This window comes from Morganella sp. GD04133 (assembly GCF_029835375.1).
Lineage (GTDB): Bacteria > Pseudomonadota > Gammaproteobacteria > Enterobacterales > Enterobacteriaceae > Morganella > Morganella morganii_B.
Genome location: NZ_JAODZS010000020.1, coordinates 1 through 57671, shown reverse-complemented (window position 1 = coordinate 57671; position 57671 = coordinate 1). Strand labels below are relative to the sequence as shown.

The window sequence follows — 57671 nt, the reverse complement described above, 5'->3', positions numbered from 1 at the left end:
ATCCGCAAAACACTGGCGCGTGCGGTCACCACAGACTATGTGCCGAACCACCGCACCCGGACCGCGCCCGCCAAACTGCGCCATTTTGATGTGCCGACGCGGGTGAAGTTTATTCACAATAAACGCGGCCTGCGCAGCTACATGGAATTGTATGCGCTGGATAAACCCGGACTGCTGGCACAGGTCGGTCAGATTTTTGCCGGACTGGATCTTCAGCTGCACGGCGCGCGTATCACCACAACCGGCGAAAAAGTCGAGGATATTTTTATTCTGACGGATAAGGATAATAAAGCGCTGGATAAAAATATTCAGGAAGAACTGACTGAGCGGTTGACAAAAGCCCTCAATTCAAAGGATAAAACAGAGTAAATTCATCAAAGCACCAGATAAAAGGAAACGAACACCGATGCAGCAATTACAGGCCATTATTGAATCCGCCTTTGAAGATCGCGCCGCTGTGACACCGGCAACTGCCACCCCGGCACTGCGTGACGCAGTTAATCAGGTGATTGAGTTACTGGACAGCGGAAAACTGCGGGTCGCTGAAAAAATCGGCGGCACCTGGGTGACACATCAGTGGCTGAAAAAAGCAGTGCTGCTCTCTTTCCGCATCAGTGACAATCAGGTGATGGACGGGGCGGAATCCCGCTACTTTGATAAAGTCCCGATGAAATTCGCGGATTACGACCAGGCGCGTTTTGAGCGCGAAGGGTTCCGTGTGGTACCGCCTGCGGCAGCCCGCCGTGGTGCGTTTATCGCCCGCAATACCGTGCTGATGCCGTCTTACGTCAATATCGGTGCCTATGTGGATGAAGGCACAATGGTGGATACCTGGGCGACTGTCGGCTCCTGTGCGCAGATCGGTAAAAACGTGCATCTCTCCGGCGGTGTCGGTATCGGCGGGGTATTAGAGCCGTTACAGGCCAATCCGACCATTATCGAGGATAACTGCTTTATCGGCGCGCGTTCCGAAGTGGTGGAAGGGGTGATTGTGGAAACCGGCTCGGTGATTTCCATGGGCGTGTATATCGGCCAGAGCACCAAAATTTATGATCGCGAAACCGGCGAAATCCATTACGGCCGTGTCCCGGCGGGCTCTGTGGTGGTCTCCGGTAATCTGCCGTCAAAAGATGGTCGTTACAGCCTCTATTGTGCGGTGATTGTCAAAAAAGTGGATGAAAAAACGCGCGGCAAGGTCGGAATTAATGAATTGTTACGCACCATAGACTAATCTCAGAAATAGCGGATAATAACTCCGCTATTTTTTTATCCGTGCATCTTATCTTCCGCCTTTTACGGCGGAAACAGGACAGAATAACAATCAATAGGTGGCGCACATGTACGACAATTTAAAAAGTCTGGGAATTACGCATCCTGAAGATATTGATCGCTATACGCTTCGCCAGGAAGCGAACAATGACATTCTGAAAATCTATTTCCGCAAGGATAAAGGTGAGTTTTTTGCCAAGAGCGTGAAGTTTAAGTACCCGCGTCAGCGCAAGACTATCCAGGATGCACAGGGTTTCAAAGAGATTAATGAGATCAACAGCAACCTGCGTTATGTCATTGAAGAGCTGGATACCATCTGCCAGCAGACCGAAAGCGCAATGCCGGAAATCGACCTGAAACGTAAGATCCTCGACGATCTCCGCCATCTGGAGCATGTGGTGTCCAATAAGATCGCCGAAATTGAAAGCGATCTGGAAAAACTGACCCGCAAGTAACCGGATGAAACAGTGCCGCAGTGCTGCAAAGCCGCTGCGGCATTAATTTTCCGTGATCAGCTGACCAGTGCCGCCCAGGTTTTCAGCCACGGCTGCGCAAACTCTTCCGGTGCAGCAACGTCTGCGCCGTCAATCACCAGCATCTCGCCGATACGCTGCGCATGCTGTTCCTGCAGTAACTCATTGAACTGACGACCGCCGCCGGCGAAATTATCATAACTGCTGTCACCCAGCGCAATAATACCGTAACGCAGTGACGGCTGGTAACCGATGTCATCCCGCAGACCGGCAAACAGTTCGCGGATATTATCCGGCAAATCGCCCTGCCCGGTGGTAGAGGTGATCACCAGCGCCACATCCGTGAGATAATCTTTCCACTGCGACAGTTCCGGTTCATCAAATAACACCACTTCATGACCGGCCTGCTCCAGAATGGTCTTTGCCTCTTCCCCCACAGCCAGCGAGTTGCCGTAAACTGTGCCGATAAAAATACCGATACGTGCCATTATCCGTCCTTTTTCATCAGTAAAATCAAATTATTAATAAATCAGGGTAATGTCCAGCCAAGCTGTTCCGCCACCCGCTGCCAGGTTTCATCAAAACCGGCATGCAATACCAGCGGCTCTCCGCTGACCGGATGTGTCAGCGCCAGTTCCGACGCGTGCAGCATCAGCCTGCGGCTGCCGAAATGTTCTGTAAAGCCCCGGTTCTGACGCAGATCGCCGTGTGCGGTATCACCGATAATCGGATGCCGCAGATGCTGCATATGGCGGCGCAGCTGGTGTTTACGTCCGGTTTCCGGTTTCAGTTCTGTCAGGGTAAAACGGGAGGTGGGATAGCGCCCGATAGCCACCGGACATTCCACTTTCGCCAGCGGGCGGTAGTGTGTCACCGCCGGTTGCGCCGGTTTTTCCGCCGCAAATTTATCAGCAATTTTATCCAGCTCCTCCACCAGCGGGTAATCCAGCGTCGCCGTTTCTTCTATCCAGCCGCGCACCACCGCATGATAGGTTTTCTGCATTTCATGCCGTTCAAGCTGTTGTGACAGCAGCCGCGCCACCTCTGATGACAGCCCCATCAGCAGCACGCCGGAAGTCGGTCTGTCGAGACGGTGAACCGGAAAAACATGCTGACCTATCTGGTCGCGCAGTGTCTGCATCACAAACACCGTTTCATGACGGTCAAGCCAGCTGCGGTGTACCAGCCATCCGGCGGGTTTATTCACCGCGACGATATGTTCATCCTGATAACAGATTTCCAGTAATGGTTTTTCCGGTAATGGCGAGTCCTGCAATGATCGTGTCACGCGAAAAGCCCGTCCAGTGCCCGTAAATGGTTAAGCAGCACCAGATAGCGTGCGGCCTGGTCATCTCCCCGGTAATGTTCTTCAAAATACGGGGCTATCTGAAAGGCGGACGGCAGTGCCGCGCCCTGCTCAATCATGGCATACAGACGCGGGATAAGGATCCACTGTAACCATTCGTGGGCATTCATGGTATCCACCGCAAACGGCAGTTCACTCTCAAATGCATCTGCTGCCGGAGGCTGCCCCTGCCACAGATCGACGGCACGCATCTCGTTCTCGATGTCCGTCAGGATCGCAGTAATCTGCTGATGTTTTGTCATAACTGAAACCTGTTTACGCTGTAAAATTCATTTTCCGCAGCCAATGCCGCTGATATCTGTAGCGTAACATTGAGGTCAGATAAGTAAAAATCAATTCCTGTCCGGAAGACATAAAAAGGCATAACGGGGATTTGCGGGAGGATTAAAAACGAGGGGGAAAATCCCCCCTCGTTTCTAATAAAATAACATCCTGTCTCTGCTGAAAATACATCCGTGTATTTCCGTCCACTTCCTTATGGGCACGGACAGCATGCCGCAGCACGGCGTGGCAGACAATAATACCGGCGCTAAATCACCGTGGTATAAAAATATCAATTAACTGAATTTAAAGATTATTTTCAGTAATCCGCAATTTCCCGGCAAGTGGTATTACAGTTATCTCCGGTAAAATCCCACACCGCTGTCAGTGATATTTATACCGGGCATACCGCCGTCAGCTGTGACAGGAACGATGCGGTGTCCGCTGCCAGCACACGGCGTTTTGTGGTGCCGAACGTTTCAAGGATCACTTCACCGTTCAGATTACAGACAGAAATCATGTCGAATTCCGATTCCAGCGTGGCGATAAACTGTGTCGGCGGCAGTTTCAGGCGGCGCTGCGTAACCAGATGACCAATCAGGTTTTCCTGTAAGCGGATAAAATCATCCTCACTCCAGACCTGTACCAGACTGAGCTGAATGTCCTCGAAAACAGCCTGCATATCCCCGGCAAACTGCTGTGTGTAAAATTCACTGATATCCGGGTGCAGCTGAATATCCAGTGCTTTTTCAACCGGCTGCAAATGCGTGTCTGCGGTGAATTTCGCCGGTTCCCAGTACACACACTCATCACCGGTGCGGATAATACACGGGGAAGGAATACCATAAAGATCGTGACTGATCGGCGGTAAACCTGTTTTTTCCTGCCATAAACCGACATAATGCCGGGTAAACTGATGTAACGCCTGAGAAACTGTGCGGGTCATATCGCAAAACCTGTTAAACATAAAAGTATCATGCCGCTATAGTAACGTATGACAGACTGTATTGGCGACAGGCGGTACTATTTTTCACCTGAGGTAAAAGGGTTATTTATGTCTCTGTATGAAGGAAAGGCGGAACTGGCGTCACTGACGCTCGGTAAAAAAACCGGTTATGAGCAGCATTACAATCCCGCTCTGTTACAGGGTGTGCCGCGCAGCCTCAACCGGGATGCACTGCATCTGCATGTGGATGATCTGCCTTTTCGCGGCGCAGATCTGTGGACCCTCTATGAGCTTTCCTGGTTACAGCCGAACGGCGTGCCCTGCGTTGCGCTCGGCTATGTTTCTCTTGATGCCGCCGGGCTGAACCTGATCGAATCCAAGAGCTTCAAACTCTATCTCAACAGCTTTAACCAGACAGTATTTGCCTCTGCGGATGATGTCCGCCACACACTCGAACAGGATTTAAGCGCCTGCGCACAGGGAGCGGTGACGGTGGAACTGCTGCGCCCGGATCAGTTCACGGAACAAAAAATCATTGATTTTACCGGCGAATGTATTGATTATCAGGATATTACGATTACGGATTATCAGTTCAGCAGTGATTATCTTATTGATGCCGTCAATGAAAATGACGATGTCGTTGAAGAAACGTTAGTCAGCCACCTGCTAAAATCAAATTGCCTGATTACACAGCAGCCTGACTGGGGCTCCGTTGCCATACAGTATCGCGGGCCCAAAATTGATCGTGAAAAACTGCTGCGGTATCTGGTGTCATTCCGCAACCATAACGAGTTTCATGAGCAGTGTGTTGAGCGGATTTTTACCGATCTGAACACACACTGCCGCCCGGTTGCCCTGACTGTCTACGCCCGTTATACACGGCGCGGCGGGCTGGATATCAATCCGTGGCGCACCAATACGGACTTTACACCGTCTGCGGACCGTCTTGCCCGTCAGTAAGGCAGACAGCGCGCAACCTGTACGACTACAATTTATCCACGGGATAACAAGGAGTTTTACTTGATCACACATATCAGCCCGTTAGGCTCTATGGATCTGCTTTCCCAGCTTGAAGTTGATGTTCTGAAACGGACAGCAAGCAGTCACCTGTACCGTCTGTACCGCAACTGTTCGCTGGCGGTACTGAATTCCGGCAGCCAGATGGATAACAGTCATGAATTACTGTCCCGTTTCCCGGATTTTGATATTAACGTGCTGCGCCGTGAGCGCGGGGTAAAACTCGAACTGGTGAACCCGCCGCAGAATGCGTTTGTTGACGGCAAAATTATCCGTTCACTTCAGGCGAACCTGTTTGCCGTGCTGCGCGATATTCTGTTCGTCCAGACCCAGATCACCGATGCCGAGCGCTGCCGCGGCCTGAATCTGGACAACAGCGCGCATATCACCAACCTGATTTTCTTTATTCTGCGTAACGCCCGCGCCCTGCATATTGATGAAGATCCGAATATGATCGTCTGCTGGGGCGGTCACTCCATCAATGAAACCGAATACCTGTACGGGCGTAAAGTCGGCAACGAGCTGGGGCTGCGTGAACTGAATATCTGTACCGGCTGCGGGCCGGGTGCCATGGAAGCGCCGATGAAAGGCGCGGCTGTCGGCCATGCCCAGCAGGGTTACAAAAACAGCCGTTTTATCGGTCTGACCGAGCCGTCCATTATTGCCGCCGAGCCGCCTAACCCGCTGGTAAACGAACTTATCATCATGCCGGATATCGAAAAACGGCTGGAGAGTTTTGTCCGTCTGGCACACGGGATCATCATCTTCCCGGGCGGCGTCGGCACAGCTGAAGAGCTGCTCTACCTGCTGGGGATCCTGATGCATCCTGACAACAAAGATCAGGTGCTGCCGCTGGTGCTGACCGGGCCGAAAGAGAGTGCCGATTATTTCCGTGTGCTCAATGATTTCGTGATCAACACCCTGGGCGAAGAAGCCACCCGCCATTATCAGATCATTATTGATGATCCGGTGGAAGTTGCCCGCGTGATGAAGCGCGCCATGCCGGAAGTGAAAGACAACCGCCGCAGCACCGGGGATGCTTACAGCTTCAACTGGTCGATTAAAATTGCCGGTGATCTGCAGCATCCGTTTGAGCCGACCCATGAAAATATGACCGCGCTGAACCTGTACCGCAATCAGGAGCCGGAAAAACTGGCGGCCGATCTGCGCCGTGCGTTCTCCGGTATTGTCGCCGGTAACGTGAAAGAAAACGGTATGCAGGCCATCGCACAGCACGGGCCGTTCAAAATCCACGGCGAAGAGGCCATTATGCAGCGGATGGATGTGATGCTGCGCGGATTTGTGGAACAGCACCGGATGAAATTACCGGGCGGCACGGCTTACGAGCCATGCTACGAAATCATCCGCTGATACTTTTTCTCTGAACTGTTTCCCCGCCGCCGGCGGGGAAATTATATATAGCGACTATGATCCATTTACTGATTATCGATGCAATGAATCTGATCCGCCGGATCTACGCCGTGCAGAGTCAGTCCGGCCTGCTGGTCTGTGAACAGGCGCTGATGCAGATCCTGAATCACGCACAACCGACACACGCGGTCACGGTCTTTGATGAAGACGACCGCCGTCACAGCTGGCGTCATCAGCTGCTGCCGGGTTACAAAGCCGGACGCAGTGAGATGCCGGAGGTTGTCCGGCAGGAACTGCCGCTGCTGCGGGAAATGTTTGCCCGTCACGGTATCAAAGCATGGCATTCCGAAGGGGATGAGGCGGATGATCTCGCCGCCACACTGGCACACAAAGTCGGTCAGGCGGGACACAGAGTGACGATTGTCTCCACCGACAAAGGCTACTGCCAGCTGCTCTCCCCGCAGATTCAGATCCGCGACTATTTTCAGAAACGCTGGCTCGATATGCCGTTTATTGCCGCCGAATTTGGCGTTACCGCGCAACAATTACCGGATTTCTGGGGCTTAAGCGGTATCAGCAGCAGTAAAATTCCCGGTATCACCGGTATCGGCCCGAAAGCAGCATCCGCGCTGCTCGGCACCTTTGCCGATCTGGATTCACTCTACAGCAATATTGACCAGGTGCCGGAAAAATGGCGTCAGAAACTGATCGACGGAAAAGCCATGGCTTACTGCTGCCGTGACGTCGCCACCCTGAAGCGGGATCTGCATTTACAGGGAAATCTCAGCCAGCTGCGTTTACCGGCAGGAAAAAAACCTTAAACCAGATAAACGGAATGCCTGCATTTACTCAGCGTCGCTATATTGCCGGTACTTTTGTGGTAATCGGCATGATCATACTGCCGGCAGCAGCCTGTCTTGCCTGTTTCGTTTCTGCCTCGTCCGGAATAATCCCGTCCGAATTTAACTTAAGTTGAAATCGTTAGGTAAACCGCCGGGCATCCTCTACACTCTCCGCGTTATTAACATTAACCAGCCGACGGATGGCCTATGTTTACGAAAGCACGCATTGTTTTAGGGATTTTTGCTGTTGTTGGTTTGCTGATGCTGATGGGCGGCAGCTACTTTTACCTTTCCGGTTATTCACAGGAAAAAAACGGGATTGTGGTCAGCGGACAGATCATCGATCTGTCTGTTCATCGCTCGGATAACGGCACGTCATATTGCCCGGTGGTGAAATACACTGACGGGCAGGACGAGTATGTTATGGAGTCCTCTTATTGCAGCAGCGGATACCGCAATGCACTGAGTGACGATATTGATGTGATTTACCCGCCGGGCAGCCCGGATAACGCAGTTATCCACTCCTTCGGCGGCCTGTACGGCGGAGCTGTGGTTCTTCTCGGGATGGGGGCAGTATTTGCTCTGGGCGGTACGCTGCCGCTGGCTGTCATGTATCTGCGGGGGAAATCCGGTCAGCGTCTGCTGCGGGAAGGGATGCCGGTCAACGCCCGGTTCACTGACGTGATCATGAACACCATGATCAGTATTAACGGACGCAGCCCGTTTCAGATTGTGGCACAAGGGTATAACAGCGCTGACAATACAGTGAAACTGTATTACAGCCACAATCTTGCATTTGACCCGGCACCGTTTATTCATCAGGAATTTATTACTGTTTATGTGGACCAGAAAAATCCGGATAAATATTACATGGATACTTCTTTCCTGCCGAAAGTGAAGTGATACAAAAAAGAATCCCGGCAATCATTGCCGGGATAACTCATCAGAAGACCCGATCCGGGTTATACGCTCCCCACACCCGCTGAACATGCACCGTAATTTCCTCACGGTCATGATACAGATGCTTCGCATGGATCAGCGCATTTACGCCCTGCTCTTTCATTTCAGCAGCCATTTTTTCGAGGATATGCGATACCTCTTCATAGCGTTTTTTCATCGGCAGTTTGAGGTTGAAAATCGTCTCGCGGCACCAGCCGTTAACCATCCAGGTGGTCATCAATGCAGCCACTTTCGCCGGTTTTTCCACCATATCACAGACCAGCCAGGTAATATTTTTGGATGTCGGCACGAACTTAAAGCCGTCCTCACGGAGATGGCGCACCTGACCGGTTTCCATCAGGCTTTCGGCCATCGGGCCGTTATCCACCGCCTGAACACGCATACTGTGTTTCACCAGCTGATACGTCCAGCCGCCCGGACATGCGCCCAGATCCACCGCCTGTAATCCGCCTTCCAGACGCTCTTCCCACTCGTCATACGGAATAAACATGTGGAACGCTTCTTCCAGCTTGAGGGTGGAACGGCTCGGTGCATCTGACGGGAACTTCAGACGCGGGATGCCCATGTAGAACATCGAGTTATTATTTGAATACGAATAACCGACATAGCAGCAGCCCGGTGCGATAAAGAAAACATGAATGACCGGACGGCCCCGGTTCTCTTTTGCCAGCAGCAGTTTTTCCTGACGCAGCGCTGAGCGCAGCGGTACCGTGAATTTGCGGCAGAACTTCATCAGCTCTTTGGCTTCATTGGTGTCAGGCACTTCGACGCGCAGCTCACCCGCACGCTCCACCACACCGGTCAGCATCCCCATGATCGGTGTGATCCGGTCATTTTCGGGTAAGTTTTTCAGCAGTTCGCCGACAACGATCATCTGACGGGCAAAAATCAGCTCTTTAAACGGGATCTCTTTTGCAATGCGATCGGCATCATCCGGCTGATAGCATTCAAAAATGACATAACCGCTGTTCTCTTTCACCCGCGGGAAACCAAAAATATCAAGACGCCCGGCTTTATCCGTGATCTCAGCAGCACACTCTTTCTCAAAACCCGGACGGCAATATAATGCTATTTTATTCATGGCCGGAAGCCACTTTCCTTAGACGCAACGCGCCAATCAATACACAAAACCAGCCTAACAGGAAACTTACCCCGCCAACCGGCGTAAAATAGGCAAAATATTTCATCTGTAACAGCGCCATACAATACAGGCTGCCGGAAAACAGCAAGATGCCGATCCCGAAAAACAGTCCGCTCCAGTAAAACCACAACACCACTTTGCGCATCAGAACCGCAGCAAGCCCCATCAGGGCGAGTGTGTGTGAGATCTGGTACTGGAGACCCAGATTAATCCAGTCCATCTGGTGCTTTGCCAGCACCGGAGTTAAAAGGTGCGATCCTATTGCGCCGAATGCAACATAAAAAAAGCCGCTGAAACCGGCAAAAATTAACATCAACCGACTATTCATTTGCCATACCTTATGTGATGTTCAGGTTAATCCTGCTCACTTGTCATCCAACCTAGTTTTTCCTGTTCACTCGCCGCCTGCGCCATAATCCACTGACGGAATGCTGCGATTTTACCGGAATCAGCCTGACTGTCCTGACACACCAGATAAAACGCATTTTTACTGACCAGAATATCTTTAAACGGGCACACCAGGCGACCGGCATCCAGTTCATTTTTTGCCATAACATTATTGACCAGTGCCACGCCCTGCCCGTGTACTGCGGCCTGAATCACCATTGCACTGTGGCTGAAAATCGGCCCGTGCTGCACATTGACCTGCTGCTGTAAATCCGCCTGGCGGATATACGCCTGCCAGTCACGGCGGGATGAATCATGCAGGAGTGTATGATACGACAAATCGGTCAGTGTTTTGAGCGGTCGTTCACCGGTCATCAGTGACGGCGCACACACCGGGATCAGATATTCCGCATACAGCCGGTCTGTACGCAGACCCGGCCAGTTACCTCTGCCGTAAAAAATCGCCACATCCACATCATCAGCCAGTTTATCTTCTTCGCGGTCAACCGCCTGGATCCGCACATCAATCCCCGGGTAGGCCTGATGAAAACCGGACAGACGCGGCACCAGCCACTGAATCGCGAAACTCGGTGACAGACTGACCGTCAGTGCCCCTTTGGCACTGCGCGCCTGAAGTTTGCGTGTGGCATCGTTTATCGCTGAGAAGATTTCCTTTATATCGAGATAATAACTCTGCCCCTCTTCCGTCAGCAACAACGAACGGTTCCGGCGGCGGAATAATTTCAGTCCGAGGAAATCTTCCAGGCTTTTCATCTGATGGCTCACGGCAGCCTGGGTCACAAAAAGCTCTTCCGCCGCCTTAGTAAAACTTAAATGACGGGCGGCAGCATCGAAGACACGCAGTGCGTTGAGCGGAGGCAATCGTTTGGACATTTTCTGGTTTTTCTGTCAGATCCGGATACCGGTAACGTAAGTTTATTCGGGATTAGTTTTTGTAATCCGAAGCATTATAAATTGTCCCTTGATGATACACCAGCAAATACCTATAGTATGCCCACTTCCTGAGCCGGAACGAAAAGTTGAACGGTAGCGATACTGCAAAACTTTTGGCTATGTGGTTGTGATGTTGTGTTTGCAAGTTGTCCGGGAGTTCCGGACATAGTAGCTTAAGCTACTGTTTTTTTCACTTCCTGTACATTTACCCTGTCTGTCCATAGTGATTTTTTGAATGCACCGCCGATTGCGGTGCTTTTTTTTGCCTTCCGTCCGGCAGATACGCGTCCCCCGTCTGGAAAGCCGCCACAATGTTGATTATAGTAAACCGTCGCCGACGGTACTGCCGCCGCGATCCGGCCGGTCACCGCCAGGCTCGCGCCTCTGATGTACCGGATACCGCACTTTTTGCATAAGCTCTGTTTATCTCAGGCTGCCGTTGATAACACTGATGAAAACCTTTTCTCCCGATACATTCCGCCGTGCCTTCCCCGGGGCTGCCGGTGACACTGTTTTTCTCGACAGCGCCGCCACCGCCCTTAAACCGGAGGTGATGACACAGGCTACCGCCCGCTATTATCAGAATGACAGCGGCGCGACCGTTCACCGCAGCCATCACCGGCAGGCCAGAGCCGTCACTGAACAGTTTGAGCAGACTCGTGACGCCGTGCGGCAGCTGATTCAGGCTGAAGATGCCCGCAGCTGTATCTGGACAAAAGGCACCACCGAATCCCTGAACCTGGTCGCTCAGGGCTTTTTCCGCCCGCGTCTGCAGCCGGGGGATGAAATCATTGTCAGTGAGATGGAACATCATTCCAACCTGATCCCGTGGATCATACTGGCACAGCAGACCGGAGCAACCCTGGTGAAATGGCCGCTGACGGCGGACAGAACGCTTTGCTGCGATCAGCTGGCAACCCTGCTGTCACCGCGCACCCGGCTGGTGGCGGTCACGCAGATGTCCAATGTTACCGGATACCGGCCGGATATCGCCCGTGCGGCACAGCTGGCACATCAGCACGGCGCACTGATTGTCGCTGACGGTGCTCAGGGCGTGGTTCACCATCCGCTGAATGTCACCCTCAGTGATGTTGATTTCTATGCATTTTCCGCCCACAAGCTCTATGGCCCGAACGGGCTGGGTGTGCTGTATGGTCGTCAGGAACTGCTCCGTGATATGCAGCCGTGGCAGGGCGGCGGCAAAATGCTGACCGACACCGACTTTTTCAGCTTCACCCCGGCTCCGGTTCCCGCCCGTTTTGAAGCAGGAACACCGAATGTGGCCGGTGTTACCGCGTTCGGGGAAACCCTGCGCTGGCTGGATACCATCGATCTCACCGCCGCCCACGATTACACCATTGCACTGTGTGACACTGCGGAGCAGCAACTTGCGGCACGGCCCGGTTTCCGCAGTTACCGCAGCCCCGGCAGCCCGCTGCTGGCCTTTAATATCGATGGTATTCATCACAGTGATATTGCCACGCTGCTGGCGGAAAAAAATATTGCCCTGCGCCACGGACAGCACTGCGCCCAGCCGCTGTGTCAGGCGCTGGGCACGGAAGGCTGTCTGCGGGTCTCTTTTATGCCGTATAATCAGCCGGATGATGTCCGTCAGCTGGTGCAGGCGGTACAGTTTGCCCTTGAAATCCTGGCTGACGACTGAGAGAAAAAGATGACACACACATTCCCGGCACACCCGTTCGGTCACACTATCCGCCGTGAGCAGCTCACGGAAACCTTTTCCGCCTGCCGCTCATGGGAGGAAAAATACCGTCAGCTGGTGATGCTGGCACGTCAGTTACCGACACTGCCGCCGGAAAGCAAAGGTGAAGAGACCGAAATCAAAGGCTGTGAAAACCGCGTCTGGCTGGATGGCACTCTCAGCAACGATGGTACGCTGCATTTTTGGGGGGACAGTGACGGGCGGATTGTTAAAGGTCTGCTGGCGGTACTGCTGACCGAAGCGGAAGGCCTGACACCGGCGGCACTGTTATCCGCGGATTTATCCGCAGCGTATCAACAATACGGGCTGAGCGCGCAGCTCAGCCAGTCCAGACAAAACGGGATTCAGGCACTGATTGATGCCGTCCGCGCCATTGCACAGCGGTTCAGCGCCTGAAAGACTTACTCAGCCGCAGCACGCTCCGCTTTTGCCATCAGTTTTTTCAGTGCATGAGAGACCGCCACAAACCCGAAGGATGCCGTGACCACGGTGGCGGCACCAAACCCGGCAGCACAGTCCATCCGCATACTCCCTTCCGTACTGTTCTTCATACCACAGGCCGCGCTGCCGTCCGCCTGCGGGTAACGCAGCGGCTCTGTCGAGAACACACAATCAATCCCGAGCCGTCCTTTGCCGTTTTTACGCACACCGTAGTCTGATTTCAGGCGTTCACGCAGTTTCGCCGCCAGCGGATCCTGTAAGGTTTTCGCCAGATCCGCGACCTGAATCTGTGTCGGGTCGATCTGCCCGCCCGCGCCGCCGGTGGTGACCAGCGGAATTTTGTTGCGCCGGCAGTAAGCCAGCAGTGCCGCTTTCGGGCGGACGCTGTCGATAGCATCAATCACATAATCAAATCCCGGGCTCATCATATCAGCGACATTGTCCGGCGTGACAAAATCATCCGTACAATGCACCTGACATTCCGGGTTGATAGCCAGGATCCGCTCCCGCATCACCTCAATTTTCGGCTGCCCGACCGTACCCTGCATGGCGTGGATCTGCCGGTTGGTATTGGTTACGCACACATCATCCATATCAATCAGTGTAATAGCACCTATACCGGTACGCGCCAGCGCTTCCGCCGCCCACGATCCGACACCGCCGATGCCAACAACACAGAAATGAGATCGGGCAAACAAACGGAGCGCCTGCTGACCATAGAGACGACCAATACCGGCAAAACGCTGCAGATAAGCATCAGATAAAAGGGTTTGCATAATACAGAAACCTGCGGTGAAAAATGACAGAAACGACTAAGAAATAATGCGGGTGCATACTTCATTGCGAAGTATACACCGCAAGAATGAAAGACTACAGCACCGGGTTCAGGATCGGCGGGATCCCTTTTTTCAGTACCCAGACACGGCCGTAGTGATTGTAGAAACCGGCCATCAGCCCGGCATCGTGACCGATACCGTGGTAGATATCGAAGTGATGCCCCTTGATAGCGCCGCCGACATCCAGTGCGATCATCAGACGCATATCATAACGGCCGGTAAAATTACCCTGGTTATCCAGCACCGGAACTTCCGCCAGCAGCGTAGTCCCCGGCGGGATCAGGGTTTTATCCGAGGCCACAGAGGCTTTGGCAATCAGCGGTACCGCGCTCGCCCCTTTTACCGGTGCAAACTGCTTTGGCGTGAAAAAGACAAAAGAGGCGTTTTGCTCCAGTAATTCCTGCACTTCCTGCGGAGAGTGACTATCGGCCCACTTGCGGATCGCCAGCATCGACATATCTTTCTTTTCCACCTCGCCGCGCTCGATCAGAACACGACCGATACTGGTATAACCGTGTCCGTTTTTTCCGGCATACGCGAAAAAGTTCAGCTCAGAACCATCGCCAAAATCAATATAAGCGCTGCCCTGAACATCCATCAGGAAGTTATCCATCAGTGAATTGCTGTAGGCGAGGACATAGTTATCACTCAGCGCCCCGTTATAAATCTGAGCACGGCTCGGCAGGCGACCGCCTTTTTTCGGCGGCATGCGGTAGATAGGATACTGAAACTCCCCCTGACGGGTATGACGGGCCTGAACAACCGGGGTGTAATAGCCGGTAAACTGTACGTTTCCGTAGTTATCTTTACCTTCCATCTGATAACTGTGCAGGTTGAACTGCCGCAGCTGCGCGGTATCCGCACCGGAACGCAGCCAGTTTTCAACCGCCCGGAAGTTATCACTGTACTGGTTGTACAGACGCGGAGAGGTCGTCCGGATGGCTTCCACCTGTTTCAGAAAGTCAGGGCCGTTGACCGGTATACCGGGGCTGTTGACGTTAGCCACTTCCTGTAAATTCTGCGTCAGATGCCCGTCTTTATACTGCTGACCTTTATCTGTCGGGCGGGATTCACAACCAACTAATAACGAAAACAATACACCGCACAACAAATACCTGCCGGTTTTGCTCATACCCATCTGCCAACCAATAATTTGAATTAATACAATATGTATGAGAACGATATCAAATCGCTTTTATTATGCAACCGCTTTAATTTTTTATCGCTGAGCAATCATCCGGCCAAATGAATAAAAAACAATCAATCGGCCGGATAATTAACCGAATCAGGGGGCGGGATAGCTTTTTATCAAGAAAAAACTTGCATCAGCTCTCATCCTGAGTATAGTGGGCGCCTCACAGACGCGGGATGGAGCAGCCTGGTAGCTCGTCGGGCTCATAACCCGAAGGTCGTCGGTTCAAATCCGGCTCCCGCAACCAATTTTTGAAATGTGTGGTCTGTGAATACAATGTAATATGCTCAGTTAATGATATTCGGACGCGGGATGGAGCAGCCTGGTAGCTCGTCGGGCTCATAACCCGAAGGTCGTCGGTTCAAATCCGGCTCCCGCAACCAACCTTCATATCATTAACAAAATCGGACGCGGGGTGGAGCAGCCTGGTAGCTCGTCGGGCTCATAACCCGAAGGTCGTCGGTTCAAATCCGGCCCCCGCAACCACTCTTCTGACAGATTTCCCTGTCACTTTTCCTGAAAAAACACAAAATACGTCACTGAAACACGATTATTTCAGCACATAACGCGGTTTGTACTGTATGTGTCCGTTTCACACCACATCCTTGTGATGCATTGTCTTTGTTCTGTTCTCAGTTGCGCCGCGCAACGGCTCCGCCATTGGCAAAATACGCCTTAATCCCCTGAAAAATCGAATTAGCCATCTCCTGCTGGAATTTGGCGGTTTTCAGCAGACGCTCTTCCTCAAGGTTACTGATAAAGGCGGTTTCCACCAGAATCGACGGGATATCCGGTGCTTTCAGTACCGCAAACCCGGCCTGATCAACCGTCCGTTTATGCAGTTTGTTGACATTTCCCATCCGTTTCAGCACTTCTGAACCGAATTTGAGGCTGTCTTTGATACTCGCACTCTGCACCATATCAAACATGGTCTGATCGAGGTATTTGTCACCGCTTTTGCTGACCCCACCGATTTTATCCGCATCGTTCTGGGTCTGGGCCAGATATTTCGCGGTATTACTGGTTGCTCCCCGCGTCGAAAGCGCAAAGACCGACGAACCTCTGGCAGAGCGGTTGGTAAAGGCATCCGCATGAATTGAGACAAACAGATCCGCCCGCATTTTTCGGGCTTTCGCCACGCGCACTGACAGCGGGATAAACACATCCTCGTTGCGTGTCATATAGGCACGCATACCCGGCTCACGATCGATCAGCGATTTCAGACGACGGGCAATCTGCAGCACCACATCTTTTTCGCGGGTTTTGTATTTCCCGATAGCACCGGGGTCCTCTCCGCCGTGGCCCGGGTCAATCATAATAACGACCGGCCTGTCCTGACCGGCTTTACCCGGTTTCGGCGTTTCACGCGGCAGGCTCTCTTCCAGGTCACCGCGGTTGTAATCTTCCAGCAGTGCCAGCAACGGATCGTCTTCTGTCGCAGCACCATTTTTCGGATAAAAATCAAGCACCAGACGGTTTTTAAACTCCGCGACCGGGGTCAGTTCCAGCACCTGCGGGCTCATCGCCTGTTTCACTTCAAACACCAGGCGGACAGTCTGCGGGTCATTCTGACCGACACGGATCAGCTTCAGATGCGGATCGCGATCCTGCACCTGCTTATCCATGCCTTTCAGCACACTGTTGAGATGTACATTTTTCAGATCAACAACAATACGTTCCGGGTTTTGCAGTGAAAACTGCTTATATTTCAGCGGATGATCCGACTCAATAGTCACACGGGTATAACTGGATGCCGGCCAGATACGCACCGCCACAATTTGTGACGATGCCGCAAAGCCGAACGGGCTGATACTCAGCAGACAAAACGCCGCTGCGCCTTTCAGTAACAGACGGCGTGACGCATCATGTTCAGAATGACTCATGAAAAAATATCCATAGCGTAAATCAAATCAACAATAACCGGTGCGGATTATAAAAACCGGAAAATAAAGAAACAGAACAATTTATTCCGTAAATAATTTAAACGGCACTTTATCTAATCATTTGCGCCCTGTCATTATGCATTTTTGGCTTATATGGCGATAACACGGCATAAAACCCGGCAAAATCTTCACCGGCGACCAAAATTTACACTTGCTATTCCTGCGCAAAAAGAATAAAAATACATAAATTACGAATAAAAATTCACTTGCGAGGGGTGTTATGAAAGAGCGCAGTATCGAACTGGTGGACGGATTCCGTCAGTCGGTTCCTTATATTAATGCTCACCATGGCAAAACATTTGTGGTGATGCTGGGCGGCGAAGCTATCGAGCATGAAAATTTTCCCGGTATTGTTAATGATATCGGCTTACTGCACAGCCTCGGCATCCGCCTGATTGTGGTGTACGGCGCCCGTCCGCAAATTGAAAAAAATCTGCTGGCCCATCAGTGTGAGCCGGTTTATCACAAAAATACCCGTGTGACAGATGCGCGGACTCTCGAGCTGGTCAAGCAGGCAGCGGGACAGTTACAGCTCGATATCACCGCCCGTCTGTCGATGTGTCTGAGTAACACACCGCTGCAGGGTGCGCATATCAATGTGGTGAGCGGAAATTTTGTGATAGCCCAGCCGCTGGGTGTGGATGACGGCATTGATTACTGCCACAGCGGGCGTATCCGCCGGATCGATGAGGATGCCATCAATCGGCAGCTCAATAACGGCGGTATCGTGCTGATTGGCCCGGTGGCGGTGTCGGTCACCGGGGAAAGCTTTAATCTGACTTCCGAGGAAATTGCCACGCAGATTGCCGTCAAACTGAAAGCGGAAAAGCTGATCGGTTTCTGCTCTGTGCAAGGCGTGGTGGCGGATGACGGCGGGATTATCTCCGAAATGCACCCGAATGATGCCGAACACTATGTGCAGGCGCTGGAAGGCAGCGGCGATTACTACTCCGGAACCGTCCGTTTCCTGCGCGGCGCGGTGAAAGCCTGCCGCCGGGGCGTGAAACGCAGTCACCTTCTCAGTTACCAGGAGGACGGTGCGCTTATCCAGGAACTCTTCTCCCGCGACGGTATCGGGACACAGATTGTGATGGAAAGCTCGGAACAGACACGCCGCGCCAATATCAACGATATCGGCGGGATCCTTGAGCTTATCCGTCCGCTGGAGCAGCAGGGCATTCTGGTGCGCCGCTCCCGCGAACAGCTGGAAATGGAAATCGACAAATTCACCATTATTGAACGTGATAACACCACCATTGCCTGTGCCGCGCTCTATCCGTATCCGGAAGAGAAAATCGGCGAAATGGCCTGCGTGGCGGTACATCCCGATTACCGCAGCTCGGCACGGGGCGAGGAACTGCTGCACCGGGTCACACAGCAGGCAAAGCAGCTCGGACTGGAAAAGCTGTTTGTGCTCACTACCCGCAGCATTCACTGGTTTCAGGAGCGCGGCTTTGTCCCGGCAGAAATTGAAAACCTGCCGGTCAAAAAACAGGCGCTGTATAACTATCAGCGGCGTTCAAAAATCCTGATCCTAGGCTTTCAGTAATCTGCCGGACTAACGTAAGCGCCCGCTCAGCCCGCTGTACCGCTGAGTGGGGGTTTTCACCGCCCGCTTAACACACTCTTCGCGGCTGTATATGGTCAGAAACTGCTTCGCCCGCGTCAGTGCTGTATACAGCAATTCACGGCTGACCAGCGGCGAAGGCTGTACCGGCAGCACCAGCGCGGTATGAGCAAACTCAGAGCCCTGTGATTTATGCACCGTCATCACATACGCCGTTTCGTGTGCCGGAAGACGGCTCGGACGGATCCCCCTGATAGTACCGTCCGGCAGCCGGAAATACACCCGCAGTTCATGGTTTTCATCCGTCAGCATAATCCCGATATCACCGTTAAACAGCCCCAGCGGGCTGTCGTTACGGCTTATCATCACCGGTTTACCGTGATAGGCACGGTGCCGGTGTATCAGCGGACGACGGATGTGCCCCTGCTGATGCAGCAGCCGTTCAATACGCTCATTCAGCCCTTCCACGCCGAACGGCCCCTCACGCAGCGCACACAACAACCGGAACTGACTGAAGGCGTCAATTACCGCCGCAGGGTCGGCATGCTGTTTCACCAGTGATAAAAACGGCAGATAGGCTTTCATGGTGTCTGTCAGTACCTGAGCATAACCGTCTTCATCCTCCAGCGGCACATAACGGACATCCGGTCGTTGTCCGCCGAGAACCGCCATGGTTTCCCGGACATCACCACGGTTAACTGCTGCAGCCAGCTGCCCAATGCCGGAACCGGCATCAAAACGGAAACTTTTGCGCAGCAGACAGAGGTGATCCTGCACATTCACCGGATGTGCCGGTGATTTATCCGGCAGCACACAACCGGTCATTGCTTCCAGCGCCTGCCGCCGCTGCGGTGTATAACCGGATTCAGCAAAGCGGCAGATATCCCCCAGCACCGCCCCGGCTTCCACCGAAGCCAGCTGGTCTTTATCCCCCAGCAGGATCAGCATCGCGTTCTCCGGCAGTGCATCAATCAGAGCTGCCATCATCGGTAAATCGACCATGGAGGCTTCATCCACAATCAGCACATCCGACATCAGCGGATTTTTCTGATGATGACGTAACCGGCGGCTGTCCGGCTGAGCGCCCAGCAGACGGTGCAGGGTTTTGGCCTGATCCGGCATCATGGCCCGCTGTGTGTCTGTCAAATCAAGCTGTGCAATGGCCTCACCCAGCGATTCAGTCAGGCGGGCAGCGGCTTTACCGGTCGGTGCCGCCAGTTCAATCAGCAGCGGTTCAGCGGCAGATTGCACTAATGTGGCCAGAATACGGGCAACGGTTGTGGTTTTGCCGGTGCCCGGCCCGCCGGAAATAACGGCTGTCCGGCTGCTGACTGCCACCGCCGCTGCAATTTTCTGCCAGTCCTCCGGTTCTTTCGTACCGAACAGTGCATCCAGAACCGGGCGCAATTTCCCTGCATCAGCAGAAACCCGCTGAGGCCGGGAGAAAAATTCCGCTACCCGGCATTCATACTGCCACATCCGGTGCAGATACAAGTTCTCTTCTGACAGCACAACCGGTGCGGGAAGTGAGCCATCACTAACTGCATCAGAAGCAGACAGCGCTGCTTTTATCTCCGGCAGTCCCGGCTCATTCAGCGCCCGCCAGACAGACTGCATAATCTCCGCATGCCGCCCACCCTGTTCCGCTGCGGGAATAATCCGCGACAGCGGCAGGCAGACATGTCCGCTACCGGTTTGTGCACTGAGCAGGGCAAAGACGAGTTGCAGCAGAGGATGGCTATCCGGTGCCAGCATCGCAGCAAACTGACAGTCCAGGGGACGCAGAATATGCTCTTCACACAACATTTGTAAGTGAGTGTTCATTAACTTTCCTCCCCTTTAAACAGGGCATCCAGTTGCTCTGTAAATGCCTGTTCCGGGCGATAAAACCAGATCCCCTGACCGGGATGGTCCGGTGTCATGCCGCGTAAAAAGAGGTAATACACCCCGCCAACGTGTGTCTGATAATCATAATCCGGCAGCCGGTGACGCAGATAGCGGTGCAGCGCCAGCGTATACAACTGATACTGCAAATCATAGCGGTGCTCCACCATAGCCTGTTCCAAAGCCTCCGGCTGATAGTCAGCCGGGCTGTCACCCAGGTAGTTTGATTTATAGTCCGCTATGTAATATTTACCCTCGTGATAAAACACAAGGTCGATAAAGCCTTTCAGCATGCCCGTCACCGCCGCGAAATCCAGCGGTGGTGCCTGTGCTGACAACGGATCATACTGCCGCGTCAGTGCATCCAGTTTTTGCGCAGTCAGGTTACCGTCTATCGGCAGGAAAAACTGCATTTCATCCTGTTTGTAACGCACCGGGATCGCACTGAGCACCAGCCCTTCCGCAGACAACGGTGTATTCACTAAATCCGTAAACCAGGTTTGCAGAAACGGCGCCCACTCCGCTGAAAATCCGTATGACAACAACTGTTCAGTGAGCCACTCAAGTGAGGGCTCACTATCAAATTCAAGCTCTTCAAACAGGCTGTGCAGGAATGTCCCCGCCAGCGCACCACGCGGGAAGGTATATGCCGTCTGCTGCGTTACCGTTTCATCCTGCTCTTCACCGAGCGTGTCAGTATCCAGTGACGGGCTGAGAGAGCGGATCATTGCCATCATCTCTTCCTGCCTGTCCTGCGTATAGACACTGCCGCCGGATGACGCACCGTAGCTCAGGCCGCTGTAACTGGTCACACGCCAGCGGCTGCTGACAGTCCGGGTAAACGGTTTCACCGCCAGAGACGGCGGCTGTGAAACGCCGGGCTGCCACAGTTGCAATTGCGGTTCTGTTATCCGGGTGACCGCTGCGGCGCTGTCACCCTGACAAAATGCATCAAGCCGCTCCTCCAGGGTTTTGCTGTCACACACCTGCCCGTTCTGAAGCAGATAACCCAGCCCGTTAAGATGCAGATCGGTATTACCCGTTTTTTTACGGTTACCTCTGATAATCGGCGCAATACCCAGGCTGCAGTGGTAAACCGCCCGTGTCACCGCCACATAAAGCAGGCGCAAATCCTCTGCCAGACGTTCTTTATCCGCCAGGGCAAGCTGTGTTTCATCCGGTGACAATGTCAGGCACGGCTCAAAGGTGGTTTCATCATGATAGAGACGCTGACCGCCCGCCTGAAAATTACAGATAAACGGCAGCCATACCAGCGGGTATTCCAGCCCTTTGGATTTATGAATAGTGCAAATCTGAACCAGATGCTGATCACTTTCCAGCCGCATCTGCTGGCTTTCCGACTGCGCATCCGGACGCAATACCTGTTGTGCCAGCCAGCGCACCAGCGCATGTTCATTTTCCAGCGTCAGTGAGGTTTCCTGAAGCAACTCACTGATATGCATGATATCGGTTAAGCGCCGTTCACCGTCCTGTCCCGCCAGCAGATTTTCCGCGATCTTCCGCTGACTGAGTACCCGGCGCAGCATCGGCAGAACACCCTGCTGCTGCCAGATCTGACCATAACCGGCGAACTCGTCCACCAGCCTGTCACGGGCAGCTTCATCCTGATTCAGTGCCTCAATTTGTGCCGCATTCAGACCAAACAACCCGGACGCCAGCGCACTGCGCAACAACCGTTCTTTTTCCGGATTCAGCACCGCCCGGAGCAGCCACAACAGCTCACGGGCTTCCGGTGTGTCAAACACGCTGTCGCGGTTTGAGAGAAAAACTGACGGGATCGCCCGCTGGTTAAGGGCATCTTTTATCAGATGTGCTTCCCGGCGGCTGCGCACCAGTACGGTGATATCCGCCGCACTGACCGGACGTTGTTTCCCGGGCGGGCCAATCAGGGCAGTACCGTTCTGTCCGGCATCCAGCCAGTCGCGGATCTGCCCGGCACACACTCCCGCCATTGTCCGTTCATAATCCCCGCTGCTGACCCCCTCTGCGGCCTGCCACCAGAACTGCACTGCCGGTTGAGTTTCTCCGGCAACAACAAAAGCGGCATCATCATTTGCGGGCGCGGAACTGACCGGCTGAAACGGGATCTGTTTAAAGCAGAAAGGCTCATCTGCCTGCAAAAACAGCTTGTTAACACTGTCGATCATGGTCTTCGCGGAGCGGAAGTTAGTCCCCAGCGTATAATGCGCACTGACATCCCGCCGTGCTTTGATATAGGTGAAAATATCAGCGCCGCGGAAGGCATAAATCGCCTGTTTCGGGTCACCGATAAACAACAGCCCGTACGGATCTGCCGGTGTGCCGTTATCACCGGTGTTTTCCTGATAAGCCGTCTCCTGATAAATAGTACGGAAGATCCGGTATTGTTGCGGATCGGTATCCTGGAATTCATCGATCATCGCCACCGGAAAACGTCTGCGCAGTGTCTGTGCCAGCAGCGCCCCGTTTTCCTGATGCAGTGCGTTGTCCAGCCGGGTCAGTAAATCATCAAATCCCATCTCGCCCCGGGTCTGTTTCTCCTGCGTGATGGTCTGGCGGATCTCATATACCGCGCGGGTAAACAGAACATCCTCCAGCGTCAGTGCCTGCGCTGTCAGTTCCTCAATCGCAGAGAACACCGGATGTGACGGCGGTGTGCCGCCTTTTTTGGTTTTTTCATCCAGCACTGCCTGACTGAAACGTTCTATATTTTTCGGCAGAGCATAGTGTGTGGTTTCTGTTTCCTTCGCCCAGTCATCAATGCCGGCAATCCATCCGGGCACCAGATTGGCGCGGTAACTGCTTTTATTCAGATCAGAGTTCTGAATAAGACTGACAAAATCAGCATCACTTTCCCGCCAGCACTGTTTAACCTCATTGATCGCGGCGATAATTTTTTCATGGCGGGAAAGTAATGTCTCATCCGATTCCGGTGCATCGGTAATCCCGGGCAATTCCCCCTGCAGCCAGGGATAAATATCCCGCAGCAGTGCCTGAGGATCAGACCAGAGCTGTTTAATGGCTCTGGCCAGCTCAACCGGCAGCGGGTAGCAATGACGCCGCCAGAAGTCCTCACAGGCCTGTTTACGGACAGGATGCTCATCCTGAATCAGTGTTTGTTCAAAAAGCACGCCGGATTCAAAGGCGTTGTGTGTCAGCATGCGCTGACAAAAACCGTGGATAGTAAAAATGGCGGCTTCATCCATCTGCCGTTCAGCCAGCAGCAGACGCTGGGCAGCACTTTGTTTATCCTCAATCAGCGCCAGAAGCGGGCCGAACCCGTCATCCCCGCCCGGTTCCCCGCCCTCCTCATGACGCAGGCAGGCAATCCGCAGCTTATGGATGTTCTCACGGATGCGCCCCCGCAATTCATTAGTGGCGGCTTCGGTAAAGGTTACCACCAGGATCTCTTCCGCCGATAACGGCCGGACAAATGCCCCTTCACCAATACCCAGCAGCAAACGCAGATAGAGCCGGGCCAGGGTGTAGGTTTTCCCTGTCCCGGCAGAGGCTTCAATTAACCGCTGCCCCTGCAGCGGTATGGTCATCGGATTTAAAGATTCAGCCGCCATTGTCTTACCGTATTTCTTCTTTCACAGGTAACAGTGCCTGGAACGCCGTTACAGACGGATACGTCGTCCATCCGGCCGGTTTCGCGTAATCATCCGCTTTGCCGCCGGTGCCGGTTACCTGGGAGTAAAGCGCGAGTCCGTTTTTCGACATCACGGCGTTTTCATAGAAGGTCATCACATCCTGTTTGGTCATTTTTTTCACCGCCGCGATAGTCTGCTCACGGGTGTTGAAATCAAAATAATTATTTCTGAAATCAAATGAATAACGGGATGCTTCTTCCTCAAAGGTTTCCGGCGGCTGTGTCATTTCGGTCAGCAGTGCATTGCGGTATTTATCAAATTCCGCCTTATCCAGGCCTTTCAGACGTTTTTCCGCATTGATATAAAAATCATTAAAGCGTTGTGACAGATAAGCCGGATTCTTTTCATTGCTTTGCAGCAGGAAGCCGATCCCCCACTGGCGGCCGAAGTTCGGATTAAATGCAAACAGGGCATATCCCAGCTGTTCCTGTGTCCGCAGCTGATCATAGAACCACGGATGCAGAATTTTCGACAGCACTGACGAGAATGCCGCGCCTTCCGTCCGTGAATACCCGGTCGGGATAAAGATATTGGCCAGCGCGTTGTCGGTGCTGTTGGCTTTTTCGTCAAAGTTTGGTTTCAGGGCTTTATCAATCACATAATAATCCCCTACCCACCATTCCGTGCCCTGTGAACCGAGCTGTGCCTGAGCTTTCGACGCAATCTGCTCTGCCTGCGGTGCTGTCAGATTACCGAACACAAACATCTGGAGAGCCCCTTCACGGATAAGACGGTCACGGTACTGCGTGATGTCACTTTCAGTAATGGTATCCAGTGCTGCGAGACGGTCTTTATCTTCAAAATAAGGCACTGATTTCAGACGGCTGAACGGACGCATTGCCATTTCATAGGCTTTGCCGTTATCCGATACCGCAACCTGCTCACGATACCAGGATTTCGCCTGTGCCAGCTCAGATGCTGCCGGGGTGAAGGACTGATATTCCGTCACGGCCGTGGTCAGCAGTTCCGGCAGATGCTGGGAATAGCCACTGACGCTGATATTCAGGCCATCATCATCACTGATATTAATCCCCATGCCTGCCACACTGGCCTGATAACTGAGCTGGTTCAGTTTCAGTTCACTGACATAACTGAGCAGCGCACTGGTAACAACATCTTTGGCTGTTCTGCCGGTATTGCGGTTACGCAGCTCCAGCGCAATAATCGCTTTCGGCTCATCCGCAAAATAGCGGCTCGGCATGTAGAACAGGCGCAGCTTTTCAGTGTCTGTCAGTTGTACCGGTTTTTGCTGTTCCTGCTGTTTGATCAGATCAAAATTATCCGGAATAAACGGGTTCAGTGCAGGCAGAGAGAAATGGAAATCACCTTCAGATTTACGCCATTTATCCAGCTGAGCTGCTGTCACTGCATCCACCTGATAAGGCGCATCAACGAAATAGGCTTTTTTATTGCTTGGTTCCTGCGGGCTGGTATACCAGATACGGGCTTTTTCCGGTGTTAAATCCGCAAGACGGGCTTTGATGGCGGCAGGATCCCAGTCATCAGCCAGATAACCGACATTCAGGACATTTTTTACCGGATAGTCCATCATCGTATTTGCCAGTGATTCAACATAATTCATATCACGGACAACCGAGTTGTAACGGAACGCCAGCATATTCACACGGGCAATTTCATCGAAATAGTCTTTGTTAATCCCTTTTTCTTTAATCAGATTCAGGTACGCAAAAACAGCGGAGGTAATTTCATCGCGCTTCGCCATCCCCTCATCCGTCAGTGAGACAGAGATAATAAACACGCCCTGATTACGTGCCAGGGTTGAGGATGCCGATGCACTGACATTCTCCGCCAGCCCGTTTGAGATCAGCCAGTTCGCCAGAGTACCTTCACTGCGGCTGCCCAGCAGATACGCAATATAAGTATCTGTCTGCTTGCGGAAATCTTTACTGTTGTTGTCGATGACAAACTCAAAATCCAGCGATTTCTGCGGCTGGGCAGGAACATAGTGAATAATTTTCTGCTGCTCGGCTGCGGTGATCAGCGGAACGGTAATCTGCGGAACAGCCGCATGGCGATCCGGAATCGTACCGAACGTCTCATTAGCCAGTTTTGCCAGTTCTTCTGCGGACTCCGGCCCGTAGATCACGGCTTTCATCAGATTGGATGAATAATAGGTATTATAAAACTTCAGCAGCTCTTCATGCAGGATGCTGCCGGGCTTATCTCTCAGGGTTTCCAGGTTACCACCGGAGAAACGGGAGATCGGGTGTGCCGGGTTCCAGGTTTCCGCCCGTACCTGATACATACGGTGCCCGTCACGGGAACGTGCCATGGTCAGCTCGGCGTTAACCGCATTACGTTCTTTATCCGCATTTACCGGGTCCAGCAGCGGTTCTGCCAGGGCATCCGCCAGCCGCTCGGTTGCCCCTTTCAGTGCATTGTTTTCAACTTCAAAATAGAAGTCTGTGTAGTTGGAGCCGGTACTGGCATTATGGCTGCCGCCGTGCTTCGCCAGATAATCACTGAAGTTACCGGGTTCAGGGAAACGTTTTGATCCCATCAGCACCATATGTTCCAGATAGTGCGCAAGACCCGCCTGGCTCTGCGGCTCATCCATACTGCCGATAGCCAGACTGACCGCCGCCGCTGATTTGCGGGCGGTTTTATCGGAAATCAGCAGAACCGTCATATTATTTTTCAGGGTGATTGCCTGATACTGACGCGGATCGTTGGCGCTTTTCTCAATCTCCCCGGGCAGAACCTGCCAGTTGCTCTGAGCAAGTGCATTGGCACCGGTAAAAAAGAAAAGCAGCGTAAAAATAAACGGCACTAGTTGTTTAGGCATCAGCCTCATTCTCCCTGTTCTTCTGATGTTGAAACATCGGCAAAAAGAGTTGTTGTGAAAATTGCTTTATCGCATCCATAAGTGCTTCATCAAAATGGCGGAATGCACGGACGACATAATCGTCCTCCGCCTCACCGGTAAACTGATATCCCCCCTGCAGTGTCTGCAGAAGCAGTAACCCGGCTTTATGTTGGAGTGCATCATCATCAGAGAGTTCACCGGTGTTCTCATCAGCCAGCGTGGTCAGCCATGCCCAGCCGCTTTTGATAAAGACGGGCAGCGGCTCATTCAGACCGCGGACAAACACATCCAGCAGCGGACGCAGATAGCCCTGCGCCTGCTCCGCCGTCAGCGGCTCAAAGATCCACACCGTATCACTGCGTCCGTACATCCGGCTGTACTGCTGCCGTCCGCTCAGGCTGTATGTCAGATGTTCAATCCACAAACGCAGCCCGTCAGCGGCGGTAAGTGCCGCCGGACGCCAGCGGAGCAGCCCGTTATCCTGAACACCGGTCAGTTGCCCGCTGTAAGTATACGGCCCGATAACATAGTGAAACGACTCAATATCCGATTCTGTCCGTGCATTGCGGATTTTCTCCGCCAGAACATCCATTTCCTGTAATTGTTCTTCCCAGTAAACCTGTGCGAACGCGCCGGCCGGCAGTTCTCCCGCCGCCTTCAGCATACGGAAGACCCGTTCTTCCGGTTCGCCGTCCACCAGCGCATCCAGCAGCCGGGTGTTAAACCCGTAACGCTGCAAATTATCAACACTGAACGGTTCTTCTTCCGGCAGTGCCACATCCTCAATATCAAAATGCACATTCAGGCGCTGCTGAAAAAACGCTCTGACCGGATGGCGGTAAAACCGCAGCAGCTGCTCAACGGTTATGTCTGTTATATCTTCTGACGGAACCGGGACATTAAACGCCCCCTGTGCTTCACCCTGCCGTAATGCTGCCGGCAGCCACTGCGGCGAAAAACTCTGAAATTCTGCGCCCTCCCGGTAGTTATCCGCTGCAAACGGAACACGGGAATGCCGGACAATCAGATGATTTTCCAGCGATTCCCGGCTGGTATCCAGGTCAGCAAACCGATCTTTTTCCAGACAGAAACTGAGACAGACATATTCCAGCAATTCACTGACCAGCACTGACGGGTTCCGTTCTTCATTGTCACGGATAGATCGGCCGATATAACTGATATATAAATATTCTTTTGCTGACCCCAGCGCCTCCAGGAAAAGATAGCGGTCATCATCCCGGCGTTTGCGGTCACCCCGGCGGCTTTTTTCCGCCATCAGATCAAACCCCAGCGGCGGAATTGTTCTCGGGTACACACCGTCATTCATCCCCAGCAGACAAATAACCTTAAACGGTACAGAGCGCATCGGCATCAGCGTGCAAAAGTTTACCGCCCCGGATAAAAAGCGCTGGCTGATTTTCTCGTCATCCAGCCGCAGAGAGAGTTCATCACGGATCAGCGGGAGCGGAATATCCCCGTCATAACAGGCTTTCACCCCCTGATCCAGTACCTGCTGCCACTGCTGAAGCACCATACTGAGCACCGGTTCGGTATCCGGTGTCGTCATGAAAAAGGCAGACAACAGCTCAGATCCGGTTTCACGCCATTGTGCCGGTGTCCGCGGCTCGCTCAGTATTTTCTGCCACTTCCGCAGAGTATCGATAAAGGCAGCCAGCTGCCCGACCCGGTCCGCTGACATCCCGGAAACTTCGTCATATGGCAGAATCCCGCGCCAGGTACCTTCCTCCTCTGCCATGGCATAGCCCAGCAGCATGCGATCCAGCCCGAATTTCCAGGTGTTCTGACCAAAAACCGGCAGCGAGAAAGACTCAATGTTATGATCATCCAGCCCCCAGCGGACACCGGCTCCGCTGACCCAGCGGCGCAAAAGCGGCAGATCACTCTCATCAAGCCCGAACTGCTGCGCCACCGCCGGGACTTCCAGCAGGCTGAGCACATGTTCTGAAGTGAAACGGCTCTGCGGTAATTCCAGCAGTGTCAGCACGGCCTGTAATACGGGGTGAGCCTGGCGGGCTTTGCGGTCTGAAATCGCAAACGGCAGATAGCGGTTTTCGTTCCCCTGCCCGAAAACCGCCTGAATATAAGGAGAGTAGCTGTCGATATCCGCCACCATCACAATAATATCGCGGGGAGTCAGTGACGGATCATTTTCCAGCAGGTTCAGTAAATAGTCCTGCAAAATCTCCACTTCCCGCTGCGGGCTGTGACAGGAATGAAAGGTCAGGGAACCGTCATTATCCGCAATAATCCGCCGCCCTTCACTGGTGGAAAACTCCTCTTTGTTTTTCCCCACCACACTGCCGTCCTCCAGATTAAGAATATCCTGCTGAACAGCGGACAGCAGTGTATCTGCCGGGCGATCGACAAACGCTTTAATGGCATGGATTTCTTCAATATCTTCCAGAAAAAACAGGTTATCCCGGCCGGGACGTCCCCATGACGCCAGCAGCGGGTTACCGGTATTCTGTTCCCCGTCAGCGTCAAAATCGAACAGTGCAGGCGCATCCTCATCCGATTTAAACCAGCTGACGGCTTTTTTATCCCAATAGCTTTGCGGCTTGCGCGCCAGCATACGCCGCAGTGCAGCCGGGCTCTGTAAATCGCCCCAGTAATACTGGCAGGGATTAGTAAACATCAGATGGATATGAGTATGCTGCCCGAGCGCCCGCAAAGCCTGCAGATAGACCGGCGGTAATGCAGAGATACCACAGATAAACAGGCGGGGCGGCAGATTGGCAACCACCGCCGGGTTACCTTCATTGAGTACGTCAATAAAGCGCTGGTAAAGATTGGCACGGTGCCATTCCGGCTGCCCCAGGCTGCGGGTCAGTGTCTGTAAATCCCGCCACAGGCATTTCTGCCAGGACTGGTTCTGACTCAGCCCGTCAACCAGTTCATTACTTTCCCACGCCGTCAGCCAGTCCGGCCGGTAGACAAGATACTGGTCAAATAAATCCGCAATACGACCTGACAGCTGATGCAGTTTGCGCTTATCCCCGTCATCATCAAGATAATGGCGCAGCGGAGCAAAATCCGGATCATCAAGACGCTGCGGCAGCAGTGACATCAGCTTCCAGGTCATGGCCCCTTTACTGAAAGCGCTCTCCTTCGGAATACCCGGCAGCACACGGGTAAACATATCCCAGATAAATGTGGCGGGCAGCGGAAATGTAATATTCGCGGCAATGCCCAGTTTTTCCGCCAGGCTGATTTGCAGCCACTGCGACATCCCGGGGCTTTGCACCAGTACGGTTTCCGGACAGAAAGGATCATTAATTTTATCGTTATCAATAATATGGCAAATTAAATCTTTCAGCAGATCCAAATCATTGGAGTGATAAACTGTAAACATTGTACTGTCCTTACATACATTGCCATCTGCCGGCGGTTAACCGGCGCTCTCCCGGAGAGACCAGCCTGATAGTAACGGAAATACAGCCCGGTGACACATTTTCCTGATAACTTTCCCATTTCTGCCGGGGAGATAAATGTGTCTGCATCATCTGCCGTAATATCCCGGGGTCCGACGTAAAACGCATCATCTGATGCAGATGACGCACCGTACTGACATCCGCATACTGCCGCTGTTTTCCGCTGTGCAGGAGTTGATAATAGCGTAATAATCCGGTAACCAGAATTGCAAAGATCAAGGTACAGATCATCACTTCCGGTAACGACATTCCGCGTTCATTCATTGTATTCTCCCGTTTCAGTATGCCGGTTGCAGCCGGGCTTTAAATCCGGCGGGCAAAAATCACTCCATCCCTGCGGAATTGCGGTCAAAATCATGTTGTTTCCTTCTTCCCGGGCGCTGACCAGCTGATAATGCGTGATATTTTGTTCAAACCAGGGAGAAAACATGCTGCCCTGTAATAACAGCTTGTTGGCCCTCAGCCGCCGCAAACAACTCTTCAGTGCCGGGTCCGGCGCTGCCCGGCAGTAAAACGGTGTTTCGTTCAGTGCTTTCCGGGACCACGCTTGTGTAAGCCCCCATTCCAGCGCAGAAGCCGCGCCGGCATCTGCGCGGTAAAATTCCGTTTCATCCTGACCGTTACGCCACTCCGTCTGATAAAAACGATGCAAAACAGACAACATCATCAGTGAGATCCCCAGCAACAGCATAATCATCAGTAACAGAGCACTTCCCGCTGAACGGCTATTTTTCTTCCTGCCAGTGCTACAGGTGGTAATTAGGCATAACAATCAGGCTTTCTCCGGTTCGCTGTATTAAGGGCATGTCCCGCCCGGTGAGTGTCAGAGTCAGTTTCAGGCCATTTTTTCCGTATAGTTTTACCGGCGTGACCAGAAACCGGGAAACATTCACATAGCGGTTATCCGTCACCTTTTGCCAGCCGGTATCCCGGCAGCTGCGGGCATCGCGCGTCCATTCCAGTGCCTGACTATTCAGGCGGTAGCCAAAATGCTCCCCGGTTTTGCGGACATTCCGCTCCCAGCGGCCATTGTGATTAAGATCATAAGCAACAATGATACAACTGCCGTTTGCCTCTCCGGGCCGGGCGGCAATATCCAGCGGATTTCCCTGACAATGCCCCCGGCAGAATGCCGTCCGCCGGAGATCTTTTTCCAGCCGCAAAAGGGTTTCCCGCATAATGGTATCCAGCTTATATTGCCGGTATGTATTCAGCACATCCTGCCCCAGTGCCGGAAAAAAACGGGTTACCGTGACCAGAAGCATTGCACTGACCGCCATGCTCACCAGCATTTCAAATAGCAATGACCCCTTTTCCCGCCTCTTATTCAGCATGACGGTACGCCGGATATCGTTCCCGGTGTACACAACCGTATACGTCCGGGGGCTGAGATAATCAGTTTTATCTGTCCCTGTGTGTTTTCCAGTAAAAAGCTGGCAGCAGAGGCGGTATGCCGGGTTCCCCAGAACAGCACCGTGTCTGTCGTGCCGGAAACAATCCGGACTCCCGCCATCGGTGTGAATACTTCCGGGCCATCATCACACGGTGCTGATGATGCCTGATGACAGGCCCGGCTTTTCTCACCAAACGTAACGGCTATTTTACGTGTTTCATTCAGATAGGTTGCTTTCAGTTTATGACTGCAGAGATATTGCTGAAACAACGCCGCCGTTTCTGTCAGGTACCGCCGTTCTCTGTAGCTTTCCCATGAAATATGAATAAATGAAAAAGGTAATGCCATAATAAATAAAACAACAATGACTTCCATCAGCGATATCCCCCGCTCTGTCTGCATGTGATCACCCGTTTCTGTTTCCTGTGGAAAAAATAACGTGTTTGCCACTCCCGGAAAGACAAAACCGGAAAAAATGCGACGCAACAGGAAAAATTTTCTGCGGGATACGGCAAATACACATTTTGTTTCGTGCCGGGCGGAAAAAAACCACCTGCCGGAAAAAAAAGTGTGGAGTGAATAAAATGAAGAGACTAAAAAGAACAGACATCACCGCTCTTTAACAATCCGGAAATTAACTGATATAAAAACCGGCCACCGGTACTGTATTAAACTCTCAGTACCGGTGTGCCGGATACTATCAGCCAGAAAATAAAATCAACCACTGATACTATTTTATAAAATAATAAAAACACATTCTTAATCATCAATTTCATTAATAAATTTAATTTTAATAAAAATAAAATCAATATTATTTTGTATGAAGTAAATGAAAATAATGTTATAATATTAAGACCATATACTGCGTCAACAGGAAAACAAAAGTGGAACAATATTTAGACATTGCAAAGCGCATTCTGGAGGAAGGGAAATGGATTGAGAATAAACGGACAGGTAAAAGATGCCTGACAATTATTAATGCCGATTTCACTTACCATGTTGACAAAAATGAGTTCCCGCTGGTGACCACCCGCAAAGCATTCTGGAAAGCGGCAATTGCGGAAATGCTGGGTTACTTACGCGGATATGACAGCGCCGCTCAGTTCAGAGCCATCGGCTGTAATACCTGGAACGCTAACGCCAATGAAAATACCGACTGGCTGGCAAACCCGAACCGCAAAGGTGAGGATGATATGGGCCGCGTTTATGGTGTTCAGGGACGGCAACTGAAAGTATCACCGACAGAAGCACAGTATGATTTATTATTATCATTAAGTGACTCCGGAGATAAAGAGGGTGTTCACGCACTGATTACTGAACTGCGGAAAAATACATTCGACCAACTCCGTAAAGTCTATAATAATTTAAAAAAAGGCATTGATGACCGCGGTGAAATAATTTCATTCTGGAATCCGGGTGAATTTGATCAGGGCTGCCTGAGACCTTGCATGTTTATGCATCATTTTTCTGTTCTTGATGGCACATTATATTTAAACAGTTATCAGCGCAGTTGTGATTATGCGCTTGGTTATGTTTTCAATGCGCCGCAATGCTATTTCCTGCTGGCTATTATGGCTCAGATAACCGGACTGAAATGTGGTAAGGTTTATCACAAAGTGGTTAACCTTCATTTATATGAAGACCAGCTGGAATTAATGCGTGATGTCCAGATTACACGTAAACCATTTGCATCACCAAAACTGCATATTAACCCTGAGATTAAAACGCTGGATGATTTAATGACATGGGTAACCACTGATGACTTCACGGTGACAGATTACCAGCACCACGATCCGATAAAATATCCGTTCTCTGTCTGAGAAACCATTAAACAGCTGCGCATAAAAAAACTGCATCGGTTACGATGCAGTTTTTTATTACTCACTAAACGCTAAAACCGGATCTATTCCGGCGCATTCTGTTTTCCGGTATCACTCTGCTTTTTATTACCCGGACATTTGTAGGCCCATACCATCATCAGCACACCCACAATAATCATCGGTACAGACAGAATCTGCCCCATACTGATCCCGCCGAATAAACCAAGCTGTGCATCCGGCTGGCGGAAAAACTCCACAATGATACGGAACAGGCCGTAGCCAATCAGGAACAGGCCTGACACGCTGCCCATCGGACGGGATTTGCGGACAAACACATTCAGAATGATAAAGAGGACGATCCCTTCAAGCAGCATTTCATACAGCTGTGATGGGTGACGCGGCAGAACGCCGTATTGTTCAAGCACCGGCATCAAAGACGGATCAGCAGCGGCCAGTTTCACGTCTTCACTGTAAGACGTCGGGAACAGAATGGCCCACGGCGTATCGAGTGTCACACGTCCCCACAGCTCGCCGTTAATAAAGTTACCGATGCGCCCCATGCCGAGACCAAACGGAATCAATGGTGCCACGAAATCAGCAACCTGCAGGAAATGACGCTTCGTGCGGCGGGCAAACCACCACATAGCAATAATAACGCCCATCAGTCCGCCGTGGAATGACATACCGCCATCCCAGACTTTGAACAGATACAGCGGGTTTTCCGCAAACAGCGGGAAGTTATAAAACAGCACATAGCCGATACGACCGCCCAGGAAAACCCCCACAAATCCGGCATATAACAGTGTTTCAACTTCACTGCGTTTCCAGCCGCTGCCGGGTTTGTCTGCACGCCGGTTGGCCAGCCACATGGCAAACACAAACCCGACAAGATACATCAGCCCGTACCAGCGTAACGCCACCGGCCCCACAGAAAAAATAACAGGATCAAAATCCGGAAATGCCAGATAAGTGTTACTCATCGTACCTCACACTGTGTGTTGTATCCGGCTGCGGTTACAGCTCTGCCTGCCGCAGACCGGGATAGATGACGGTAAGGACAGAAACACCTTATGCCCCGGGATGTGCCGGTTAAGCACTGCCCCGGATAAGCTGTCCCAGTCCCTTGCTCTCAATAAACAGCTCCGCTTTTTCACGGATCTCAGCCGCTGTCTGTGCATCCAGCAATGATGCCAGCAGCGGCTCCAGCGCTCCGGCATCCAGATGCCGCAGCAGATACTTAATACGCGGGATACTCCGCCCGTTCATACTCAGCTGACGGTATCCTAAACCAATCAGTATCATTGCACCTAACGGATTCGCCGCCATTTCCCCGCAGACCGAGACCGGGATCCCCAGCCGGGTGGTTTCCGTCCGGACAAAATTCAGCATACGCAGGACCGCCGGATGAAGTGAGTCATATAATGGTGCAACATGCGTATTATTCCGGTCAACCGCCAGCAGATACTGAGTTAAATCATTCGTACCGACAGAAATAAAATCAATATAGTGTTTCAGTTCCGGCAGCATAAACAACAATGACGGTACTTCCAGCATCACCCCCACCGGCGGACGTTCCACCCGCTCCCCGGTCAGTGCTGAAACCTCCTCACAGGCGCGGTCAAGCAGACGGATAGCCTCTTCAACCTCTGCGAGCCCGGAAATCATCGGGAATAATATCTTCAGATTATTCAGCCCGATATTAGCCCGCAGCATGGCCCGCAGCTGGATAAGAAAAATCTCCGGCTGATCCAGCATCACGCGGATACCGCGCCAGCCCAGACACGGGTTTTCCTCGCTGATAGGCATATACGGCAGTTGCTTATCAGCGCCGATATCCAGTGTCCGCAGTACCACCGGTTTCCCGGCAAAGAGTTGCAGCATATCCTGATAACGGACTTTCTGCTCTTCTTCTGACGGAAAACCATTGTGTACAAGAAACGGTATTTCCGTACGGTACAGACCAATCCCGTCAATACTTTTGACGATTTTCTGCTCATATTTCAGACTGAGCCCGGCATTCAGCTGAACAGAAACCCGTTCGCCGCTTTTCAGTGCAGCGGAGCGGCTGAGTTCATCCTCCGCCAGCTGACTGATAGCCTGCTCCTGCTCAATAATCTGGCTGAATTCCTGTGCTATCAGCGGTTCCGGTTCGATATACACCACGCCCCGGTAGCCGTCGAGGATAAGCAGGCGGTTATGTAACAGCTCCGGCTGGATATCTGCGCCCATGATAACCGGGATACCCATCGCTCTGACCAGAATGGCGGAATGGGAATGTGTTGCCCCGTCACGCACTACCACACCGGCAAGCTGTTCCTGCGGCAGTTCCGCCAGCAGGCTGGCACTCAGTTCATCAGCCACCAGCACAAAGCGCTCCGGCCACTGGTTGCTGCCGGTAAAATTATCATCAAGATGGAATAACAGCCGCTGCCCGAGTGCCCGCAAATCCGTGGCCCGCTCCCGCATATAGCTGTCCTGAAGCCCGGCAAACCGGCCCGCAAATTGCTCAATGACCGTTTTGACAGCCCATTCAGCCACAAAACCCTGCTCCACAATACTGTACAACCCCTTTTTCAGTTGCAGGTCGTTCAGCAGATGGGAGTAAAGATCGAAAATAGCGGCACTTTCTTTTTGTGAAGCAGCATTAAAACGCTTGCTGATGCGGCGGCACTCTGCCGTGGCATCCTCCAGCGCTTTATTCAGGCGGGCACGCTCCTGCACGCGATCCAGTGCCGAGGCTTCGGAAACATTCTCAAGCACCGGCTGTGAACGGTCTTCCCAGCCGTAGGCCATCACAATCCCGGAAGAGACCGGAATAGCCTGAATACGGGTCTGGCGGAACTGCCCGAACAACCCTTTGGTTTGTGCCTGCGCCAGCAGCACCGCCAGCTGCATTGCCAGAGTGACAATAAAAGATTCTTCCGTTTCACTGAACAGACGTTTTTCTCTCTGCTGAACCACCAGCACACCCAGTAACTGACGGCGGTAAACCACCGGCGCACCGAGAAACGCACGCAGGTTGTCTTCTTTAACCTGAGGAAGATATTTAAAACCGGGGTGTTCGCGGACATCCGCGATATTGATAAGCTCAGCGCGGCGGCCGACATGGCCGACCACACCTTCGCCGAAAGCAAGGCTGACAGCACGGCCGCGGGGCTTTTTCAGCCCCTGCGTTGCCATCAGATAAAAACAGTGATGCTGGTTATCTGCCAGGTAGATGGAACAGACATCAGTTCCCATCGCCTGACAGGTTTCTTTAACCAGAAGCTCCAGCGCTTCCGCGAGATCAGCGGCAGCAGCCACTTTTTCAATCACTTCACGTAAACGCGTCAGCATCCGTTCCCCCTAATTCTGGCGCCGGCGACGATAGGGAAACGGTGCCCGCACAGCCGTCGCTTCGCTGTTGGCGGGCATCACAACGGAAGAAAACTCTTTCATGACGCGGCGGTACACATCACGTTTGAAAGAGACCACCTGACGAACAGGATACCAGTAGGTAACCCAGCGCCAGCCGTCAAATTCCGGCGACTTGCTGCGGGTCACATTGACCTCTTTGTCTTCGCAGAGCAGCTGAAGTAAAAACCAGCGCTGCTTCTGACCGATACAAACCGGTTTGGTATCCCAACGCACCAAACGTTTGGGTAATTTGTAGCGCAGCCAGTTGCGGGTAACCGCCAGGATACGCACATCTTTACGCGTTAAACCAACTTCCTCATACAACTCACGGTACATGGCCTGTTCCGGTGATTCGCCGGGATTGATACCTCCCTGAGGAAACTGCCACGAGTGCTGTCCGTAGCGGCGGGCCCATAAAACCTGGCCTTCCTTATTACAAATTACAATCCCGACATTCGGGCGGTAGCCATCATCATCAATCACTCGACTACCTCAGAAAAAAACTGAAAGATAGCCAATTGTTTCACACTCCCATCATGGGGTAAACCTCTGCACTCAAAATCCTTCAGCCCGCCGCATTTCCGGCTCTGAGGGATAAAAAGCAACAGGCTGTTTCAGCCGTTCCGGACAGTGGCAAATTCCCGGGAAAAACACTACACTGTTCCTCTCTCAACGGGGTGCAGCGACGGCTTTCCGGCCGGTGCTGCTGAGATAACACCCGAGGAACCTGATCCGGTTAATACCGGCGTAGGGATTTGAGCCGCCACTGCTGACAGCACAGCCTGTCGCCATCATGCTGCACTCAGATCCTTTGCCAATCCTTCCCTTACAGGAGCGCAAAGTGTTACAGAAACTGACCAGAAATATTATTGCAGGCGGCCTTGCTGCACTGTTCTCTTTCCAGGCCGCTGCAGATAACAGCAAGCCGGTTCTGACTGTCTATACCTATGACTCATTTGTTGCCGAGTGGGGACCGGGGCCGGAAATTAAGAAAAACTTTGAAGCGCAATGCAATTGCGAGCTGAAACTCGTCGGGCTGAGTGACGGCGTGACGCTGCTGAACCGTCTGCGGATGGAAGGCAAAAAATCACAGGCCGATATCATCTTAGGTCTGGATAACAACCTGATGCAGGCGGCGCTGGATACCGGGTTGTTTAAAGAAAGCAATGTTGATCAGTCAAAACTGGTGCTGCCGGTCAAATGGGAAAGCAACACCTTTATTCCTTATGATTACGGCTGGTTTGCCTTTATCTACAACAAAGACACTCTGCCGAATCCGCCGAAAAGCATGAAAGAACTGCTTAACAGTGATCAGAAGCTGACCATTATTTATCAGGATCCGCGCACCAGCACACCGGGACTGGGATTACTGCTGTGGATGGAAAAACTCTACGGGGATGATGTGGCGGCACAGTGGGCCAAAATGGCGAAAAAAACCCTGACGGTCACCAAAGGCTGGAGCGAATCTTACGGCCTGTTCCTGAAAGGTGAAGCTGATCTGGTACTGAGTTACACCTCGTCGCCGGGTTATCACATGCTGGCGGATAACAAAGATAACTATGCTGCCGCACTATTTGAGGAAGGGCATTACCTTCAGGTAGAAATGGCGGGTGTGCTGGCTGCGTCAAAACACCCTGCACTGGCGGAACAGTTTATGCAGTTTATGCTGACTCCGGATTTCCAGAAAACGCTGCCGACCACCAACTGGATGTATCCTGTGATTGATATGCCGCTGCCGCCGGTTTACGACAACATGCCGAAACCAGTCAAAACGCTGGAATTTGATGCAAAAGAAGTGGCGAAAGAGCGCAATCAGTGGATACAGATATGGCAAAACGCAGTCAGCCGTTAATTGCCGCATACCTGATACCGGGCGCACTCGCGTCCGGTCTTCTGCTGGTTGTTGCTGTCAGTGCCTTCGGGGCGCTGTGGTTTAACACACCGGATACAGACTGGCAGCAGATATGGGATGATAACTACCTGTGGCATGTCGTCCGCTTTACCTTCTGGCAAGCTTTCTTATCTGCCCTGTTCTCCGTTATTCCGGCTGTTTTTCTGGCGCGGGCACTCTGGCGGCGGCGTTTCCCGGGGCGGACCGTCTTTCTGCGGTTGTGCGCAATGACCCTGGTACTGCCCGTGCTGGTGGCGGTATTCGGTATTTTATCTGTCTATGGCCGTAACGGCTGGCTGGCACATATTTCCGGTTTTCTGGGTCTGGACTATTCTTTCTCCCCGTATGGGTTACAGGGCATTCTGCTGGCGCACATCTTCTTTAATATGCCGCTCGCCACCCGGATGCTGTATCAGCAACTCGATAATATTGCCACGGAGCAGAGACAACTCGCCGCCCAGCTCAATATGAATGAATGGCAGCATTTCCGGATTGTCGAATGGCCCTATCTGCGCCGTCAGCTGCTGCCGACCGCCGCGCTGATTTTTATGCTCTGCTTTGCCAGTTTTGCCACGGTGCTGGCGCTTGGCGGCGGCCCGGCTGCAACCACTATTGAACTGGCGATTTATCAGGCACTGAATTATGACTTTGATATCGGGCGTGCTGCACTGCTGGCGCTGATCCAGCTGGTGTGCTGCATCGGGCTGGTACTGCTCAGTCAGCACCTGTCTGGTCATTTTTCTGTCGGCTTTACCCAGTCACTGCAATGGCGCAATCCGCAGGACACGCTGCCGCGCAAATTATCTGACGGCCTGATCATCCTCTGCGCCCTGCTGTTTCTGCTGCCGCCGTTTTTTGCCATTATCGCTGACGGCCTGAATCCGGGATTACTGCCGGTATTGCAGCAACCGGCGTTGTGGCGGGCATTTTTCACCTCACTCGGTATTGCGCTGGCTTCCGGTTTTATCTGTGTGCTGCTGACCATGATGCTGTTATGGAGCAGCCGTGAACTGCGTCTGCGGCAGGCAGTCAGAGCCGGACAGGCCATGGAGCTTTCCGGGCTGGTGATCCTGGCCATGCCCGGGATTGTGCTGGCTACCGGGTTTTTCCTGCTGCTCAACAGCACGACCGGCACCACTGATTTGGGGGCGATCCCATACGGGCTGGTGATCCTGACCAACGCGCTGATGGCAGTCCCGTATGCCCTGAAAGTGCTGGATAACCCGATGCGTGACCTGGCTGAACGCTATAACCCGCTTTGTCTCTCGCTGAATATCAGCGGATTCAACCGGCTGAAACTGATTGAGCTGAAGGCTCTCCGTAACCCGCTGGCACAGGCAATGGCATTTGCCAGTGTGCTGTCGGTCGGGGATTTTGGTGTGATAGCCCTGTTCGGCAATGAAGATTTCCGCACACTGCCATTCTATCTTTATCAGCAGATCGGCGCTTACCGTAATTCGGATGCCGCGGTCACTGCACTGCTCCTGTTTTTACTCTGTTTCGGCCTGTTTACCATTCTGGAACGCCTGCCGGGGAAACGACCATGATTTGTTTTGATCATATTCATTACCGTTATCAGCAACAGACAATGAATTTTGGCTTTTCGGTTACCGCCGGAGAGAAAATTGCCATTCTCGGCCCGAGCGGTGCGGGTAAAAGTACCCTGCTGTCACTGATCGCGGGATTTCAGTTTGCCGAAAGCGGCACTATCCTGCTCAATGGCGAGGATCACACCCGCACACCGCCCGCTTCACGCCCGGTATCCATGCTGTTTCAGGAAAATAATCTCTTTGCGCACCTGACGGCAGAGCAGAATATCGCCCTCGGTTTTCATCCCGGCATGAAACTGAATGCAGAGCAGAAAGTACAACTGGCACAGATTGCTGAACAGGTTTCGCTGACACCACTGCTGAAACGTCTGCCGTCACAGCTTTCCGGCGGTCAGCGTCAGCGGGTGGCACTGGCACGGTGTCTGGTACGTTCCCAGCCGGTTTTGCTGCTGGATGAACCCTTCTCCGCCCTGGACCCGGCACTGCGCAATGAAATGCTGGCGCTGCTGGAAACCATCTGTGATTCACGGCAACTGACCCTGATGATGGTCTCCCACAATACCGATGACGCGGCCAGAATCGCGCCCCGCGCGATGGTGGTGGATAACGGCACCATTGCCTTTGACGGCAGCACCGCCGCCCTGGTCAGCGGTGAGGTTCCCCAGGCACGGATCCTCGGTATCAGTCGGTAAACCGCACCTTAAATACTGTATATATCCACACCACTCTGCTATAGTTATTTTTTCATCAGCAGAACGGACAAAATGATGGCAGGGCACAACAATTTTCCCTCCCGTCAGGTGGCAGCACCGGCGGAAGCCGGTTTTATTCTGACCCGTCACTGGTCTGATACCCCGCGTGGTATTGAGGTCCGTTACTGGCTGGCGACAGATAACGGGCCACGGCATGTTTCTGTTCCGCTGCAACAGGCTGTCGGCTTTGTCCCGCACCGAGAGCTGGCGGAAAGCCGCCCCTTTATTAACAATATCCCCGGTGCCACACTGACAGCGCGCCCGCTGAAGGATTTCCATCAGGACGATGTCAGTGCTGTTTACTGCCGCCAGTACCGCCAGTTACAGCAGCTGGAAAAACAGCTCGGCGAACAGCATCTCCACCTTTATGAAGCGGATATCCGCCCCTGTGAACGCTATCTGATGGAGCGCTTTATCACCGCCGCTGTCTGGGTGCAGCCACAGCCGGATGGTCATGTGCTGATGAAGCCGCATCCGGATTACCGTCCGGCGCTGAAAATCGTTTCTCTGGATATTGAAACCACAGAGTTCGGTGACCTTTACTCCATCGGGCTCTCCGGTTGCGGGGCCGATACGGTATTTATGCTCGGCCCGGAGAACGGCACACCGCTGACCAATCCGGATTTTACGCTGGAGTACGTCCCGCGCCGCCCGGATCTGCTTCACCGTCTGAACCAGTGGCTGGCAGAACATGATCCGGACATGATAATCGGCTGGAGCCTGATCCAGTTTGATCTGCGCATTCTGCAGCGCCATGCGGAAAAGTATCAGATCCCGCTGATTTTCGGCCGCAATAATGCCCCGCTCTCCTGGCGGGAACACGGCTTCAAACCCGGCCAATTTTTCGCCGGGGCTCCCGGGCGGCTGATTATTAATGGTATCGATGCCCTGAAAGCCGCGACCTGGCAGTTTCCGTCCTTCAGTCTGGAGGCTGTGTCTCAGGCTCTGCTCGGCGAGGGCAAAGACAGCGATTCCCCGTATGATCGCATGGATGAAATCAACCGCCGTTTCCGCGAGGATAAACCGGCACTGGCACGGTATAACCTTCAGGACTGCCGTCTGGTCACCCGGATTTTTGAACACACCCATCTGACAGAATTCCTGCTGGCACGGGCAGCGGTAACCGGCCTGGCACCGGATCGCATGGGGGGATCGGTCGCCGCCTTCACCCATCTTTATCTGCCGCCGATGCACCGTAAAGGCTATGTCGCGCCTGATCCCGGCGAAAAACCCGGCGAACCGATACCCGGCGGCTTTGTGATGGATTCAGCCCCGGGATTATATGACTCAGTGGTGGTTCTGGATTTTAAAAGCCTGTATCCCTCCATTATCCGCACCTTTCTCATCGACCCGATTGGCATGATCGAAGGTCTTGCCGCGCCGGAACAGGCGGTTCCCGGGTTTAAGGGCGCGTATTTTTCCAGGGAAACCAACTGTCTGCCGGATATCGTCAACCGCATCTGGCATGAGCGGGACATGGCGAAACTGGCAGGGGATAAACCGCTGTCGCAGGCCCTGAAAATTATTATGAATGCGTTTTGTGGTGTTCTGGGTGCCGCCGGATGCCGTTTTTATGATCCGCGCCTGACCTCCTCCGTCACCATGCGCGGACATGACATCATGCGCAAAACCCGCACTATTATTGAGTCACTGGGTTATCAGGTCATTTACGGCGATACCGATTCCACCTTTGTCTGGCTGAAAAGTGCTCACAGTGAAACGGATGCGGAGCGCATCGGCCGCTGGCTGGTAGATGAAGTAAATCAGTGGTGGCAGACGCATTTGACAGATGAATACGGACTCACTTCCGCCCTGGAAATTGAGTATGAAACCCACTACCGGCGTTTTCTGATGCCGACAATCCGCGGAACCGATCTCGGCAGCAAAAAACGGTATGCAGGGCTTTCCGGAGATAACATGGTTTTTCGCGGGCTGGAAACGGTCCGCAGTGACTGGACACCGCTGGCACAGCATTTCCAGCAAACCCTGTACCGGCTGATTTTCGATAAAATGCCGTATCAGCAGTTTATCCGCGATTATGTCCGCGACACCCTCACCGGACGCTACGATGACAGGCTGGTATACCGTAAGCGCCTGCGCCGGCCGCTGGCGGATTATCAGCGTAATGTGCCGCCTCATGTCAAAGCGGCCAGAATGGCGGATGAGTACAATGTCCGCATGAATCGTCCGCCGCAGTACCAGCGCGGCGCCGGAATAAGCTATATTATTACCCGCGCCGGGCCGCAGCCGCTGGAAATTCTGACGGCACCGCCGGACTACGAACATTACATTAATAAGCAACTGATGCCGATAGCCGATGCCATTCTGCCCTTCCTGGAGGATGACTTCACCACGTTGTTAACCGGGCAATTATTGATGCCATTTTAATTTTGCCATTTTACAGGTGACGCTGCGGATCTTATGGATTAACATAGCGCCCCTTTACTGCTTTTATCACCGGCACAGAGTGACGCAGCTGATGCTGTCGTTCTGACTGACGGTGTTTTTTCCCGGTGAATACAATACCGTTTTTGTATCACCGGTAATGATGTCCACAGCATTTGTCTAATTAGCCCTGAATAACAGAATCGAGCCAAAAATATGCCGTTTACTCTTGGTCAACGCTGGATAAGCGATACTGAAAGCGAGCTGGGATTAGGTACAGTTGTATCTGTCGACGCCCGGATGATCACCCTTCTTTTCCCTGCTACCGGTGAAAACCGTCTCTATGCCGCAGCCGATGCCCCTATCACCCGTGTGATGTTCAACGAAGGGGATACCGTTACCAGTCACGAAGGCTGGCAGCTCAGTGTGACCGCCGTTGAAGAGAGCGACGGATTGTTAACCTATATCGGGCAACGCACCGATACCGGTGAAGATAATGTCCGCCTGCGCGAAGTGTTTCTCGACAGCAAACTGACGTTTAATAAACCTCAGGATCGCCTGTTTGCCGGTCAGATTGACCGCATGGATCGCTTTGCGCTGCGCTACCGCGCCCGCAAATTCCTGAGTGAAGAATACCGCCGTGCCACCAGCGGCCTGCGCGGCATCCGCGCCAGTCTGATCCCGCATCAGCTGTTTATCGCCAATGAAGTCGGCAAACGCCACGCGCCGCGTGTTTTGCTGGCGGACGAAGTCGGTCTGGGGAAAACCATCGAAGCCGGGATGATTATCCACCAGCAGTTAATGGCCGGACGCGCCGAGCGTGTGCTGGTTATTGTGCCGGAAAGCCTTCAGTATCAATGGCTGGTGGAAATGCTGCGCCGCTTCAATCTGCGTTTTTCCCTGTTCGATGACAGCCGTTACACCGAGGCACAGCACGAGAGTGACAACCCGTTTGATACTGAACAGCTGGTATTATGCTCGCTGGATTTTGTCCGCAAGAGCAAGCCGCGTTTTGAACACCTGGCGGAAGCCGGCTGGGATATGCTGGTGGTGGATGAAGCACACCATCTGGTCTGGAGTGAAGACGCGCCAAGCCGTGAATACCAGGTGATTGAAACCCTGGCAGAGAGCATCCCGTCAGTCCTGCTGCTGACCGCCACCCCGGAACAGCTGGGTATGGAGAGCCATTTTGCGCGCCTGCGCCTGCTGGATCCGAACCGTTTCCATGATTTTGAAACTTTTGTTGCCGAACAGCAGAAATATCAGCCGGTTGCTGATGCTGTTACCCTGCTGCTCGACCGCGCACCGCTGACCAAAGATCAGCAGAATGCCATTCATGATCTGATCGCCGAACAGGATATTGAGCCGCTGCTGAAAGCCGCCAATACCGACAGCGAAGACGGCGAGAATGCCCGCCGTGAGCTTATCAGCATGCTGATGGACAGACACGGTACCAGCCGCCTGCTGTTCCGTAACACCCGTAACGGCGTGAAAGGCTTCCCGCGCCGCGAACTGAAAGCGATTAAAATGCCGCTGCCGGCACAGTATCAGACCGCGATTAAAGTCGCCGGGATCATGGGCAGTAAAAAAACCACCGAAATCAAAGCCCGTGAGATGCTCTATCCGGAGCAGATTTATCAGGAATTTGAAGGCGAAAACGCCACCTGGTGGAACTTCGACCCGCGTGTTGAATGGCTGCTCGGCTTCCTGCTGGCAAACCGCAATGAAAAAGTGCTGGTGATCTGCGCCCAGGCCGCAACCGCTCTGCAGCTGGAACAGGTTCTGCGCGAGCGCGAAGGTATCCACGCGGCGGTTTTTCATGAAAATATGTCCCTGCTGGAACGCGACCGGGCGGCGGCCTACTTTGCTTCCGAAGAGGAAGGCGCACAGGTGCTGCTCTGTTCCGAAATCGGATCAGAAGGCCGTAACTTCCAGTTTGCCAATCAGCTGGTGATGTTCGATCTGCCGTTCAACCCGGATCTGCTGGAGCAGCGTATCGGGCGTCTCGACCGTATCGGTCAGAAACGTGATATTCAGATAAGCATCCCGTATCTGGAAAATACCGCACAGGCGGTACTGCTGCGCTGGTTCCACGAAGGTCTGGAAGCCTTTGAATATACCTGTCCGACCGGCCGCACCATCTATGACCGCTATTACGACAGACTGATTAACCTGATGGCGAATCCGGCGGATCTCAGTGGTTTTGATGAGTTTATCGCCGAATGCCGGAAGACCCATGATGTCCTGAAACAACAGCTGGAACAAGGCCGTGACCGCCTGCTGGAAATGCATTCCAACGGCGGCGAAGCCGGTAATGAGCTGGCTGCTGAAATTGCAGGTCAGGATGAAGATACCGAACTGGTCACCTTTGCCCTGAATCTGTTCGATATTGTCGGTATCAATCAGGATGACCGCAGCGACAACATGATCGCCCTGACCCCGTCTGACCATATGCTGGTGCCGGATTTTCCGGGTCTGCCGGAGGATGGCTGTACCATCACCTTTAAACGTGAGCAGGCGCTGTCCCGCGAGGACACCCAGTTTATCAGCTGGGAACACCCGATTATCCGCAACGGTCTGGATCTGATCCTGTCCGGTGATACCGGCAGCTGCGCGGTCTCCGTACTGAAGAACAAAGCCCTGCCGGTCGGCACACTGCTGACCGAGCTGATTTATGTGGTGGAAGCCCAGGCGCCGAAAAATCTGCAGCTGACCCGCTTCCTGCCGCCGACACCGGTGCGCCTGCTGATGGATGTGAAAGGCAATAATCTGGCGTCTCAGGTGGAGTTTGAAAGCTTTAACCGCCAGCTGAATGCCGTGAACCGTCATACCGGCAGCAAGTTTGTCAATGCGGTGCAAAATGAAGTGCATCAGGTGCTGCGTCTGTCCGAAGACGTTGTCGCCGGTCAGGCCCGTGAACTGATTACCGCTGCGAAAGCAATGGCGGCTCAGCACCTTACTCTGGAGCACGACCGCCTGCTGGCACTGAAATCGGTTAACCCGAATATCCGTGATGATGAACTTGACGCTATTGAAGAAGAACGTCAGCAAATCCTGTCACATCTGGATGATGCCAACTGGCGCCTGGATGCTATCCGGCTGATTGTCGTTTCGCATCAGTAACCTGTATCCCGGCAGAAAATCTCTGCCGGGTCTCTGATTTGGTGATCCCATGCTAATGGAACCCTATAACCCGCCTACCGATCCCTGGCTGAATATCCTCTGGCAGGATGAAAGCATCATTGTGGTGAATAAACCAAGCGGACTGCTTTCCGTTCCCGGCCGTGCGCCCGAACATAAAGACAGTGTGATGACACGCATTCAGCGGGATTATCCTGCCGCAGAATCTGTTCATCGTCTGGATATGGCGACCAGCGGTATTATTGTGGTTGCGCTGACCAAAGCTGCCGAGCGGGAACTTAAACGGCAGTTCCGCGAACGGGAACCGAAAAAAACCTATATTGCCCGTATCTGGGGACGGCTGGAGCCGGAAACCGGCATGGTGGATTTACCGCTGATTTGTGACTGGCCGAACCGGCCGAAACAGAAAGTGTGTTTTGAAACCGGCAAACCGGCTCAGACAGGTTATGAGGTGCTGGAATATGAGGAAAATGCCACGCGGGTAAGGCTGTTCCCGGTTACCGGACGCTCACATCAGTTGCGGGTGCATATGCTGGCACTGGGACACCCGATTTTAGGTGATCGTTTTTATGCACATGATGAAGCAAGAGCCGCAGCGCCCCGGCTGCAGCTTCATGCAGAGGCGCTGTCTGTCACACATCCGGCAAACGGTGAGCCGATGCATTTTACTTGTAAATCAGATTTTTAGTGGATTAACACGGTCACCGAATTCATTGAGGCAAGAATCAGGCAAAGTGCTAATCCCGCTACTCCGATAAGAACACGGGTATTGGCCATGGATCATATCCTTAACATATTTAATAAAATATTTACGTAATTTTTCAACTGCATTTATATTTTATAGCAATGATATGAAAAGAATATGATCCGCCCTGCACTTTCCCGGCAACACGTTTTACACCTTCAAAACGGTATTAAACGGGATTATTTAAAGCCTTTCTCTTTTTTAATGAGATCATATGCTGCCTGGATTGATTGCGCTTTCTCTTTTGCCAGTTCCATCATTTCCGGCGGTAACCCTTTCGCCACCAGTTTATCCGGATGATGTTCACTCATCAGCTTGCGGTAGGCGCGTTTGATGGCAGTACTGTCGTCACTTTCTTTCACACCCAGCACCCGGTAAGCCGCGGCAAGATCAGCACTCTGGTCGCGGTAGTACCCCTGCTGAGACTGCTGCTGCCAGTTACCGCTCTGTGCCCCGCCGTGCATTTGCGCCTGCATCATTGCCAGTACATTTTCAAACTGATGACGCGGGATCCCCAGTTCTTCGGCGATCACCAGGAGCACCTGGCGCTCGTTCGGATGCAGCTCTCCGTCACCGAACGCCGCCTGGATCTGAATTTCCAGAAACATACGCAGCAAATCCGCCCGCCCGTAACAGGCTCTGCGTAACTGACGCAGGGCATCCCGCAGCGGGAAACCGGCGGCTTTACCTTCACGGAACGCGTTCTGAGCCTGTGTCCGCGCACTGCCGTGTAACTGCATGCGATCCATCAGCGCGGTGGCCAGATAAATATCTGATTCCGTTACCCGGCCTTTTGATTTGGTCAGATGCCCCAGAATCTGAAAGGTCGTGCTGAAAAAAAGTGCCTGTCTGGACTGATTGTTGCTGAATGAGCCACCCAATTGCTGACTGCGGACTTTATCAATCGCATGACCAATAAGAAAGCCGAGAAAAATACCCCAAAAACCGGCTCCGGATGCCATGCCTAATAAAATTCCGATGATTTTTCCCAAATAGTGCATATACTCCTCAATTCAACAATGCCCTTGGCGCAATTTTGCATTATCATACTACCCATTCTGTACGATGCCTAACGCCATTTGGATACGTGAACCTGTTTCACGCACGCTTTTTTTTCGTGTAAATTAGGCTCCTGGCGTTCGGGCAATGTGCTACCGAGGACGGAATTGCAGACATACTTATGAAGAAGAGTTATCCAACCCTGCTGGCCACCATTATCTGGACAGCGCTATACAGTCAGGCTGCACAAGCCGCCACACTTGCCGAGCAGTGTATGCTGGGTGTTCCGGTGTATGACGAGCCGGTTGTTGACGGAAAACCCGGTGATTTTCCGGTCAATATCACCGCACAAGGTATGTCAGGCGAATATCCGCACGCGGTAAAATATGACGGTGGTGTGGATATCCGTTCAGGTAACCAGAACCTGAAAGCGGATGAAGTGGAAGTCACTCAGAGCGGTGAAGAGACCAATCCTGTCCGTATTGCGACAGCAACCGGTGATGTCCGCTATTCTGATCCGCAAATCCGTCTGAAAGGGCCGAAAGCGTGGCTGAATCTCAACAACAATGATGCCGATGTTGAGAAAGGCGATTACCAGATGGTCGGTCGCCAGGGCCGCGGTGATGCCGACAAAATGAAGCTTCGCGGCGAAAACCGTTATACCATCCTTGAGAACGGGGTATTCACCTCCTGTCTGCCGGGTAATGACAGCTGGAGCGTCAAAGGCTCAGAAGTCATTATTGACCAGGATGAGCAGGTTGCGGAAATCTGGAACGCCCGTTTCCGTGTCGCCAATGTCCCGATCTTCTACAGCCCGTATCTCCAGTTACCGATCGGTGATAAACGCCGCTCCGGTTTCCTGATCCCGAACGGCAGCTATTCCAAATCCTCCGGCCTGGAATTTACCCTGCCGTATTACTGGAATATCGCCCCGAATTATGATGCCACTATCACGCCGCACTATTTCAGTAAACGCGGCCTGAAAATGGATAATGAATTCCGTTATCTGACACAGTTCGGCAGAGGCACACTGGCCTTTGACTTCCTGCTGGATGACTCGCAGTACAAAAAAGACAAAGAAGCCGCCGGTAATGCGGAATGGGCAAAACGGGAATCCAACGACCGCTGGTTATTCTACTGGGGTCACAGCGGATCGTTTGCACAGGACTGGTGGTTCTCTTCTGACTACACCAAAGTCAGTGACTCACGCTATTTTTCTGATTTTACCTCGGCTTACGGTAACTCCACGGATGGCTATGCCACGCAGAAACTGGCTGTGGGTATCCGAAAATCAAACTGGAACGCCACTGTAACCTCTAAACAGTTCCAGATCCTGACCAACAATGATAATGCGACATCCTACCGCGCTGAGCCGCAGCTGGATCTCAACTATTATAAAAATGACCTCGGCGTGTTTGATTTCCGGGCCTATGGCCAGGCTGCCCGTTTTACCAGCGTGGGCAGAAATAATCCGGATGCCATCCGTCTGCATGCAGAGCCAACGCTCAGTATGCCGCTGTCAAATGGCTGGGCCAGCTTCAATACCGAAGCCAAGCTAATGGCTACCCATTATGATCAGGATATTCCTGATACAACGAAGAACGCCGCGCTGGAAAAAAATGTTACCCGGGTGCTGCCGCAGTTTAAAGCTGACGCGAGGATGACCTTCGAACGGCCGATGTTCTTTAATGACAGTTTTACCCAGACATTAGAACCGCGCGCACAGTACCTGTATGTCCCGTATAAAGACCAGGACAATATCAACAACTTCGACTCCACGCTGATGCAGTCCAGCTACAGCGGCCTGTTCCGTGACCGTATGTACAGTGGTCTGGATCGTATTGCATCCGCTAACCAGGTGACCACCGGGGTGACCAGCCGGATTTATGATGATGAATTAGTTGAACGATTTAACGTTTCTGTGGGTCAAATCTACTACTTTGAACGTCCGCGTACCGGTAAAACTACCGTTGTGGACGAGAAAGATGAAACCGGTTCGATGGTCTGGGCGGGTGATTCCATGTGGCGTTATAACGACAACTGGGGCCTGAAAGGCGGTATTCAGTATGACCGCCGCCTGGGCAGTGTTGCTATGTCCAACGCCACTCTGGAATACCGTCAGGATGCCGAACGTCTGATTCAGCTGAACTACCGCTATGTGGACCGGGACTATATTCAGGCGATGCGTCAGCATACCCGGTATGGTGAAAAATACGTTTCACCGCCAAACCAGCAAGGTATCTCTCAGGTCGGTATCGTGGCCAGCTGGCCGGTTGCCGAGCAGTGGGCCTTTGTCGGTCAGTATTACTATGACACCAAAGAGAGCCAGCCGGCCAGCCAGCTGGTTGGTCTGCAATACAATACCTGCTGCTGGGCGGCAAACGTTGGCTATGAGCGTAAGATTATCGGCTGGAAAAATGATGCCAGTGAATACGACAATAAATGGACGTTTAATATCGAATTACGCGGCATGAGCAGCAATTACAGTCTGGGCAGCCAGAAAATGCTTGAGCGTGGTATTCTGCCGTATGTTCCGGCATTTTAACCGCCTGAGCTGACACAATTTTCACATGCCGTACCGGCGGTACGGCGATACGAAACATGATGGGATACTTATGAAAAACTGGAGAACACTCATTCTCGGCCTGATGTTCACGGCAAGCACAGCCTCATTCGCAGCACCGCAGCAACTGGACAAAGTCGCGGCAGTGGTGAATAACGGTGTGGTTCTGGAGAGTGATGTCAATAATATGCTTCAGACTGTCGCCATGAATGCCCGCAATGCCGGTCAGCAGATTCCGGATCAGGCAACATTACGTCAGCAGATTCTTGAACGTCTTATCATGGACAATATCGTGATGCAGATGGCCGGACAGATGCAGATCACTATCCCTGACCAGGCCGTTGATGGCGCTATCGAAGATATCGCCCGTCAGAACAACATGACCCTTGCCCAGATGAAAGATCGTCTGAAACGTGACGGGATGAGCTATGACAAATACCGCAGCGATATCCGCAAAGAAATGATGATGGCGGAAGTCCGTAATAACGAAGTCCGTCGTCGTGTGGTGATCCTGCCGCAGGAAGTGGAGTCTCTGGCAAACCTTATCAGCACACAAAACGCTGCGGATACGGAACTGAACATCAGCCATATCCTGATCCCGCTGCCGGAAAACCCGACAGAAGAACAGATGAATGCAGCGAAAGAAAAAGTCACCACCATTATGAATGAACTTCAGCACGGTGCCGATTTCGGTAAACTGGCGATCACCTATTCTGCGGATCCGCAGGCACTGAAAGGCGGTAATATGGGCTGGAGCCGTTTACAGGAGCTGCCGGGTCTGTTTGCCGAGCGTCTTCAGTCCGCCAAAAGCGGAGAAATTGTCGGGCCGGTACGTTCCGGTGTCGGCTTCCATATTCTGCGCGTGAATGACGTCCGCGGAAACAGTCAGCCAATTTCAGTGACAGAAGTAAAAGCCCGTCATATTCTGATCAAACCGTCACCGGTAATGACCGATGACCAGGCCCGCAGCAAACTGCAGCAGATTGCCGCTGATGTGAAAAGCGGTAAAACCACGTTTGATGCTGCGGCAAAACAATTCTCAGAAGACCCGGGCTCTGCCCTGCGCGGTGGTGAGTTAGGCTGGTCAATGCCTGATATCTACGACCCGGCTTTCCGTGACGCACTGATGAAACTGAAAAAAGGCGAACTGAGTCAGCCTGTCCGTTCCTCTTTCGGCTGGCACCTGATCCAGCTTGAAGATACCCGCAACGTGGATAAGACCGAAGCGGCTCAGAAAGATCGCGCTTACCGTATGCTGTTTAACCGTAAATTCAGTGAAGAATTACAGAGCTGGATGCAGGAACAGCGCGCCGGCGCTTACGTGGAAATTTTAGATGGCAGTAACAAATAAGCTGAAACCTGTCGTTATTACCCCCGGTGAACCTACCGGGGTTGGTCCTGACCTGACAGTCGCGCTGGCACAGCGCGACTGGCCGGTAAAACTGGTGGTTTGTGCCGACCCGCAACTGATGCAGCAACGCGCACACGCGCTGTCACTGCCGCTCACCCTTGAACCTTATTCACCGGATACCGCCTGTCAGCCGCAGCGCGCGGGCACACTGACGATTCTGCCTGTTGAACTGAAAGCGCCGGCTGTCGCCGGTGAGCTTAACGTGGCAAATGCCGCCTATGTGACCGAAACACTGGCACGCGCCTGTGACGGCTGTTTACAGGGTGAGTTTGGTGCTTTGATTACAGGCCCGGTACATAAAGGCATCATTAACGATGCCGGGATCCCGTTTATCGGTCATACCGAATTTTTCGCCGACCGCAGTCACTGCAAGCGTGTGGTGATGATGCTGGCGACCGAAGAAATGCGGGTGGCGCTGGCGACCACACATCTGCCGATTTTACAGGTTCCGGCAGCCGTTGACCGCACCTGCCTGCATGAAGTGATCACTATCCTCAATCATGACCTGCGCACCAAATTCGGTATCGCGCAGCCCCATATCATCGTTTGTGGTCTGAACCCGCATGCGGGGGAAGGCGGCCATATGGGGCATGAAGAGATCGATACCATTATCCCGGCACTCAATGAACTGCGGGCGCAGGGGATTTCCCTGGAAGGTCCGCTCCCGGCAGACACCCTGTTCCAGCCGAAATACCTGGAACGCGCGGATGCGGTGCTCGCCATGTATCACGATCAGGGCCTTCCTGTGCTAAAATATCAGGGATTCGGCCGTGCCGTGAATATCACGCTGGGACTGCCGTTTATCCGGACCTCTGTTGACCACGGCACAGCCCTGGAACTGGCAGGTACCGGCAAAGCAGATGCGGGTAGTTTTATCACCGCATTAAATTTAGCGATTACAATGATTAAAAACAGTCAATGAATACACGAGTCCATCAGGGGCATTTTGCCCGTAAACGTTTCGGGCAGAACTTCTTAACCGATCAATTTATTATCGACAGCATTGTCGCGTCGATTAACCCGCAACCCGGTCAGGCGATTGTCGAAATCGGGCCGGGACTGGCTGCACTGACTGAGCCGGTCGCCGATCGCATGGACAAAATGACGGTCATTGAAATCGACCGTGATCTGGCTGCCCGTCTGGCCAGCCATCCGTTTTTACAAAGCAAACTGACCATTATTCAGCAGGATGCCATGACCGTCGATTTCACGGCGCTGGCACAGGAGCGCGGTCAGCCGCTGCGGGTGTTCGGTAACCTGCCGTACAATATCTCCACGCCGCTGATGTTCCATCTGTTCACCTTCACTAACGCAATCAGTGATATGAACTTTATGCTGCAAAAAGAAGTGGTTAACCGTCTGGTTGCCGGTCCGGGCAGCAAAACCTACGGTCGTCTGAGTGTTATGGCGCAGTATTACTGCCAGGTCGTACCGGTTCTGGATGTGCCGCCGACGGCATTCCGCCCGGCACCGAAAGTGGATTCAGCGGTTGTCCGCCTGATCCCGCACCGCGAAAATCCGTATGTGCTGAAAGATGTCGCGCTGCTCAGCCGGGTGACCACGCAGGCCTTTAACCAGCGCCGCAAAACGATCCGCAACAGCTTAGGTGATCTGTTCAGTCCGGAAACCCTGACTGAACTGGGTATTGATCCGGCGACCCGTGCAGAAAATATCAGTGTTGCGCAATACTGTCTGATGGCCAATTACCTGGCGGAACATCCCGCCTCATAGGGGATTCATCATGAATAACGACCCGAGAATTTGTATTCAGGTTCAGAGTGTTTATATCGAAAGTCAGTCTGAACCGGATGCGGAACGCTATGTTTTCGCCTATACCGTTTCTATCCGTAACCTGGGTCGTGATCCTGTGCAGCTTATCAGCCGCTACTGGCGTATCACCAACAGTGAAGGCCGCCAGACCGAGGTTCAGGGGGAAGGTGTCATCGGTGAACAGCCGGTGATCCGGCCCGGTGAAGAGTATCGTTATACCAGCGGCACAGTTCTGGAAACACCGCTGGGCACCATGGAAGGTTACTACACTATGGTGGATCACGAGGGTGCGGATTTCATCAGTGAGATCCCTGTTTTCCGGCTCGCAATACCAACCTTTATTCACTGATTCTCTATGGCAACCTATCTTATCGGCGATGTTCACGGCTGTTACCGTGAACTTCGCGCATTACTGGCTCAGGCTGATTTTGATCCGCAGGCTGACACCCTGTGGCTGACCGGTGATCTGGTCGCCCGCGGCCCGGATTCACTTGATGTCCTTCGTTATGTCAAAAGCCTGGGTGACTGCGTCAGGCTGGTACTCGGTAATCATGATCTTCACCTGCTGGGGATCTACGCGGGGATCAGCCGTAACAAACCACGCGACCATCTGAACAAACTGCTCAGCGCACCGGATCTGGATGAGCTGATCAACTGGCTGCGCCGCCAGCCGATGCTGCAGGTTGATCATGAGAAAAAGCTGATTATGGCACACGCCGGGATCACCCCGCAGTGGGATCTGGATACCGCCATTATATGTGCCCGTGAAGTGGAAGCGGTTCTCAGCAGCGATACCTATCCGTTGTTTATTAATGCTATGTATGGTGACCTGCCGAATGACTGGTCCCCGTCTCTGACCGGCCTGGCACGTCTGCGCTTTTCCACCAATGCCCTGACCCGGATGCGTTACTGCTTCCCGGGCGGACAACTGGATATGGTCTGCAAAGATAAACCGGATCAGGTTTCCGCACCGCTGAAACCCTGGTTTGCCCTGCCGTCAAAACTGCCGGAAGGTTACAGCGTGGCTTTTGGTCACTGGGCATCACTGGAAGGCAAAGGTACGCCGCGCGGTATTTATGCGCTGGATACCGGCTGCTGCTGGGGCGGACAGCTTACCATGCTGCGCTGGGAAGATCGCTGCTATTTCTGGCAGGAATCTTTTGCGGTGCGGGATGAGGATGAGGACTGAGCAGTCACCGGCAACAGACAAGAAAAAGCAGAGCCGGTGGCTCTGCTTTTTTGTATTAACATTATTTATGAAATAATACGAATCAACTGATTAATCAGCTCTTACGGCGCTCTAAGATTTCAAAGCAGAAACCGTGCGAGTTTGCTTCATCCGCATCATGATATTCCATAAAGGTGGAGTCCCACTCATCCGGCTCATAGTCCGGGAAGTAAGTATCCCCGCTGACTTCAGCATCAACGTGCGTCAGATATAAACGATCCGCCAGCGGCAGGAACTGTCCGTAGACTTTACCGCCGCCCATCACCATGATCTCACCGTCTGTTTCTTTCTGTGCAATCGCCAGTGCTTCTTCCACAGACTTAGCCCAGACCACGCGATCATCGTTGCCCGGCGTACGGCTGAGCACGATATTGAGGCGATCCGGCAGAGGACGACCGATAGATTCATAAGTCACGCGACCCATGATCACCGGTTTATTTACCGTATTACGTTTAAACCATGCCAGATCTTCCGGCAGTGTCCATGGCATCGCATTTTCCATGCCAATAACCCGATCCATAGCTAAAGCAGCGATCAAGCTAATGTTCATTCATTTCACCTTAGGGCTGAGAGAAATTTTGCCGTCACTATACGTAAACTACTCAATGCCGTCGACAGAATTCAGTGTTTCATCAATACAAATAATTTATTTGTCTTCACACTTGAAGGTGGGTCATACTTTTACTCTGCATTCAGGTCTTTTTCAGCAAGGATATACCATATGTATGATGCCACTCTGATGGTCACCACTATCGCTGCGCTCGGTATGATCTCCCCGGGCCCGGATTTCTTTCTGATTGTGAAAAACGCAGCCCGTTACCAGCGTGCCGCCGCCATGATGACCGCACTGGGTGTGCTGTCCGCGATCGCTATTCACATGACCTACTGCGTGGCCGGGCTGGCGGTGATCATCACCACCACACCGTGGCTGTTTATGATCCTCAAATATGCCGGCGCGGCTTACCTTATCTGGATCGGGATCAACAGCCTGCTGGCACGTGCCGGCCATACCCTTGATACCGGGGATGGCTCACATCAGCGTATCTCCTTTAAAAAAGCCTTTATGCAGGGATTTCTCTGTAACCTGCTGAACCCGAAAGCCACACTCTTTTTCCTTGCTATTTTTACCCAGGTACTGGATATCAACTCCGGATTTGGTGAAAAACTCTGGTATGCTGCTATTGTAATGGGACTGGCGGTGGTTTACTGGCCATCACTGGTACTGCTGATTCAGAGTGATCCGGTACGCCGCGGATTGGCGAAAATTCAGAAGTATATCGATAAAGTCCTTGGCGTCGTCCTGATTGGCTTTGGCGTCCGGGTCGCAATGAGTTGATGATAATGAAAACAGATAAATACACTTTTCAGCCGGAATTTCAGGCTGTCATACAGGATGCCGTACAGTCCCTGTATACGGCGCTGCCGGGTGTGCTGCACAGCATCTATGTCTATGGCAGTGTGGCGGAAGGCCGCGCTGTCCCGGGCCGCTCTGATCTGGATCTGACCCTGGTGCTGCACCGGTCGCTCAGTGCGGCGGAAAAAACCATTCTCCGCAGTCTGGACAAAGCACTGACTGCGCGTCACAGCAGTGTGTCAAAAATCGGGTTTGATACCGGTCTGCTGTCAGAAGTGACCTCTGCGGAAGAGCAGCCGGTCTGGGCTTACTGGCTGGCACATTTTTGCCTGCCGGTCTGGGGTGATGACCTGACACTGAAACTGCCCGTTGTGACACTTAACCGTGAGATTATACACGGCATTAACGGCGACTTTCCGGTGCTGGTCCGCACCAACCTGATGCAGTTACAGAAAAGCCCGCCGCTGGCTGAAATCCGGCGGATAAAACGGGAAACCGCACGGCGTCTGCTGCGTGCCACCGCACTGGTGTGGAATGATTATGAAACCTGCACGTACCCGCTGCCGTTACCGCAGATGGCCGGAAAAGCGATTGCACTGTACCCGGAAAAACGCCACGCGATCACCTTCCTGCTGGGACAGACCGAAGAGCCGGATACCGGGATTATCCAGTTTATCGCCGTTGCCGGGACATTCTCCCGCTGGCTGCGGGATGAAGAAAAACGGCTGCTGAACCGCTGAATAAACACAAAAAAACCGCTGATTATTC

Annotated in this window: 48 protein-coding genes, 3 tRNA genes and 1 riboswitch (1 of these 52 running past the window's edge); of the genes, 28 read left to right on the top strand and 23 right to left on the bottom strand. The window is 52.8% G+C overall.

Translation table 11 applies throughout. From position 1 onward, the window contains the following. From glnD to N7387_RS11475, 3 genes are all read left to right on the top strand, one after another. Positions 1 to 369, top strand: the final stretch of a protein-coding gene (glnD, locus tag N7387_RS11485; protein WP_279799035.1) for a bifunctional uridylyltransferase/uridylyl-removing protein GlnD. Its footprint begins 2286 nt before the window's first position; the window shows 369 of its 2655 coding nt (coding positions 2287-2655); its start codon lies beyond the left edge, outside the window; the stop codon is at positions 367 to 369. A 37-nt stretch (positions 370 to 406) separates the two neighbouring features. Further along, positions 407 to 1231, top strand: coding sequence for a 2,3,4,5-tetrahydropyridine-2,6-dicarboxylate N-succinyltransferase (gene dapD, locus N7387_RS11480; RefSeq protein ID WP_004242209.1), 825 nt, complete (start codon positions 407 to 409; stop codon positions 1229 to 1231). Between the two features lie 106 nt (positions 1232 to 1337). Beyond that, positions 1338 to 1724, top strand: a complete 387-nt coding sequence (locus N7387_RS11475) for a DUF3461 family protein (protein ID WP_004237217.1) — start codon at positions 1338 to 1340, stop codon at positions 1722 to 1724. A 56-nt stretch (positions 1725 to 1780) separates the two neighbouring features. Here the strand turns inward: N7387_RS11475 and N7387_RS11470 are convergent, their stop codons facing one another. From N7387_RS11470 to syd, 4 genes are all read right to left on the bottom strand, one after another. Continuing rightward, positions 1781 to 2230: a flavodoxin gene (locus N7387_RS11470; RefSeq protein WP_279799030.1), complete on the bottom strand. Its 450-nt coding sequence runs from the start codon at positions 2228 to 2230 to the stop codon at positions 1781 to 1783. Between the two features lie 41 nt (positions 2231 to 2271). Further along, the gene (gene truC / locus N7387_RS11465) at positions 2272 to 3030 is read right to left on the bottom strand and encodes a tRNA pseudouridine(65) synthase TruC (RefSeq protein ID WP_279799029.1); all 759 of its coding nucleotides are present in this window, start codon (positions 3028 to 3030) and stop codon (positions 2272 to 2274) included. Beyond that, positions 3027 to 3350 carry a YqcC family protein gene (locus tag N7387_RS11460; RefSeq protein WP_262860748.1) on the bottom strand — a complete coding sequence of 108 codons (324 nt, stop codon included), beginning with the start codon at positions 3348 to 3350 and terminating at the stop codon, positions 3027 to 3029. Before N7387_RS11460 ends, truC begins: the two co-directional genes overlap by 4 nt. Positions 3351 to 3763: 413 nt before the next feature. Continuing rightward, positions 3764 to 4315 carry a SecY-interacting protein gene (syd, locus tag N7387_RS11455; RefSeq protein WP_262860749.1) on the bottom strand — a complete coding sequence of 184 codons (552 nt, stop codon included), beginning with the start codon at positions 4313 to 4315 and terminating at the stop codon, positions 3764 to 3766. Between the two features lie 108 nt (positions 4316 to 4423). Between syd and queF the strand changes: the two genes are divergently transcribed. The 4 genes from queF to N7387_RS11435 all read left to right on the top strand — a co-directional run bounded on the left by queF (position 4424) and on the right by N7387_RS11435 (position 8448). After that, the gene (queF, locus tag N7387_RS11450; RefSeq protein ID WP_279799027.1) at positions 4424 to 5275 is read left to right on the top strand and encodes an NADPH-dependent 7-cyano-7-deazaguanine reductase QueF; all 852 of its coding nucleotides are present in this window, start codon (positions 4424 to 4426) and stop codon (positions 5273 to 5275) included. Positions 5276 to 5335: 60 nt separating this feature from the next. Continuing rightward, positions 5336 to 6703 (top strand): nucleotide 5'-monophosphate nucleosidase PpnN, encoded by a 1368-nt coding sequence (ppnN, locus tag N7387_RS11445; protein ID WP_262860751.1) that lies wholly within the window; start codon positions 5336 to 5338, stop codon positions 6701 to 6703. 56 nt (positions 6704 to 6759) lie between these two features. After that, positions 6760 to 7524, top strand: a complete 765-nt coding sequence (xni, locus tag N7387_RS11440; RefSeq protein ID WP_279799023.1) for a flap endonuclease Xni — start codon at positions 6760 to 6762, stop codon at positions 7522 to 7524. A 228-nt stretch (positions 7525 to 7752) separates the two neighbouring features. Continuing rightward, positions 7753 to 8448, top strand: coding sequence for a DUF3592 domain-containing protein (locus N7387_RS11435; protein WP_279799021.1), 696 nt, complete (start codon positions 7753 to 7755; stop codon positions 8446 to 8448). Positions 8449 to 8488: 40 nt separating this feature from the next. Here the strand turns inward: N7387_RS11435 and rlmM are convergent, their stop codons facing one another. Genes rlmM through N7387_RS11420 form a run of 3 tightly spaced genes read right to left on the bottom strand, consistent with a single transcriptional unit; the run spans position 8489 to position 10927 of the window. Further along, the gene (rlmM, locus tag N7387_RS11430) at positions 8489 to 9586 is read right to left on the bottom strand and encodes a 23S rRNA (cytidine(2498)-2'-O)-methyltransferase RlmM (RefSeq protein WP_279799019.1); all 1098 of its coding nucleotides are present in this window, start codon (positions 9584 to 9586) and stop codon (positions 8489 to 8491) included. Beyond that, positions 9579 to 9974 (bottom strand): DUF423 domain-containing protein, encoded by a 396-nt coding sequence (locus N7387_RS11425; protein ID WP_015422457.1) that lies wholly within the window; start codon positions 9972 to 9974, stop codon positions 9579 to 9581. Before N7387_RS11425 ends, rlmM begins: the two co-directional genes overlap by 8 nt. Before the next feature lie 26 nt (positions 9975 to 10000). Beyond that, on the bottom strand, positions 10001 to 10927 hold the full coding sequence (locus tag N7387_RS11420; RefSeq protein ID WP_004242201.1) for a transcriptional regulator GcvA: 927 nt from the start codon (positions 10925 to 10927) through the stop codon (positions 10001 to 10003). A 511-nt stretch (positions 10928 to 11438) separates the two neighbouring features. On the opposite strand from N7387_RS11420, the gene csdA reads away from it, so the two are divergent. Then, on the top strand, positions 11439 to 12650 hold the full coding sequence (gene csdA / locus N7387_RS11415; RefSeq protein ID WP_279799014.1) for a cysteine desulfurase CsdA: 1212 nt from the start codon (positions 11439 to 11441) through the stop codon (positions 12648 to 12650). Positions 12651 to 12659: 9 nt separating this feature from the next. Further along, complete coding sequence (csdE, locus tag N7387_RS11410; protein WP_279799012.1) at positions 12660 to 13106, top strand: cysteine desulfurase sulfur acceptor subunit CsdE; 447 nt, start codon at positions 12660 to 12662, stop codon at positions 13104 to 13106. Between the two features lie 5 nt (positions 13107 to 13111). On the opposite strand, the gene tcdA is transcribed toward csdE, so the two are convergent. Beyond that, positions 13112 to 13927 (bottom strand): tRNA cyclic N6-threonylcarbamoyladenosine(37) synthase TcdA, encoded by an 816-nt coding sequence (gene tcdA / locus N7387_RS11405; RefSeq protein WP_262863066.1) that lies wholly within the window; start codon positions 13925 to 13927, stop codon positions 13112 to 13114. 94 nt (positions 13928 to 14021) lie between these two features. Continuing rightward, positions 14022 to 15119, bottom strand: coding sequence for a murein transglycosylase A (mltA, locus tag N7387_RS11400; RefSeq protein WP_279799008.1), 1098 nt, complete (start codon positions 15117 to 15119; stop codon positions 14022 to 14024). A 230-nt stretch (positions 15120 to 15349) separates the two neighbouring features. Here mltA and N7387_RS11395 point away from each other — a divergent pair. The 3 genes from N7387_RS11395 to N7387_RS11385 all read left to right on the top strand — a co-directional run bounded on the left by N7387_RS11395 (position 15350) and on the right by N7387_RS11385 (position 15665). Continuing rightward, a tRNA-Met gene (locus N7387_RS11395) sits at positions 15350 to 15426 on the top strand. 59 nt (positions 15427 to 15485) lie between these two features. Next, positions 15486 to 15562: transfer RNA gene (locus tag N7387_RS11390), tRNA-Met, on the top strand. 26 nt (positions 15563 to 15588) lie between these two features. Further along, a tRNA-Met gene (locus N7387_RS11385) sits at positions 15589 to 15665 on the top strand. A 146-nt stretch (positions 15666 to 15811) separates the two neighbouring features. Here N7387_RS11385 and amiC read toward each other — a convergent pair. Continuing rightward, positions 15812 to 17062, bottom strand: a complete 1251-nt coding sequence (gene amiC, locus N7387_RS11380) for an N-acetylmuramoyl-L-alanine amidase AmiC (protein WP_262863937.1) — start codon at positions 17060 to 17062, stop codon at positions 15812 to 15814. Positions 17063 to 17342: 280 nt separating this feature from the next. Between amiC and argA the strand changes: the two genes are divergently transcribed. Further along, positions 17343 to 18671, top strand: coding sequence for an amino-acid N-acetyltransferase (gene argA, locus N7387_RS11375; RefSeq protein WP_279799005.1), 1329 nt, complete (start codon positions 17343 to 17345; stop codon positions 18669 to 18671). Between the two features lie 9 nt (positions 18672 to 18680). Here the strand turns inward: argA and recD are convergent, their stop codons facing one another. From recD to N7387_RS11335, 8 genes are read right to left on the bottom strand one after another with little or no spacing between them, the layout of a single operon-like run. Next, positions 18681 to 20513, bottom strand: a complete 1833-nt coding sequence (gene recD, locus N7387_RS11370) for an exodeoxyribonuclease V subunit alpha (RefSeq protein WP_279799003.1) — start codon at positions 20511 to 20513, stop codon at positions 18681 to 18683. Continuing rightward, positions 20513 to 24145, bottom strand: coding sequence for an exodeoxyribonuclease V subunit beta (gene recB / locus N7387_RS11365; protein WP_279799001.1), 3633 nt, complete (start codon positions 24143 to 24145; stop codon positions 20513 to 20515). Before recB ends, recD begins: the two co-directional genes overlap by 1 nt. Before the next feature lie 4 nt (positions 24146 to 24149). Further along, positions 24150 to 27032, bottom strand: coding sequence for a pitrilysin (gene ptrA / locus N7387_RS11360; RefSeq protein WP_279798999.1), 2883 nt, complete (start codon positions 27030 to 27032; stop codon positions 24150 to 24152). Beyond that, positions 27025 to 30426 carry an exodeoxyribonuclease V subunit gamma gene (recC, locus tag N7387_RS11355; RefSeq protein ID WP_279798997.1) on the bottom strand — a complete coding sequence of 1134 codons (3402 nt, stop codon included), beginning with the start codon at positions 30424 to 30426 and terminating at the stop codon, positions 27025 to 27027. The genes ptrA and recC overlap by 8 nt, the downstream gene beginning before the upstream one ends. 10 nt (positions 30427 to 30436) lie before the next feature. Continuing rightward, complete coding sequence (locus tag N7387_RS11350) at positions 30437 to 30769, bottom strand: prepilin-type N-terminal cleavage/methylation domain-containing protein (RefSeq protein ID WP_279798995.1); 333 nt, start codon at positions 30767 to 30769, stop codon at positions 30437 to 30439. Then, positions 30762 to 31202, bottom strand: a complete 441-nt coding sequence (locus N7387_RS11345) for a YgdB family protein (RefSeq protein WP_279798993.1) — start codon at positions 31200 to 31202, stop codon at positions 30762 to 30764. Before N7387_RS11345 ends, N7387_RS11350 begins: the two co-directional genes overlap by 8 nt. A 49-nt stretch (positions 31203 to 31251) precedes the next feature. Further along, positions 31252 to 31839, bottom strand: coding sequence for a prepilin peptidase-dependent protein (locus tag N7387_RS11340; RefSeq protein WP_279798991.1), 588 nt, complete (start codon positions 31837 to 31839; stop codon positions 31252 to 31254). Further along, the gene (locus tag N7387_RS11335) at positions 31833 to 32300 is read right to left on the bottom strand and encodes a peptidase (protein ID WP_262882943.1); all 468 of its coding nucleotides are present in this window, start codon (positions 32298 to 32300) and stop codon (positions 31833 to 31835) included. Before N7387_RS11335 ends, N7387_RS11340 begins: the two co-directional genes overlap by 7 nt. A gap of 482 nt (positions 32301 to 32782) precedes the next feature. Here N7387_RS11335 and thyA point away from each other — a divergent pair, with 482 nt between their 5' ends. Further along, positions 32783 to 33718: a thymidylate synthase gene (gene thyA / locus N7387_RS11330; protein WP_279798989.1), complete on the top strand. Its 936-nt coding sequence runs from the start codon at positions 32783 to 32785 to the stop codon at positions 33716 to 33718. 83 nt (positions 33719 to 33801) lie between these two features. Here the strand turns inward: thyA and lgt are convergent, their stop codons facing one another. The 3 genes from lgt to rppH form a co-directional block, all read right to left on the bottom strand. Beyond that, a complete protein-coding gene (lgt, locus tag N7387_RS11325) occupies positions 33802 to 34698 on the bottom strand; it encodes a prolipoprotein diacylglyceryl transferase (protein ID WP_262858963.1) in 897 nt (298 codons plus the stop codon). Between the two features lie 109 nt (positions 34699 to 34807). After that, positions 34808 to 37054, bottom strand: coding sequence for a phosphoenolpyruvate--protein phosphotransferase (ptsP, locus tag N7387_RS11320; RefSeq protein ID WP_262858964.1), 2247 nt, complete (start codon positions 37052 to 37054; stop codon positions 34808 to 34810). Positions 37055 to 37063: 9 nt separating this feature from the next. Continuing rightward, positions 37064 to 37597: an RNA pyrophosphohydrolase gene (rppH, locus tag N7387_RS11315; RefSeq protein WP_015422452.1), complete on the bottom strand. Its 534-nt coding sequence runs from the start codon at positions 37595 to 37597 to the stop codon at positions 37064 to 37066. A gap of 180 nt (positions 37598 to 37777) precedes the next feature. After that, a riboswitch (TPP riboswitch) is annotated at positions 37778 to 37886 on the top strand. Positions 37887 to 37979: 93 nt separating this feature from the next. On the opposite strand from rppH, the gene thiB reads away from it, so the two are divergent. From thiB to rluA, 6 genes are all read left to right on the top strand, one after another. Beyond that, entirely contained in the window at positions 37980 to 38966 is a 987-nt protein-coding gene (gene thiB / locus N7387_RS11310) for a thiamine ABC transporter substrate binding subunit (RefSeq protein WP_262872066.1), read from the top strand. Then, complete coding sequence (gene thiP, locus N7387_RS11305; RefSeq protein ID WP_279798986.1) at positions 38942 to 40552, top strand: thiamine/thiamine pyrophosphate ABC transporter permease ThiP; 1611 nt, start codon at positions 38942 to 38944, stop codon at positions 40550 to 40552. Before thiB ends, thiP begins: the two co-directional genes overlap by 25 nt. Then, positions 40549 to 41247, top strand: coding sequence for a thiamine ABC transporter ATP-binding protein ThiQ (gene thiQ / locus N7387_RS11300; RefSeq protein ID WP_279798985.1), 699 nt, complete (start codon positions 40549 to 40551; stop codon positions 41245 to 41247). The genes thiP and thiQ overlap by 4 nt, the downstream gene beginning before the upstream one ends. A 72-nt stretch (positions 41248 to 41319) precedes the next feature. Next, positions 41320 to 43695, top strand: coding sequence for a DNA polymerase II (locus N7387_RS11295; protein WP_279798982.1), 2376 nt, complete (start codon positions 41320 to 41322; stop codon positions 43693 to 43695). Between the two features lie 213 nt (positions 43696 to 43908). After that, entirely contained in the window at positions 43909 to 46815 is a 2907-nt protein-coding gene (rapA, locus tag N7387_RS11290; RefSeq protein ID WP_279798980.1) for an RNA polymerase-associated protein RapA, read from the top strand. A 55-nt stretch (positions 46816 to 46870) separates the two neighbouring features. Next, positions 46871 to 47521 carry a bifunctional tRNA pseudouridine(32) synthase/23S rRNA pseudouridine(746) synthase RluA gene (gene rluA, locus N7387_RS11285; RefSeq protein ID WP_279799071.1) on the top strand — a complete coding sequence of 217 codons (651 nt, stop codon included), beginning with the start codon at positions 46871 to 46873 and terminating at the stop codon, positions 47519 to 47521. A 236-nt stretch (positions 47522 to 47757) separates the two neighbouring features. On the opposite strand, the gene djlA is transcribed toward rluA, so the two are convergent. Beyond that, a complete protein-coding gene (gene djlA, locus N7387_RS11280; protein ID WP_262858970.1) occupies positions 47758 to 48579 on the bottom strand; it encodes a co-chaperone DjlA in 822 nt (273 codons plus the stop codon). Positions 48580 to 48758: 179 nt separating this feature from the next. Here djlA and lptD point away from each other — a divergent pair, with 179 nt between their 5' ends. The 6 genes from lptD (at position 48759) to apaH (ending at position 55510) form a co-directional block, all read left to right on the top strand. Continuing rightward, positions 48759 to 51122, top strand: coding sequence for an LPS assembly protein LptD (lptD, locus tag N7387_RS11275; protein ID WP_279798978.1), 2364 nt, complete (start codon positions 48759 to 48761; stop codon positions 51120 to 51122). Positions 51123 to 51192: 70 nt separating this feature from the next. After that, positions 51193 to 52491, top strand: a complete 1299-nt coding sequence (gene surA / locus N7387_RS11270) for a peptidylprolyl isomerase SurA (RefSeq protein WP_025153790.1) — start codon at positions 51193 to 51195, stop codon at positions 52489 to 52491. Next, a complete protein-coding gene (pdxA, locus tag N7387_RS11265) occupies positions 52475 to 53473 on the top strand; it encodes a 4-hydroxythreonine-4-phosphate dehydrogenase PdxA (RefSeq protein WP_279798976.1) in 999 nt (332 codons plus the stop codon). Before surA ends, pdxA begins: the two co-directional genes overlap by 17 nt. Next, complete coding sequence (gene rsmA, locus N7387_RS11260; RefSeq protein WP_004237170.1) at positions 53470 to 54282, top strand: 16S rRNA (adenine(1518)-N(6)/adenine(1519)-N(6))-dimethyltransferase RsmA; 813 nt, start codon at positions 53470 to 53472, stop codon at positions 54280 to 54282. The genes pdxA and rsmA overlap by 4 nt, the downstream gene beginning before the upstream one ends. 10 nt (positions 54283 to 54292) lie before the next feature. Next, positions 54293 to 54670 carry a Co2+/Mg2+ efflux protein ApaG gene (gene apaG, locus N7387_RS11255; protein WP_004237169.1) on the top strand — a complete coding sequence of 126 codons (378 nt, stop codon included), beginning with the start codon at positions 54293 to 54295 and terminating at the stop codon, positions 54668 to 54670. Between the two features lie 6 nt (positions 54671 to 54676). Then, the gene (apaH, locus tag N7387_RS11250) at positions 54677 to 55510 is read left to right on the top strand and encodes a bis(5'-nucleosyl)-tetraphosphatase (symmetrical) ApaH (protein WP_262858974.1); all 834 of its coding nucleotides are present in this window, start codon (positions 54677 to 54679) and stop codon (positions 55508 to 55510) included. A 94-nt stretch (positions 55511 to 55604) separates the two neighbouring features. On the opposite strand, the gene folA is transcribed toward apaH, so the two are convergent. Then, a complete protein-coding gene (folA, locus tag N7387_RS11245) occupies positions 55605 to 56099 on the bottom strand; it encodes a type 3 dihydrofolate reductase (protein WP_015422448.1) in 495 nt (164 codons plus the stop codon). A 171-nt stretch (positions 56100 to 56270) separates the two neighbouring features. Here folA and N7387_RS11240 point away from each other — a divergent pair, with 171 nt between their 5' ends. Together N7387_RS11240 and N7387_RS11235 are read left to right on the top strand one after the other, a co-directional pair. After that, positions 56271 to 56885 (top strand): LysE family transporter, encoded by a 615-nt coding sequence (locus tag N7387_RS11240; RefSeq protein ID WP_025153793.1) that lies wholly within the window; start codon positions 56271 to 56273, stop codon positions 56883 to 56885. A 5-nt stretch (positions 56886 to 56890) separates the two neighbouring features. Continuing rightward, positions 56891 to 57643: a nucleotidyltransferase domain-containing protein gene (locus tag N7387_RS11235; protein WP_262858975.1), complete on the top strand. Its 753-nt coding sequence runs from the start codon at positions 56891 to 56893 to the stop codon at positions 57641 to 57643. The last annotated feature ends 28 nt before the right edge of the window (positions 57644 to 57671 follow it).

What these genes read in the sequence shown, in the direction of transcription:
- lptD (WP_279798978.1), top strand. Translation starts at nt 48,759, where the DNA reads ATGAAGAAGAGTTATCCAACCCTGCTGGCCACCATTATCTGGACAGCG.
- syd (WP_262860749.1), bottom strand. Translation starts at nt 4,315, where the DNA reads ATGACCCGCACAGTTTCTCAGGCGTTACATCAGTTTACCCGGCATTAT.
- tcdA (WP_262863066.1), bottom strand. Translation starts at nt 13,927, where the DNA reads ATGCAAACCCTTTTATCTGATGCTTATCTGCAGCGTTTTGCCGGTATT.
- rlmM (WP_279799019.1), bottom strand. Translation starts at nt 9,586, where the DNA reads ATGAATAAAATAGCATTATATTGCCGTCCGGGTTTTGAGAAAGAGTGT.
- argA (WP_279799005.1), top strand. Translation starts at nt 17,343, where the DNA reads ATGAAAGAGCGCAGTATCGAACTGGTGGACGGATTCCGTCAGTCGGTT.
- xni (WP_279799023.1), top strand. Translation starts at nt 6,760, where the DNA reads ATGATCCATTTACTGATTATCGATGCAATGAATCTGATCCGCCGGATC.
- apaG (WP_004237169.1), top strand. Translation starts at nt 54,293, where the DNA reads ATGAATAACGACCCGAGAATTTGTATTCAGGTTCAGAGTGTTTATATC.
- djlA (WP_262858970.1), bottom strand. Translation starts at nt 48,579, where the DNA reads ATGCACTATTTGGGAAAAATCATCGGAATTTTATTAGGCATGGCATCC.
- N7387_RS11240 (WP_025153793.1), top strand. Translation starts at nt 56,271, where the DNA reads ATGTATGATGCCACTCTGATGGTCACCACTATCGCTGCGCTCGGTATG.
- folA (WP_015422448.1), bottom strand. Translation starts at nt 56,099, where the DNA reads ATGAACATTAGCTTGATCGCTGCTTTAGCTATGGATCGGGTTATTGGC.
- recC (WP_279798997.1), bottom strand. Translation starts at nt 30,426, where the DNA reads ATGTTTACAGTTTATCACTCCAATGATTTGGATCTGCTGAAAGATTTA.
- rsmA (WP_004237170.1), top strand. Translation starts at nt 53,470, where the DNA reads ATGAATACACGAGTCCATCAGGGGCATTTTGCCCGTAAACGTTTCGGG.
- N7387_RS11340 (WP_279798991.1), bottom strand. Translation starts at nt 31,839, where the DNA reads ATGCTGAATAAGAGGCGGGAAAAGGGGTCATTGCTATTTGAAATGCTG.
- surA (WP_025153790.1), top strand. Translation starts at nt 51,193, where the DNA reads ATGAAAAACTGGAGAACACTCATTCTCGGCCTGATGTTCACGGCAAGC.
- N7387_RS11345 (WP_279798993.1), bottom strand. Translation starts at nt 31,202, where the DNA reads ATGATTATGCTGTTGCTGGGGATCTCACTGATGATGTTGTCTGTTTTG.
- csdE (WP_279799012.1), top strand. Translation starts at nt 12,660, where the DNA reads ATGACACACACATTCCCGGCACACCCGTTCGGTCACACTATCCGCCGT.
- N7387_RS11470 (WP_279799030.1), bottom strand. Translation starts at nt 2,230, where the DNA reads ATGGCACGTATCGGTATTTTTATCGGCACAGTTTACGGCAACTCGCTG.
- csdA (WP_279799014.1), top strand. Translation starts at nt 11,439, where the DNA reads ATGAAAACCTTTTCTCCCGATACATTCCGCCGTGCCTTCCCCGGGGCT.
- N7387_RS11335 (WP_262882943.1), bottom strand. Translation starts at nt 32,300, where the DNA reads ATGCAGACAGAGCGGGGGATATCGCTGATGGAAGTCATTGTTGTTTTA.
- queF (WP_279799027.1), top strand. Translation starts at nt 4,424, where the DNA reads ATGTCTCTGTATGAAGGAAAGGCGGAACTGGCGTCACTGACGCTCGGT.
- dapD (WP_004242209.1), top strand. Translation starts at nt 407, where the DNA reads ATGCAGCAATTACAGGCCATTATTGAATCCGCCTTTGAAGATCGCGCC.
- N7387_RS11460 (WP_262860748.1), bottom strand. Translation starts at nt 3,350, where the DNA reads ATGACAAAACATCAGCAGATTACTGCGATCCTGACGGACATCGAGAAC.
- recB (WP_279799001.1), bottom strand. Translation starts at nt 24,145, where the DNA reads ATGGCGGCTGAATCTTTAAATCCGATGACCATACCGCTGCAGGGGCAG.
- N7387_RS11425 (WP_015422457.1), bottom strand. Translation starts at nt 9,974, where the DNA reads ATGAATAGTCGGTTGATGTTAATTTTTGCCGGTTTCAGCGGCTTTTTT.
- N7387_RS11435 (WP_279799021.1), top strand. Translation starts at nt 7,753, where the DNA reads ATGTTTACGAAAGCACGCATTGTTTTAGGGATTTTTGCTGTTGTTGGT.
- amiC (WP_262863937.1), bottom strand. Translation starts at nt 17,062, where the DNA reads ATGAGTCATTCTGAACATGATGCGTCACGCCGTCTGTTACTGAAAGGC.
- pdxA (WP_279798976.1), top strand. Translation starts at nt 52,475, where the DNA reads ATGGCAGTAACAAATAAGCTGAAACCTGTCGTTATTACCCCCGGTGAA.
- N7387_RS11475 (WP_004237217.1), top strand. Translation starts at nt 1,338, where the DNA reads ATGTACGACAATTTAAAAAGTCTGGGAATTACGCATCCTGAAGATATT.
- ptsP (WP_262858964.1), bottom strand. Translation starts at nt 37,054, where the DNA reads ATGCTGACGCGTTTACGTGAAGTGATTGAAAAAGTGGCTGCTGCCGCT.
- apaH (WP_262858974.1), top strand. Translation starts at nt 54,677, where the DNA reads ATGGCAACCTATCTTATCGGCGATGTTCACGGCTGTTACCGTGAACTT.
- rapA (WP_279798980.1), top strand. Translation starts at nt 43,909, where the DNA reads ATGCCGTTTACTCTTGGTCAACGCTGGATAAGCGATACTGAAAGCGAG.
- thiQ (WP_279798985.1), top strand. Translation starts at nt 40,549, where the DNA reads ATGATTTGTTTTGATCATATTCATTACCGTTATCAGCAACAGACAATG.
- N7387_RS11350 (WP_279798995.1), bottom strand. Translation starts at nt 30,769, where the DNA reads ATGAATGAACGCGGAATGTCGTTACCGGAAGTGATGATCTGTACCTTG.
- mltA (WP_279799008.1), bottom strand. Translation starts at nt 15,119, where the DNA reads ATGAGCAAAACCGGCAGGTATTTGTTGTGCGGTGTATTGTTTTCGTTA.
- N7387_RS11295 (WP_279798982.1), top strand. Translation starts at nt 41,320, where the DNA reads ATGATGGCAGGGCACAACAATTTTCCCTCCCGTCAGGTGGCAGCACCG.
- rluA (WP_279799071.1), top strand. Translation starts at nt 46,871, where the DNA reads ATGGAACCCTATAACCCGCCTACCGATCCCTGGCTGAATATCCTCTGG.
- recD (WP_279799003.1), bottom strand. Translation starts at nt 20,513, where the DNA reads ATGAACACTCACTTACAAATGTTGTGTGAAGAGCATATTCTGCGTCCC.
- N7387_RS11420 (WP_004242201.1), bottom strand. Translation starts at nt 10,927, where the DNA reads ATGTCCAAACGATTGCCTCCGCTCAACGCACTGCGTGTCTTCGATGCT.
- N7387_RS11235 (WP_262858975.1), top strand. Translation starts at nt 56,891, where the DNA reads ATGAAAACAGATAAATACACTTTTCAGCCGGAATTTCAGGCTGTCATA.
- lgt (WP_262858963.1), bottom strand. Translation starts at nt 34,698, where the DNA reads ATGAGTAACACTTATCTGGCATTTCCGGATTTTGATCCTGTTATTTTT.
- thiP (WP_279798986.1), top strand. Translation starts at nt 38,942, where the DNA reads ATGGCAAAACGCAGTCAGCCGTTAATTGCCGCATACCTGATACCGGGC.
- ptrA (WP_279798999.1), bottom strand. Translation starts at nt 27,032, where the DNA reads ATGCCTAAACAACTAGTGCCGTTTATTTTTACGCTGCTTTTCTTTTTT.